Raw genomic sequence first — 45,924 nt, 5'->3', positions numbered from 1 at the left:
CGGGCGCGAGGTAGCATATATGGACGCTCCCGGGATGCAATTTATTTTTCAGTTAAGTGATAAAACGGGTAGATGCAGCCATATATCCGGTTTCTGATGGGATTTATTTATCCCGAACCATGATGAAATCCGCCAGGCAGGTACCAATCATCCTCTGCGGGCTGACTTGCCCTTGCTACCTCTCGGTGTATCCTGCCTGCGGTCTTACCTGTTTTGCCATCTTCTGAAGTCACCTGCACCTACCAGGACGTTAACTCTTTTTCAGCACCTCGTCAGACTGTCTGACCTTGTGTCAGGCGGGCTGGCGAGGCTGATATTCCGTGTTACGTGTCAACATTGACCACATAATTCTTGATGTTTTTGCCGCCATGGCGACAACAGCTACATTGTAGTGCTTTCGCTCAAGCAATCCCTGAAGCCAGGTGTTCTCCTCAACTGAGCCTTTCCGGTTGACCCAGGCGGTAAGTGCGCGTGCGCCGTGAACCAGGAGGTATCGGAAATAGCCATCGCCACGTTTGCTGATCCCTCCCAGTTGCTGTTTCCCGCCGCTGGAATGCTCCTTTGGTGTCAGCCCCAGCCATGAAGCAAACTGCTTTGCGGTGCTGAATTGTCGGGCATTACCCACTGCTGCCACCACATAAGTGGCCGTTAGCATGCCAACCCCCGGGATTTTGGCCATTCTCTTGCAGGCTTCCTGCGTTCTGTACCAGGAGGCCAGAGATTCTTCTACCTGTTTAACCTGCTCCTCAAGTTCCCGGATATGGTGAGCCTGTCTGTAGATGCTGGTTCTGACAAAGGGAGATAAACCATTTTCGCCGTCTTCCAGAATGGCTGGCAGCTCACGGGTTAAATGGCTTTGTCCGGCTGCAATCGTAATACCAAACTCAGCAAGTGTGGCTCTTAAACTATTGGAACAGGCGATCCGCTCACGGATAAGTATTCCCCGTTCAGTGTGTAACGCTAAAACGGCCTGCTGCTCTTCGGTTTTTATCTGTACAAAACGCATATTCGGGCGGGTTACCGCTTCGCAGATAGCTTCAGCATCTGCTGCATCCGTCTTGTTCGTTTTGACATAGGGCTTCACATATTGCGGAGGAATGAGTTTTACCTCATGGCCGTGGCGACTGAATAACCGTGCAAAATGATGGCTGGATGAACAGGCTTCCATGCCCATCAGGCAAGGTTCCAGTTGAATGACAAACTGAACGAACTTAGCCCGGGTCAGCTTCTTACGCAAAACAGTATGACCTTCGTGATCGACACCATGAAGCTGGAAAACGTTCTTTGCCAGGTCGATACCAAGAGTTGATACTTTCATGTGGACGCTCCTCATTTTCAGGACGTATTGCAACGATCCAGTCTGGTACTTTGATGCCGCAAAATCTGGAGCGTCCATCTCATTATCCCTGCAAAGCGCGCCCTGAGCCAGCATCCATGCTGGCTCTCCCGGGCTTACGGAAACACGTCGGCAATTTTCAGCCGGACCAGCCCACACCTCACCATCTGCGTTTTTGGTCTGAACAGCAAAACAGATTTAACTGGAAATCAGAGCGTTGAAGCGATGACTCGGGTCCGGCTGAAAATCGATGAGGAGTTGACGTCTGACCGGGGCTGTCCGCAGGGATGCGGACAGAGGGGACGGGCTGCATGGACGCAGGCTCGGCCCCGACCCGACAGGCAGACGGCATAAGACGAATGAATCGCGTAGCGACGATTTTCCCGCCGGGAGCCTGGGTTGCAAGGGAGGCGGCGGTGAGCCTCCCTTGCACGTTCACAGGAATCGGTGCTTCAGAGAAACGATGAACATGAGGTGAACGGAACCCTTCTCTGAGATAGCATGTTCATTACTTCCGCCAACACAGGTTGATACTTTCTGAAATTGAGTTGTTAACTGAACGACATCGCACCCACTTTCAGGAGAATGAGCCGTTCAACAACACGTTCTAGCCAAAAAACATCACAGATACGCACAGCAGACCGACAATCAGGGTGATCAGATTACCCACTGAACGGTACGGCTTCAGTGCCGGGATCAGATAGGTCGATAATGTCGGCATGATAAACAGAATCATGGCAATCAGTGGCCCGCTTATCGCGTAAATCATTGAAATGGCATTAGGGTTAATGCAGCAGATGATGAACGTAATGGCCGAAACCAACATAATGGACAGGGCGCGGTTAAAAGCCCGGCTTTTCTTCACTCCCACCTGATGCAACGACGTTTTTACTACTTCCGTTGCCCCTTCAATCACGCCAAAGTAGGTACCGAGGAACGATTTTGACATCGCCACAACGGCAACGATGATCCCGGATATCGACAGCCAGGCCGGCGCGTTGGGCATCATCGATAGCGCTGACAGAATGGTCACGCCTTCATTTTTCGCGTCTTCGATATAGTTTGTCGGAATCGAAAGCAAACAGCTGAAGACGAAAAACAGCACGCTCAGGCAGATGATGACGTAGGCTACCTTCATGATTTTTTTGCATTTACCCATGGCCTGCTCGCCGTATTTCTCACGTCGGTCAATGGCGAACGTAGAGATAATTGGCGTATGGCTAAAAGCGAAAACCATCACGGGAATAGATATCCAGACCTGATGCAGCGTGTGCTGATCGAAAGACATCTGGCCAGTGAGTAACGTTGGTTGCCAGCTTCCGGTCAGGTAAAGCGAAAGGAATAAAAAGTATGCGATCAGCGGGAACACCAGAAAGCCCATGACCCGAATGGTGGCTTGTCGGCCCATCAGAAAAATCAGGTTCAGCACCAGCACCACGCCAAAACTGACCAGCATGCGGATCCGCAGATCGATGGTGATATGTTTTGCCAGCTGTTCGGTGAGTGAATTGGTTATCGCTACGGCGTAGATCAGCACCACCACAAAGAAGGCAATAAAATAGAGAGTGGTGATCAGGCTGCCAATCTTCTTGCCGTAGTAGTGCGTAACCGCGCCGGTAATTCCTTCACCTGCCGAGGTTTTTGAGGACAGGATAAACTGGCACAGCGCCTTGTGCGGCCAGTAGGTTAAAGGCCAGGCGACGAGTGCGGTGATAAACAATACCACCGCGCCTGCAGAACCCAGCTGTATGGGGAGGAAGAGGGTTCCTGCGCCGACGGCAGTCCCATATAGTGCGAAGCTCCAGAGAGTCTCTTCTTTTGACCAAAATTTCGACATTATTTGAACGTATCAACTATAAAATAAACAAAAAGAAGCGCAATTTACCACAAATGGCAGGGGCTGGGGGAGGTGTGAACGAGTGGGCTAGTGAATGGATTAATAGCCGGAACCGAGAAGATTCCGACTATTATTTTAATTATCAGGCAGTAACGCGCTGCTGGCGACGCTTCATAACACGCTCGCGTAATGTGTCATAAGCCCAGTTATAGAACATGGTGTACGGCAGGAAGAACAGGAAGAAACCTATTTCCAGCGTGAATGCCTGAATCAGGCTGACGTTTAGCACATACGCCACGATGCTCACCCCGATCACAATAAAACCGCTCTCGAAGCCTAAGGCGTGAAATGCCCGCACTTTCGCCGTACGTTTTACCAGATGTGATGGCCACAGGCGGTCAAACAGGGCGTTATAAATGATATTCCAGATCATCGCCGTGGTGGCGAGAAGAACGGTCAGTCCGCCCATTTCCAGCACCGAGCGCTGCATCAACCATGCGGTGGTTGGTGCGAGAACAGCGGTGGCAATGCCTTCAAAGCAGACGGCATGAAAAATACGCTCCACTAGCGAGCGACGTTGGACTGTATCGTGTTGCATAACCTAAAACCTTCTTTAATGCCCGGATAACGGAATGGTGGCAATTTTATCGTTTTATGTGATATCTAAAAGATAGTATCCATCGATAAAGTAGATAGTTCATGCGTTACTCTCCTGAAGCGTTAACGGCATTTGTGGAGACCGTGTCCTGCGGCTCGTTTTCTGCGGCGGCCCGGCGGCTGCGCAAAAGCCAGTCCACCATCAGTACGGCCATTGCTCATCTGGAAGCCGATCTTGGTTTTGCGCTCTTTGACCGCTCATCCCGCCAGCCAACGCTGACTGAAGAAGGTAAGCGGGTGCTGGGCTATGTGCAGGCAATTTTGACGGCCAGCGAACGTCTCGATGAGGCGGCGATCTCGCTGTCGGGTGAGACGGAAGCGCGTCTGACTTTCGTGCTTTCGGACACGCTACACCCGGATGTGCTGGAAGAGTTGATGGTGCAGTTTGACCGCAAGTTTCCCCATACCGAGTTTGAATGTCTGATTGGCGAAGATGAAGACGTGATCGATCTGCTGCAAAAAGGACGTGCTCAGGTGGGGTTGATCGAAGCGCGCGAGGATTACCCGACCGACATGGGCGTTACGCGTCTGCCGATGCAAACCTGGATGGGATTATACGTCGCGGCGTCGCATCCGCTGGCGGCTCATGAAAAACTGCAGTGGGAACAGCTACATACCTGGCGCGAGTTGCGTCTGAATACCTATCTGGAAAACGGCACCAACGTGGCGCGTGGCCCCGTCTGGTCGGCGCCTAACTATTTGTTGCTGCTGAGTATGGCGGTGCAGGGATTCGGCTGGTGCGCGCTCCCTTGTGCGCTGGTGGAGGAGTTTGCGGCAGAAAAACCGCTGGTTCAATTGAATCTGCCCGGTTGGCCAAAGGCTATCTCTATCGATCTGTTGTGGAATAAAAAATCCCCCCCTGGCGTGGCGGGAAGTTGGCTGCGCGACCATTTACAGCAGAGTGGCGTTCAGATGACCAATAAATGATACGAATTTCCTTTGTGATAAAAATCACCGTTTTTAAACAACCTTGATAACTCTTTTTAACAATCATCTACTATTGCGGTGTTATTTTGCGCTGAGGTGGTGATGAAAGAGGTTGTGATAGTCGGGGCGTTACGGACACCGATTGGCTGCTTCCAGGGGACGCTGGCGCGCCACTCTGCCGTTGAATTAGGTAGCATGGTGGTCAGGGCGTTACTGGAACGCACTGGCGTGGATGTTCACGCCGTGGATGAAGTGATCCTCGGACAGGTACTTACCGCAGGTGCCGGGCAGAATCCGGCGCGTCAGTCCGCCATCAATGGTGGGCTACCCAATACCGTTTCCGCCATCACCATTAACGATGTCTGCGGCTCGGGTCTGAAAGCGCTGCATCTGGCGACCCAGGCTATCCAGTGCGGCGAAGCCGACATTGTGATTGCGGGCGGGCAAGAAAATATGAGCCGTGCGCCGCATGTTCTTACCGATAGCCGCACCGGTGCACAGCTGGGAAACAGTCAACTGGTCGACAGCCTGGTGCATGACGGACTGTGGGACGCTTTCAACGATTACCATATGGGCGTTACTGCGGAAAACCTGGCGCGGGAATACGGCATCAGCCGTGAATTACAGGATGCCTACGCGCTGCACTCACAGCACAAGGCACGGATGGCAATCGATGCCGGACGTTTTAAAGATGAAATCGTGCCGGTGGTAACGCAGCGTAATGGGCAATCTTTCGTGGTGGATACCGACGAGCAGCCGCGCACCGATGCCAGCGCCGAAGGGCTGGCGCGTCTGGATCCTACCTTTGACCGGCTCGGTTCGGTCACCGCGGGTAACGCTTCATCCATCAACGATGGCGCCGCCGCGGTGATGATGATGAGCGAAGCCAAAGCGCAGGAGCTGAATTTACCGGTGCTGGCCCGCATTCGCGCCTTTGCCAGCGTCGGGGTTGATCCCGCACTGATGGGGATTGCGCCAGTGTATGCGACGCGCCGCTGTCTTGAGCGTGTGGGCTGGCAACTGGCTGATGTTGATCTTATTGAAGCTAACGAGGCGTTCGCCGCGCAAGCATTATCCGTTGGGAAAATGCTGGAGTGGGATGAACGGCGGGTAAATGTGAACGGCGGAGCCATTGCTCTCGGCCATCCGATTGGCGCATCTGGCTGCCGAATTCTGGTTTCACTGGTACATGAAATGGTGAAGCGTCAGGCGCACAAAGGACTGGCAACGCTGTGTATCGGCGGCGGTCAGGGGGTGGCGCTCGCTATCGAACGAGACTAATCCCCGTCATACTTCAAGCTGCATGTGCGTTGGCTTTACTCGCTCACCCCAGTCACGTACTTATGTACGCTCCGGGGAATTCGCTGCGTCGCCGCCTTCCTGCAACTCGAATTATTTAGGGTATATATTTTTCTTCTCGAACAGTTTTCTGCCGTGTTATCTCTTCCTCTATAAAAAAGCCCTCCAACAGGAGGGCAAGGCCAGTTACAGAAACATACACTCTAAACCCTGCCAACATATCAAAACGTTGTTTCATTTCATGTGATTGACTGCGCACTTTGTTTGAAAAGATGTGCAAACATCGTATGAGCCCGACTGTATTTTCAATGTCTTATCCCTACCACTAATGAACTACTTCTTTGTGTATTTATCTATCTAATTGTTTTAAATAATTTTATTTGAAATGTTCTCGCGAATTATATGCGCTAGCGTGATCGCAATTACACTTTTGACAATAAGATGCAGAAAAAGTGAAACATCGTTTTAGTTGTAATTGAAAACCCATTCCGGGAGGGATATCATGAGCGCATAAGATAAAACGGAACAGCGTTTTGCTATTCGTTTAAGCATTCACGGTCAATTTATCACTGGAGGTAAATGTGGACGTAAGACAAAGCATCCATAGTGCGCATGCGAAAACCCTGGACACTCAGGGGCTGCGTAATGAGTTTTTGGTCGAAGAAGTGTTTGTCGCAGATGAATACACCATGGTCTACAGCCACATCGATCGCATCATTGTTGGCGGCATTATGCCAGTGGCCAAAACCGTCTCTGTGGGTGGCGAAGTCGGCAAACAGCTGGGCGTAACCTATTTCCTCGAGCGTCGTGAGCTGGGTGTGATCAACATCGGCGGCCCTGGCACGATTACCGTTGACGGCCAGTGCTATGAAATTGGCCATCGCGATGCGCTGTACGTCGGGAAAGGGGCAAAAGAAGTGGTATTCGCCAGCATCGACACGGCGAAACCGGCGAAGTTTTACTACAACTGCGCGCCGGCACACACGACTTACCCAACCAAAAAAGTCACGCCAGCAGACGTTGCGCCAGTGACGCTGGGCGATAACCTCACCAGTAACCGTCGTACCATCAACAAATACTTTGTGCCGGATGTTCTGGAAACCTGCCAGTTGAGCATGGGCCTGACGGAACTGGCGCCGGGTAACCTGTGGAATACCATGCCGTGTCATACCCATGAACGTCGTATGGAAGTCTACTTCTACTTCAATATGGAAGAAGATACCTGCGTCTTCCACATGATGGGTCAGCCTCAGGAAACGCGTCATATTGTGATGCACAACGAACAGGCGGTGATTTCTCCGAGCTGGTCAATTCACTCCGGTGTCGGCACAAAAGCTTATACGTTCATTTGGGGCATGGTCGGCGAAAACCAGGTCTTTGATGATATGGACCATGTTGCAGTCAAAGATCTGCGCTAATCGCGGGCGACAGCCGTGCCTGCTGCGGCAGGCAATATAAAAATTAAGGATTTACAATGATTTTGAATGCATTCTCTCTTGAAGGAAAAGTCGCCGTTGTGACCGGTTGTGACACCGGCCTGGGTCAGGGTATGGCGTTGGGTCTGGCTGAAGCAGGTTGCGATATCGTCGGTATCAACATTGTTGAACCGACGGAAACCATCGAACGCGTGACCGCACTGGGCCGCCGTTTTTTAAGTCTGACCGCCGACCTGCGTCAAATCGACGGCATTCCGGCGCTGCTTGAGCGTGCAGTGGCGGAATTTGGTCATATCGACATTCTGGTCAACAATGCGGGTCTTATTCGTCGTGACGATGCGATCGACTTCAGCGAAAAAGACTGGGATGACGTGATGAACCTGAACATTAAGAGCGTGTTCTTTATGTCTCAGGCCGCGGCGAAACACTTTATCGCTCAGGGTAACGGCGGCAAAATTATCAATATCGCCTCTATGCTGTCCTTCCAGGGCGGGATCCGTGTGCCGTCTTACACCGCGTCTAAAAGCGGCGTAATGGGCGTTACCCGTCTGATGGCGAACGAATGGGCAAAACATAACATCAACGTCAACGCAATTGCGCCGGGGTATATGGCGACGAACAACACTCAACAGCTGCGTGCTGATGAGCAGCGTAGCGCAGAAATCCTCGATCGTATCCCGGCGGGTCGTTGGGGGCTGCCGAGCGACCTGATGGGGCCTGTCGTGTTCCTGGCGTCCAGCGCATCTGACTATATCAACGGCTATACCGTTGCGGTTGATGGCGGCTGGCTGGCACGTTAATTCGCTTTCCTGAACCGTCAAACCCTGCCCTCTGGCAGGGTTTTTTTTACATTTGGATCATTAAAATCCATATTGTGGTTATAAATTATTCCATATTTATTTCCATATATATGGATTCTTGGTTTTTAATATTCATTAATATCAATAGATTAAATTTAATTGAGTGATTGTCATTAAATTTTAAAATTGGAATATCCATCACATAACGATGTGGTGTAGCTATTTAATCCATGTTTTTGCCGTTTCCCGCCTGACGCTTCCTGTAAGGGATCCCTTACTTTCAATGACATGGTTACTCTGTATCTGGCAGGAAAAAATGGTCTCAATAAATAATGATGCTGCTTTAGCGCCGCGCACTGCGCGCGATACGCGACGTATGAATATGTTTGTATCTATCTCTGCGGCTGTCGCAGGGTTGTTATTCGGCCTGGATATTGGCGTGATAGCCGGCGCGTTGCCTTTTATCACCGATCATTTTGTCCTGACCAGCCGTCTGCAGGAGTGGGTGGTGAGCAGCATGATGCTGGGTGCGGCAATGGGTGCGCTGTTTAACGGTTGGCTGTCATTCCGCCTGGGACGTAAATACAGTCTGATGGCGGGCGCGATCCTTTTCGTCGTCGGATCTCTGGGGTCGGCCTTCGCCTCCAGCGTAGAAATGCTCATTTTTGCCCGCGTGGTGCTGGGCGTTGCGGTGGGGATCGCGTCTTACACCGCACCGCTCTATCTCTCCGAAATGGCCAGTGAGAACGTGCGTGGCAAAATGATCAGTATGTATCAACTGATGGTAACGCTGGGTATCGTACTGGCCTTTTTGTCCGATACGGCATTCAGCTACAGCGGTAACTGGCGCGCTATGCTGGGCGTGCTGGCGCTCCCGGCGGTGTTACTGATCATCCTGGTTGTTTTCCTGCCCAACAGCCCGCGCTGGCTGGCGGAAAAAGGTCGCCACATCGAAGCCGAAGAAGTACTGCGTATGCTGCGCGATACGTCAGAAAAGGCCCGCGATGAGCTGAACGAAATCCGTGAAAGTCTGAAGCTGAAGCAGGGCGGTTGGGCGCTGTTTAAAATTAACCGCAACGTGCGTCGCGCGGTTTTCCTCGGGATGTTGCTGCAGGCGATGCAACAATTTACCGGGATGAACATCATCATGTATTACGCGCCGCGAATTTTTAAAATGGCGGGCTTTACCACCACAGAGCAGCAAATGATTGCCACGCTGGTGGTCGGCTTAACGTTTATGTTTGCCACCTTTATCGCCGTTTTCACGGTCGACAAAGCAGGACGTAAACCGGCGCTGAAAATTGGTTTCAGCGTGATGGCCCTCGGGACGCTGGTGCTTGGTTATTGCCTGATGCAGTTTGATAACGGCACGGCTTCCAATGGACTATCCTGGCTGTCAGTTGGCATGACGATGATGTGTATTGCAGGCTATGCGATGAGCGCCGCGCCGGTGGTGTGGATCCTGTGTTCGGAAATTCAGCCGCTGAAATGCCGCGATTTTGGTATTACCTGCTCCACAACCACCAACTGGGTATCGAACATGATTATTGGCGCAACGTTCCTGACGCTGCTCGACAGCATTGGCGCAGCCGGTACGTTCTGGCTTTATACCGCGCTGAACGTCGCGTTTATCGGGATTACCTTCTGGCTTGTTCCTGAAACCAAAAATGTCACGCTGGAGCATATCGAACGCAAGCTGATGGCGGGTGAGAAGTTAAGAAATATTGGGGTGTAAGTGAGCAGGGAGCCCGATAGAACAACTGATTATCGGGCTCTCATAACTACTTATTTCAGTGTGGAGCAGCCTGCCTGGCGAGGAGATCCTTAGCAGACAGCCCGGTTATCTTTAGTATAATTTCATGACTAATACCATTCGCTAACATCATCTGGGCAATGCGTAACGCTTCTTGTTGTTTGGCTTCTTGTTGCAACACTTCCGCAATAGTCATCAGACTTTCCTTTTGCTGTGGTACCCGCTGAGCGACTTCACGGATAAATTTATCTATGTGAGGCGTATTTCCAAACTGCATCATGTAATTAAATAGCGTTTTGAGCTGGCTGTCATTAGCGTATCCCGTAGCCAGCAACGAGACCAGTTGTTCCACTAATCCCATTAAATCACGCTTGCGGATATGTTTTTGCATCAATTCCAGCAGTGCTATACGGCGATGTTGCATAATTTCGTCATCGGGTATTACGGTGATATCTACCAGCGGAAATGTTGCTGAGTATAGCTGTCGTGCCACTATGGGGTCGTCAAACTCATCCAGCCAGCAGAGTGAAAAGGGGTAGGGGCTGAGTGCGCCATGATAAAACAGCATCGGTATCACCAAAGGTAATGTTTTATGGCCAGCATCCAGATGGCGTTGCATTGCGGCCATTGCATAGCGCATTAGCCGAAATGCCATGTGAGCATCTGGCGAACTCTGATGCTCGATAACAACATAGATATATCCATCGCCTTCATTTGTTTTTAATGACCACAGTACGTCGGAGTAGCTGGCTCGCAGGCTATCCTCAATAAAACTGCCTGATTCCAGTTTTAGTGTTTGCAGATCACATAGCTCCCGCAAGGTTGATGGAAGATAGATATCCAGAAAATCTCTTGCGGTATCAGGATGGTACAAGAACTGTTTGAAGACTGCGTCATGTGGAGTGGATGTTGTCATTTTTGTCATGGCGATCCGTCACCGTTAATTAAGATAACGTGACTGTAATCGCCCACATGGCGAGACGCATCGGGTGATTAACGCTTATGCGAATTGGTATCGAGGGAAAATGCCTCACCTTGTAACGTATACATTTTTAGGGAACTGAGTACGCATTTTAGCGTGTTCTCAAACCGGTCAGTAGCACGGCTTGAGAACAGCGAAATTACCCGTGCAGAAAATCTTCGCGTATGGGCGTAAAGGTATCCAGCAACGTTCCCGGTTTTAAACAAACGCAGCCATGCATAATGTTCGGCTGTTTATACAGGGTATCGCCTGCCCTGACGACATGCTTTTCTTCGCCGATGATAAATTCAAACTCACCGGACAACACGTAAGTCAGTTGCTCATGCGGATGATTGTGCATCGGGCCTATCGCGCCTTGCTCGAAGTTCACCTCAACCGCCATCATTTTACCGTCGTGAGCGAGAATGCGCCGGGTAACGCCATTGCCCAGATCGTCAAGCGTGGTCTCTTTATGAAAAATAAACATCCGGCCTTCCTGTTATTAATTAAAACGATGTTTCATTAAACCTATATCAGAAAATAAAAAAAAGAAATGCACGCCAACAGATGTGGAAAGTTGATCACATCTTTGGTTCACTGGAGAGACAACAACGAGTCAGGGGAAATGATGAAAACGATCGGTCTGTTAGGCGGTATGAGCTGGGAATCCACTATTCCTTATTATCGGCTCATTAATGAAGGGGTAAAACAGCATCTGGGTGGTCTGCATTCGGCACAGATTCTGTTGCACAGCGTAGATTTTCACGAGATTGAAGTTTGTCAGTCAAGCGGTGACTGGCAGCGGGCCGGGGAGATCCTCGCGCAGGCCGCCACAGGGCTTCAGCAAGCTGGAGCGCAAGGGATTGTGCTGTGTACAAATACCATGCACAAAGTTGCTGAGGCGATTGAAAGCGCCTGTGATGTGCCGTTCCTGCATATTGCCGACGCAACGGGTCGGGCTATACAAAAGCAGCAGATGAGCAACGTGGCGCTGCTGGGTACGCGCTACACCATGGAGCAGGATTTTTATCGTGGGCGTTTACAGACTGAATTTGGCATTAGCACGCTTATTCCTGAAGCTGATGACCGCCAGAAAATAAACCAGATTATTTTCGACGAGCTGTGCCTCGGTGAGTTCAGCGAAGCCTCTCGTGACTATTACCTGAGCGTGATTGACCAGTTGGCTAAACAGGGTGCGCAAGGGGTTATCTTTGGCTGTACCGAGATTGGTCTGCTGGTTCCGGCAGAGCTAAGCCCACTACCTGTTTTCGACACTGCGGCAATCCATGCGCAAGATGCGGTGGCATTTATGCTTTCGACTGTGGATGCAAAATAGCCTCCAGCGGTTCGATAAGTCTCGGCAGATGGGCTTGCAGATGAGCAGTAAAAGCATCAACCAGCGCCGAGGCGGGGCGATGAAGCGGGTGAATCAGACTGACCGTGAACGGCACCGAAATACTGAAGCGGCGGATAACGACTCCGCTGCTGGCGTAATCCAGCGCGGTCAGCGGGTTTACCACCGAGATCCCAACGCCCGCCCGCACCATCGCACAAATTGAAGCGGCGCTATGGGTTTCAATCACCATGCGGCGCTTCACCTGATGTTCATTAAACAGGGTGTCCAGTAGCTGACGGTAACTGTCGGTTCGTGACAGGCTGATGTAGTTCTCTCCCTGAAAATCCTGCGGTGTTAATACCGCTTTGCGGGTCAGCGGATGCCCTTGCGGCAGTACGCACACCTCATCCAGCGCCAGCAATTCAGTGCGTTTCGTTCCGGCAGGTGTATGCAGCGTTTCCGTTAACCCCAGATCGTGGCGCTGTGCCGACAGCCACTCTTCCAGCAGCGGTGACTCCTGCGGCACTATCTGAATATTGACCTGCGGATAACGCGCGAGAAATGGCTGCAGCAGCGGCGGTAAAAAAGACTGTGAGAATACTGGCAGGCAGACGATCGACAGTTCGCCTTGACGGAATTCGCGCAGGCTTTCGGCGGCGCTCACTATTCTGTCCAGGCCATACCACGAACGTTGCACCTCTTCAAATAAACGTAATCCCTGTACCGTTGGATGCAAGCGCCCACGGCTGCGCTCAAACAGCTTTAGCCCCAGAACTTGCTCGAAGCGCGCTAACTCGCGGCTGACGGTAGGCTGTGAGGTATTGAGCATCCTCGCGGCTTCCGTCAGGTTTCCCGCCGTCATCACAGCGTGAAAGATTTCAATGTGACGCAGGTTAACGGCGGGCATGGGCAATCCTCGAATGAACCAATCCATATCATTTTTGCATAGACTCACGATAAAACGATATTTTTTATTCTTTTCGGGTTGTGGCGTAATCATAAAAAAGCCAATACCGGAGTACACCATGCCACGCCCACTCAACAATACAGACACTGACCTGACCGCCGACAACCTGCTGCGCTTGCCTGCCGAATTCGGCTGCCCGGTGTGGGTCTATGATGCGCAGATTATTCGCGCCCAGATTGCTAAGCTGAGTCAGTTTGACGTGGTGCGTTTTGCTCAGAAGGCATGTTCGAATATTCATATTTTGCGTCTGATGCGCGAGCAGGGCGTGAAGGTTGATTCCGTCTCGCTTGGCGAAATTGAACGTGCGCTGGCGGCAGGCTTTGTACCTGGGAAAGATGAGATAGTCTTTACCGCCGATATGATTGATGAAGCGACGCTCGCGCGGGTGCATGAATTGAGCATTCCGGTAAATGCCGGGTCGGTGGACATGCTGGAACAACTGGGTCAGGTCTCGCCGGGCCATCGCGTGTGGCTACGCGTAAACCCTGGCTTTGGGCATGGGCACAGTCAGAAAACAAATACCGGCGGTGAAAACAGCAAACATGGTATCTGGTACAGCGATCTACCGGCGGCGCTGGAAGTGATCCAGCGCTATAAGTTAAAGCTGGTGGGGATTCATATGCACATTGGCTCCGGCGTAGACTACGGCCATCTGGAGCAGGTGTGCGGCGCGATGGTGCGTCAGGTGGTTGAATTTGGTCAGGATCTGGAGGCGATCTCCGCGGGCGGCGGTTTATCAATCCCGTATCGTGAAGGGGAAGAGGCGATCGACACCGATCATTACTTCGGCCTGTGGAATGCCGCGCGTGAGCAGATCGCTAAACACCTGGGCCACCCGGTCGCACTTGAGATAGAGCCTGGTCGTTTTCTGGTCGCAGAAGCTGGCGTGTTAGTGGCGCAGGTGCGCAGCGTAAAAGAGATGGGCAGCCGTCACTTTGTGCTGATCGACGCGGGATTCAACGATCTGATGCGCCCGGCGATGTATGGCAGCTATCACCATATCTCCGCGCTGGCGGGTGATGGCCGCTCGCTGGAAAACGCGCAGCAGATTGAAACCGTGGTGGCGGGGCCGCTGTGTGAATCCGGCGACGTGTTTACCCAGCAGGAAGGTGGGAATGTAGAAACCCGTCTGTTGCCTGCGGTGGTGTCGGGAGATTATCTGGTCTTGCATGATACCGGGGCGTACGGCGCGTCAATGTCGTCAAATTACAATAGCCGCCCGCTGCTGCCGGAGGTCTTGTTTGATAAAGGCGTGGCGCGACTGATTCGCCGTCGCCAGACCATTGATGAGCTACTGGCGCTGGAGTTAATCTGAATATAGCGTTGTGAAACGCCGGATGGCGCTACGCTTATCCGGCCTACGAAATTAACTGGCCGGATAAGGCGCTTGCGCCATCCGGCACTATTCGTAATACGGCCCCGTTGTCACCGATTCCCGCAACACCAGTTTACCGGTAAACGGTGGGATCGGCTCTACGCTCTCGCCGTTAGCCAGCCGGATAGCCTGGTCGATTGCCGTGGTTATCATGGTATCAATCGGCAGATAAACGGTAGACAGCCCCGGCTCCAGCCATTTGGCGCTGGGCGCATCATCAAAACCAAATAATGAGACGTCCGCTGGGATCCTTAGTCCGGCCTGATGTAACGCTTTTGATGCGCCTAATGCCATGTCATCGTTACAGGCGAACAGAGCGCTGAATTTCACCCCTTCCGCCAGCAGTTCACGACAGGCTTCATAGCCTCGCGTCATCGTGGAGTCGCCGTATTTGACCTTGTCAGGATCCCAGGGAATACCTTTTTTTTCCAACGCCTTACGATATCCCATCAGGCGGGATTTACCGGTAGGCGTATGGCCAGGCACGGTGATACAAGCAATATCGCTGTGTCCCTGAGAGATCAGATAATTGACCGCCTGATATGCTGCATCTTCTTGTTCAAAGAAAATGGCGCGATCGCGGGCCTGACTGACATCACGGTTGATGACCAACAGGGGCATAGCAATGCTGTTCATCAGCGACATTATCGCCTTTTCACTCATATAGCGGGTATAGAGAATAATGGCGTCGCACTGCCTGTCGGCCAGCATTTGTACGGCTTCCTGTTCACGCTCCGGCGTGTCGTGTCCGTCGGTGACGATCAACTGTTTGCCGTGAGACTCCGTCTGGCGCGAGGCCTGTTGCAGCAGGCGGCCGAAGTAGAATCCATCAAATGTCGAAACGACCAGACCAATGCTGTTGCTGGTGCGGTTTGCCAAAGAGCGCGCTAAAAAATTGGGCCGATAATCAAGTGCCTGCATGGCCTTAAACACTTTCTGGCGCGTGCTCTCTTTTACCTGACCCGTGCCATTCAGTACGCGCGAAACGGTCGCTTTTGAGACACCTGCGTGCCGTGAAACGTCCAACATCGTAGTCATAACGCTATCCTGGTTAATCGTTTGATGATGAATTCCCTGGCTCCGTCAGCGTCGAAACGGAATGGCGACGCACCAGAGTCGGGTTAAAAACGTGGGTGATTTCAGGCACGGGGCGCTTCTCCGCCAGCGCGAGTGCCAGTTCGGCGGCCTGGGTTGCCATCGTCACGATGGGATAGCGTACCGTGGTCAGACGTGGGCGCACGTAGCGGGAAACCAGCACATCATCAAAGCCAATCAGCGAGATTTCTCCCGGCACATCAATGCCGTTATCATTCAATACGCCCATGGCGCCAGCCGCCATTGAGTCGTTATAGCAGGCTACCGCAGTGAAGTTTTTACCACGGCCAAGTAACTCGGTCATCGCCTGTTCACCGCCGCTTTCATCCGGTTCGCCGAAGGTCACCAGTCGATCGCTGACCGGTATGTTGCTCTCATTCAGCGCGTCGTAATAACCTTGCAGACGATCTTCCGCATCCGAAATCGTGTGATTGGAGCACAGATAGCCAATGCGCGTATGGCCTTGTTGAATGAGGTGTCGGGTAGCGAGCCACGCGCCGAAACGGTCATCGAGGGCAACGCAGCGCTGTTCGAATCCCGGCAGAATTCGGTTAATCAAGACCATGCCGGGGATTTGCTTCATTAACGAAGCCAGTTCGGCATCCGGGATTATTTTGGCATGGACAACAAGCGCCGCGCAGCGATGACGAATGAGCTGTTCAATCGCCTGACGTTCCTTCTGTTCATTATGGTAGCCGTTGCCAATCAGCAAAAAATTTCCGGTGTTATAGGCCACCTGCTCGACAGCTTTAACCATTGCCCCAAAGAATGGATCGGACACATCACCGACCACCAGGCCGATGGTTTCTGTGGATTGTTGCGCCAGCGCACGCGCGTTGGCATTGGGGTGGTAGCTGAGTGATTCCATTGCACTCGTTACGGCCAGACGCGATGCTTCGCTGGCTTTGGGGGAATCATTGATCACTCGAGAAACGGTGGCGACTGAAACACCAGCTAGTCGGGCTACATCCTTTATGGTCGCCATGATAGTACCTGTTGTGGGTAAACGCTTACATTCCGTCAGTGTTACGGAAAATGGCTGGCTGTTCAAGCAGATTGCCCGTCAGGACGTCGCAAATGTGAGCGCGCACGAGCGAAGTAAGACAGAAAATAGAAAATGCTAATTTTTGCTTACACTTTGCGATGCGCTGTTGCGATTGTTCGCTGGTGGGAGAACTGAGCGGATTGCTAGAGTTGGGATCCCAGAGGTATTGATAGGTGAAATCAACTTTCGGGTTGATCACTAGAATTACACCAGCCTGCGCAGATGCGCAGGTTTTTTTTATCTTCAGCCTATCTGTAACAGTAACCGATAATTTACACAACTCGTTGCATTTGGGTTCATTCCTTTGCGTTTTCGCGCTGGCGTATCTGGTGTCTGACGACCACAATCAAGATCCCAGAGGTATTGATTGGTGAGATTATTCGGTACGCACTTCGTACCTGTCTCTTGCACCGACCTGCGCGGATGCGCAGGTTTTTTTTCGGATTGTATTTACCAGTTACCTGTCGCGCCTGTTCCCCAACTCGTATACTCTCCCACCATTAATGTTTATGTAATTAATGGCACAGGGAGTTGAGATGCTATTTGGCTTTTTTCGTAATCTGTTTCGCGTGCTTTTCCGCGTTCGCGTCACGGGCGATGTTAGCGCGCTACAGGGAGAGCGCGTTCTAATCACTCCCAACCATGTCTCATTTATAGACGGCATCCTGCTGGCGCTATTTTTACCAATTCGTCCCGTCTTCGCCGTTTACACCTCGATCAGCCAGCAATGGTATATGCGCTGGCTAACCCCGCTGATTGATTTCGTGCCGTTAGACCCAACCAAACCAATGTCGATTAAACATCTGGTTCGTCTGGTCGAGCAGGGGCGTCCGGTGGTTATTTTCCCGGAAGGACGTATTTCTACCACCGGTTCGTTAATGAAAATTTATGACGGCGCGGGGTTTGTCGCCGCTAAGTCGGGGGCGACGGTCGTTCCTGTCCGCATTGAGGGCGCAGAGCTTTCCCGCTTTAGCCGCCTGAAAGGTCGGGTTAAACAGCGATTCTTCCCGCGTATCCAACTGCATATTCTGCCGCCGACCCACATGCCGATGCCGGAAGCGCCGCGTGCTCGCGATCGCCGCAAAATTGCTGGTGAAATGCTGCATCAAATTATGATGGAAGCGCGCATGGCGGTGCGTCCGCGTGAAACGCTATACGAGTCGCTGCTGGCGGCAAAATACCGTTTTGGCGCAGGCAAAAACTGCATTGAAGATATCAACTTTACCCCGGACAGCTACCGCAAGCTGCTCACGAAGACGCTCTTTGTGGCCCGTATTTTGGAAAAATACAGTGTCGAAGGTGAAAAAATTGGCCTGATGCTGCCAAACGCGGGCATCAGCGCCGCGGTCATTTTTGGCGCCATTGCGCGTCGACGCATTCCGGCCATGATGAACTACACCGCGGGCGTGAAAGGGTTAACCAGCGCCATTACTGCCTCCGAAATCAAAACGATCTTCACATCCAGACAGTTTCTCGAAAAAGGCAAACTCTGGCATTTACCAGAACAGCTCACCCAGGTGCGCTGGGTTTATCTGGAGGACTTAAAAGCTGATGTGACATTTAGCGATAAGCTGTGGATTTTCTCACATCTGCTGGCACCGCATCTGGCGCAAGTTAAGCAGCAGCCGGAAGAAGCCGCGGTGATCCTCTTTACCTCCGGTTCGGAAGGCCATCCGAAAGGCGTGGTCCATAGCCACAAGAGCATTCTGGCGAACGTTGAGCAGATTAAAACGATTGCCGATTTCACCGCTGATGACCGCTTTATGTCGGCGCTGCCGCTGTTCCACTCCTTTGGCCTGACGGTGGGATTATTCACGCCGCTGCTGACTGGCGCAGAAGTGTTCCTTTATCCCAGCCCGCTGCATTACCGCATTGTGCCAGAGCTGGTATATGACCGGAACTGCACCGTGTTGTTTGGTACGTCTACGTTCCTTGGCAACTACGCGCGTTTCGCGCATCCGTACGATTTCCACCGCCTGCGCTATGTGGTGGCGGGCGCGGAAAAACTGCAGGACAGCACAAAGCAGCTGTGGCAGGAGAAATTTGGCCTGCGCGTCCTTGAAGGCTATGGCGTGACGGAATGTGCGCCGGTGGTGTCGATCAACGTACCAATGGCGGCAAAACCGGGAACGGTAGGGCGCATCTTGCCTGGCATGGATGCCCGACTGTTAGCCGTTCCGGGTATTGAGGACGGTGGGCGTTTACAACTGAAAGGCCCTAATATTATGAGCGGCTATTTACGCGTTGAAAAACCCGGTGTGCTGGAAGTGCCGACGGCAGAGAATGCGCAAGGTGAGATTGAGCGCGGCTGGTATGACACCGGCGACATCGTGCGCTTTGATGAAAACGGCTTTGTACAGATTCAGGGGCGTGCCAAGCGTTTCGCTAAAATTGCCGGAGAGATGGTGTCTCTGGAAATGGTTGAGCAACTGGCGTTGGCGGTATCTGCAGACAAAATGCACGCCACGGCGATCAAGAGTGATACCAGCAAAGGTGAGGCGCTGGTGCTGTTTACTACCGATACCGACCTCACGCGTGAAAAACTACAACAGTATGCGCGGGCGCACGGCGTACCTGAACTTGCCGTACCGCGTGATATTCGCCACCTGAAGCAACTCCCATTACTCGGCAGCGGTAAGCCGGATTTTGTTACGCTGAAAAGCTGGGTCGATGAGCCGGAAAAACAACATGAGTGAGTCAGTGCACACTAACACTTCAATCTGGTCCAAAGGGATGATGTCCGTTATCGCCGCGCAGTTTCTGTCGGCGTTTGGCGATAACGCGCTGCTGTTCGCCACGCTGGCGCTGCTGAAGGAACAATTTTATCCGGACTGGAGCCAGCCAATCCTGCAAATGGTGTTTGTGGGCGCTTACATCCTGTTTGCGCCGTTTGTTGGACAGGTGGCGGATAGCTTTGCCAAAGGCAGAGTGATGATGTTTGCGAACGCCCTGAAACTGTTGGGTGCGGCGAGTATTTGCTTCGGCATTAATCCCTTTCTCGGGTATACGCTGGTGGGGATCGGCGCGGCGGCGTATTCACCGGCCAAGTATGGCATTCTCGGTGAACTGACTACCGGTGACAAACTGGTGAAGGCCAACGGCCTGATGGAAGCCTCCACCATTGCCGCGATTTTGCTCGGTTCTGTCGCCGGCGGCGTACTGGCCGACTGGCACGTGATTGCCGCGCTTTCTGCCTGTGCGCTGGCTTATGCTGGCGCGGTAGTGGCTAACCTGTATATTCCGAAACTGGCCGCGGCTCGCCCTGGTCAGTCCTGGCATCTGGGGAAAATGACGCGCAGTTTCTTCTGTGCCGCCTCTTCGCTATGGCGCAACGGTGAAACACGTTTCTCGTTGGTCGGAACCAGCCTTTTTTGGGGCGCGGGCGTCACGCTGCGTTTTCTGCTGGTGCTGTGGGTCCCGGTGGCGCTCGGTATCACCGATAACGCCACGCCGACCTATCTCAATGCCATGGTAGCGATTGGGATTGTGGTAGGCGCGGGTGCGGCAGCGAAGCTGGTGACGCTGGAAACCGTGTCGCGCTGTATGCCGGCGGGGATCCTGATTGGCATTGTGGTGCTGATTTTCTCTCTTCAACATTCGCTGCTTCCGGCCTACGCGTTGCTGATGCTTATCGGCGTGTCAGGTGGTTTCTTTGTGGTGCCGTTGAATGCGTTGCTGCAGGAGCGGGGCAAGAAAAGCGTCGGTGCGGGTAATGCGATAGCGGTGCAAAACCTCGGCGAAAACAGTGCGATGCTGCTGATGCTGGGTATTTACTCACTGGCGGTGCTGGTGGGGATCCCGGCAGTTGCGATTGGTATTGGATTTGGTGCGCTGTTTGCGCTGGCGATTGCGGCGCTGTGGATTTGGCAGCGCCGCCATTAGTCTGTTACGTGCTGTTGCCGGATGGCTGCGTTGCCTTATCCGGCCTACAGGGAACGCTGTCTGTAGGCCTGATAAGCATAGCGCCATCAGGCGCTAACCGTTACGGTGCAGGATAGGTATACACCTGATGCACCGCTTCAATCTCCGCCAGTACTTCTTCGCTCAACTCCAGATGCAGGCTTTCAACGTTGGTTTTTAACTGCTCCATCGTCGTGGCACCCAGCAACGTGCTGGCGACAAACGGCTGACGACGCACGAATGCCAGCGCCATTTGCGCAGGATCCAGATTATGGCGTTTCGCGATATCCACATAGGCCGCGACGGCTTTTTGCGTTTGCTCGCCGCTGTAGCGCGTGAAACGGCTAAACAGCGTATTACGTGCACCGGCAGGTTTCGCGCCGTTCAGGTATTTACCGGTTAACGTACCGAAGCCCAGGCAAGAGTAGGCCAGCAGTTCAACCCCTTCATACTGGCTCACTTCCGCCAGTCCAACCTCAAAGCTGCGGTTCAGCAGGCTGTAGGGGTTCTGGATGGTGGCGATGCGCGGCAGATCGTGTTTGTCCGCCAGGTGAAGATAGCGCATCACGCCAAAGGCGGTTTCATTGGACACGCCGATATAGCGAATTTTCCCCGCCCGCTGAAATTCTGCCAGCGCGTCCAGCGTATCCAGCAGGGAAACGACCGGCGCGGAGTCCGTCCAGCTGTAGCCTAACTTACCAAAGCAGTTGGTCGGGCGCTGCGGCCAGTGAACCTGATACAGATCCAGGTAATCGGTTTGCAGTCTTTTCAGGCTGTCATGCAGCGCTTCACGAATATTTTTACGATCCAGCGCCTGATTCGGGCGAATGCCGCTGTCGTTGTTACGTGATGGGCCGCTGACCTTAGAAGCAACGATTAGTTTTTCGCGGCTGCCGTGTTTGGCGAGCCAGTTACCTACGTAGGTTTCGGTGAGCCCCTGGGTTTCAGGACGCGGCGGTACCGGATACATCTCGGCAACGTCGATTAAATTTATGCCCTGTGCTACGGCATAATCGAGCTGTGCATGTGCGTCGGCTTCGCTGTTTTGTTCACCAAACGTCATTGTGCCCAGCCCCAGTGTACTGACTTCCAGCGAGCTGTGGGGTATACGGTGATATTGCATAGCCGTTTCCTTTTTATAATCACGACATAAGGATTATAAAAATGGCTGAGGGAAGCGAAAAAGGGAAGTAAAATTGTTAAGGCCAGCGCGCTGCTGACCTCAACCATCAGCGTTCAATGATTTGAGACACATCATCGCGGTTAATCTGCATCGCATTGCCCTGCTGGTCGTGATAGCTCACCAGACCGGTATCATCGTCAATTTCTGGTTTTCCATCGGTCAGGATCATTCGACCATCTTTTGTTGCCATTACATAATCGCTGCTGCATCCGGAAACGGCAAAAGCCAGTCCTACGGCGGAAATCAAAACTGCCCATTTTTTCATCTGCTTATCCTCACATGGCCTGCGTCTGACAATAGTTTAGTAATAACGCGAAGTTGTGCATGGTGAAAGCAGTAAAATCTTAAACTGTGAGAAGGGGTAGGTGTGGCCGGCATTCGCTCCCCTTGCAGGGAGCGATGGGTTTCCTCAGAGCGGATTTTTTTTATTACGCCACAGGTTCAGGGTCTCTACTGCGATAGAGAAGAACATGGCGAAATAGATATATCCTTTCGGAACGTGGACGTCGAAACTTTCCAGAATTAGCGTAAAACCGACCAAAATCAGGAACGAGAGCGCCAGCATTTTTACCGAAGGATGGCGATCGACAAACTCGCCAATTGGGCGCGCGGCAAACATCATCACGCCTACGGCAATCACCACCGCCGCCATCATAATAAACAGATGATCGGACAAGCCAACCGCAGTAATCACGGAATCCAGACTGAAGATAATGTCTAACAACATGATCTGCACAATCGCGCCCAGGAAAGAAGATACGCGGGTTTTCAGTCCCTCTTCCTCGCCTTCAATGGATTCGTGGATCTCCTTACTGGCTTTCCAGATAAGGAACAATCCCCCCAGCAGAAGGATCAGGTCGCGCGCTGATATCGCCTCGCCAAACAGTTCGAATAGCGGGTTTGTCAGCCGCGTTACCCAGGCGATAGAAGCCAGCAGTGCCAGACGCATGATCATCGCCGCTGCAAGCCCAATGCGTCGGGCATGATTACGTTGCGCTGTCGGGAGTTTGGCTACAACCAGAGAGAGGAAAATAATATTGTCGATCCCAAGAACGATCTCCAGCAGCGTCAGCGTACCGAGCGCAAGCCAGGCGTTAGGATCGGTTATCCATGCAAATAACATCGAACAAAGTCCTGCCAAAAAAAAGAAGCGGTAATTATAGGCCCGTAACGCGGCGGGTGAAAGGCCGGACGGTGCCTATTGCGCCTGGAACAAGAAATGTCGCTCAAGCAATGCGCGGGTGAAGTTCTTTTTCAAGTAAAAGCCGCGTGGCAGGGTGAGGATGGGTTCGCCATGAGCGCCAATGGCCTCGGTTAGCGCTCGGGCGTTGGCTGCTTTAGGACGCAGCTGCAGTACTTCCCCATGGCGAGCGGTGATGCGTTCGACATGGCCTAACACTATCATGTCCATCAACTCTTCCCAGTCCAGACGCAACTGCTGGTCTTCTTCTTCATTCGGGCTCCACAGCAGGGGAGAGCCGACGCGACGCTCAGCCAGCGGGATGCTGCGTTCGCCTTCCACCGGGATCCACAGAACGCGTTTAAGTTTGTGCCGCACATGGCTGGTTTCCCAGGTGACGCCAGTATTACCGGTTAACGGCGCCACACACACAAAGGTGGTTTCCAGCGGTCTGCCAAGACTGTCCACAGGGATCGTTTTCAGCTCCACGCCCAGTGCCGCAAAATCCTGCTCTGGTTTACTGCCCGCGCTGGCACCGAGCCAGATTTCCAGTAGCACGCCAATCCAGCCTTTATCGCGCTTGAGATCCTTAGGCGCCACGATTCCCGCCATTGCCGCTAATTCTCCTAACGCGTAGCCCGAAAGTAGCCGCGCCTGGCTCAGCAACTGGGCTTCAGATTCAGGGGGAGAAAGCAACGGACGGAGTTCAGGCATCGGGTTAACCCTTAGGTGAAAAAATGAGCAATGATTTTATACCGTGTGGACAGAGTTTATCTTTTTCCACATGCTTTATTCAATTCTATGATTTATATTGGTTTTTAGATTCACGTGTGCAGAGTTGCGCAACAGCGAAGTGGGTTTTCCAATTCTGGTCACTGACAATGAACAGGATCTTACACCATGTTATCCACAGAAAGATGGGATAACTGTGAAAAAGCCCCACTACTGTTTCAATTTACAGCCTTGACGTGCGACGAAAATCGAATTTTCACACAAATTGTGCCTAACTTATTGGCATAATCTGTGGATAAAACCAACGCTGGTCGATCTTTCATCAGCCTGAAGATCGTGTGCGTGATACACGTCACATTTCTAAGTGTTTATTTGCACTGATCGGTTTTAACTTTATGAATCAATAAGACTATTTTTGATATGTGACGAATGTCTTATTCGGACTGTTCTGGGTTTTCCCATAGTAATTCCGTACTTCTTCACAACTATATCCACAGAAAAGGTGAATAAAATCGCCTTGCTTGCCCTTATTCTGTTTATAACTCGGCCCTTAGCTGTGAGTTATTCAATTGTTATTAGAATATCGCACCCTTAACAGAGTGGTTTACCGCCCCTCAGGAGTGTGAAACAATCGTTTGTATATAAGGTTTATGTTGAGGTAGTCCGGTGATTGATGACGATGGCTACCGCCCGAATGTAGGGATAGTAATTTGTAACCGCCAGGGGCAGGTCATGTGGGCCCGGCGATTTGGTCAGCACTCCTGGCAATTCCCGCAAGGTGGGATAAATGCAGGAGAGACAGCAGAGCAGGCGATGTACCGGGAACTCTTTGAAGAAGTGGGTCTTAGTCGTAAAGATGTACGGATCCTTGCTTCTACTCGTAACTGGTTGCGTTACAAGTTACCGAAACGTTTGGTGCGTTGGGACACGAAGCCGGTTTGTATCGGCCAGAAACAAAAATGGTTTCTTCTGCAATTGGTCAGCAGCGATGCTGAAATCAATATGCAAACCAGCAGTACACCTGAGTTCGACGGCTGGCGCTGGGTGAGTTACTGGTATCCGGTTCGACAGGTGGTGTCATTTAAACGCGATGTCTATCGCAGGGTGATGAAAGAATTCGCAAGTGTTGTCATGGCGCTTCAGGAGAGTACTCCTAAGCCGCAAAGCGCACCTGCGTACAGACGTAAAAGAGGTTAAGCTACGCAAATTATGCTCACCCGCCTGCGCGAAATAGTCGAAAAGGTGGCCAGTGCTCCGCGTCTGAATGAAGCGCTGAATATTCTGGTTACCGACATCTGTCTTGCGATGGATACAGAGGTCTGTTCGGTTTATCTGGCCGATCACGATCGACGTTGTTATTACCTCATGGCGACCCGGGGACTGAAAAAACCGCGTGGTCGCACTGTCGCACTCGCGTTTGATGAAGGTATCGTTGGCCTAGTTGGCAGGCTGGCGGAACCTATCAACCTCGCCGATGCGCAAAAACATCCCAGCTTTAAATACATTCCTTCGGTAAAAGAAGAGCGCTTTCGTGCGTTCTTAGGCGTGCCGATCATTCAGCGCCGCCAGCTTTTAGGTGTGCTGGTGGTACAGCAGCGCGAATTGCGCCAGTACGATGAAAGTGAAGAGTCTTTCCTCGTCACGCTCGCCACGCAAATGGCGGCTATTCTTTCGCAGTCGCAGCTAAACGCGCTGTTCGGCCAATACCGGCAAACGCGTATCCGTGCATTGCCTGCTGCTCCCGGTGTGGCAATAGCCGAAGGCTGGCAGGACGCGACGCTGCCGCTGATGGAACAGGTCTATCAGGCTTCAACGCTGGACCCGGTGCTTGAGCGCGAGCGACTGACCGGTGCGCTGGAAGAGGCGGCGAACGAATTTCGCCGCTACAGCAAACGCTTTACCGCCGGGGCGCAGAAAGAAACGGCGGCGATCTTTGATCTCTATTCACACCTGCTTTCCGATACCCGTCTGCGCCGTGAGCTGTTTGCGGAAGTGGATAACGGTTCGGTGGCCGAGTGGGCCGTGAAAACGATCATCGAAAAGTTTGCCGAACAGTTTGCCGCCCTGAGCGATAACTACCTCAAAGAGCGGGCCGGAGATTTACGTGCGCTGGGCCAGCGTCTGCTGTTCCATCTTGACGACTCTGTTCAGGGGCCGAATGCCTGGCCGGAACGTTTTGTGCTGGTGGCGGATGAGCTTTCCGCGACCACGCTGGCGGAACTTCCTCAGGACCGGCTAGTCGGTGTGGTTGTCCGGGACGGCGCAGCCAACTCCCATGCGGCAATTATGGTTCGTGCGCTGGGTATCCCTACCGTCATGGGGGCCGATATCCAGCCTTCGGTGCTGCATCGCCGTACGTTGGTGGTGGACGGTTATCGCGGTGAACTGCTGGTTGATCCGGAACCGGTGTTGATCCAGGAATACCAGCGTCTTATCAGTGAAGAAATTGAGCTGAGCCGCCTGGCGGAAGACGACGTCAACCAACCCGCGCAGTTGAAAAGCGGCGAGCGCGTGAAGGTGATGCTCAATGCGGGTCTCAGCCCGGAACATGAAGAAAAGCTGGGTAGCCGAATCGACGGCATTGGCCTGTACCGCACTGAAATCCCGTTCATGCTGCAAAGCGGTTTTCCTTCGGAAGAAGAACAGGTTGCGCAGTATCAGGGGATGCTGCAAATGTTTAATGACAAGCCGGTAACTCTGCGTACTCTGGATGTCGGCGCCGATAAACAACTGCCCTACATGCCGATAAGTGAAGAGAACCCGTGCCTTGGCTGGCGTGGGATCCGCATAACGCTCGATCAGCCGGAGATCTTTTTGATCCAGGTTCGCGCCATGCTGCGAGCCAACGCGGCAACAGGCAACCTCAGCATTTTGCTGCCGATGGTTACCAGCATTGATGAAGTGGACGAAGCGCGACGTTTGATTGAACGCGCCGGACGTGAAGTGGAAGAGATGATCGGCTATGCGATCCCGAAACCGCGCATTGGCATCATGCTGGAAGTTCCGTCGATGGTATTCATGCTGCCGCATCTGACAAACCGGATAGACTTTATCTCGGTCGGAACTAACGATTTAACCCAGTACATTCTGGCCGTCGATCGTAACAATACGCGGGTAGCCAGCATTTATGACAGCCTGCATCCGGGGATGTTACGTGCGCTGGCGATGATTGCGCAGGAAGCCGAAAAAAGCGGTATCGATTTGCGCCTGTGCGGTGAGATGGCGGGCGACCCGATGTGCGTGGCTATTCTGATCGGCCTTGGTTTTCGTCATTTGTCGATGAACGGTCGTTCCGTCGCTCGCGTCAAATATCTGCTGCGTCATATCGATTTTGATGAAGCGCAAACGCTGGCGCAGCGCAGCCTGGAAGCGCAGATGGCGGCAGAAGTACGCCATCAGGTAGCGGCCTTTATGGAGCGCCGTGGCATGGGGGGATTGATTCGCGGGGGATTATAGGCCTGACAAATTTCGTGTTATCAGCCTGTAGGCCTGGTAAGCGTAGCACCATCAGGCATTGCGGGGGGATAAAGATTACCTATACAGATCTTTTACATCTTCCCGGCATCCGCTGCGATCCCCTTGTGCTATCATTCGCACCTTTGGAGCGCCTGTATTATGCAGGCGCGCTTATCAATTGCTGTCTGACTTCAGCGAAATAACAAGAACTTGTGGTGACAGATGACCAGTAGCTATCTGCATTTTCCGGATTTCGATCCGGTCATTTTCTCAATCGGACCCGTCGCGCTTCACTGGTACGGCTTAATGTATTTGGTGGGGTTTATATTTGCGATGTGGCTGGCGACCCGCCGCGCGAATCGTCCGGGCAGTGGCTGGACCAAAAATGAAGTAGAAAACTTACTGTATGCGGGCTTCCTTGGGGTTTTCCTCGGCGGGCGTATTGGTTACGTACTGTTCTATAACTTCCCGTTATTCCTCGATAATCCGCTGTATCTGTTCCGCGTCTGGGACGGTGGGATGTCCTTCCACGGTGGGCTTATTGGTGTGATCCTGGTGATGATTATCTTCGCCAAACGCACCAAACGTTCGTTCTTCCAGGTTTCTGATTTCATCGCCCCGCTGATTCCGTTTGGTCTGGGCGCAGGGCGTCTGGGTAACTTTATCAACGGTGAGCTGTGGGGACGCGTTGACCCGAACTTCAAGTTTTCCATGCTGTTCCCGGGCTCTCGCACCGAAGATATTTTACTGCTGCAAACTAACCCACAATGGCAGTCTATTTTTGATACCTACGGCTCGCTGCCGCGCCACGCCTCACAGCTTTATGAGATGGCGCTCGAAGGTGTCGTGCTGTTTATCATTCTCAACCTGTACATTCGCAAGCCGCGCCCGATGGGCTCGGTATCCGGTCTGTTCCTGATTGGCTATGGCGCGTTTCGTATTATCGTTGAATTCTTCCGCCAGCCGGATGCGCAGTTTACCGGCACCTGGGTACAGTACATCAGCATGGGACAGATCCTCTCTATCCCGATGATTGTCGCAGGCATTATTATGATGGTTTGGGCGTACCGCCGCAGCCCACAGCAACACGTTTCCTGAGGAACCATGAAACAGTATTTAGAACTGATGCAAAAAGTGCTGGATGAAGGCACACAGAAAAACGACCGTACCGGAACCGGAACGCTTTCCATTTTTGGTCATCAGATGCGTTTTAATCTGCAGGAAGGGTTCCCGCTGGTTACGACTAAACGCTGCCATTTACGCTCGATCATTCATGAGCTGCTGTGGTTTTTGCAGGGCGACACCAACGTTGCCTACCTGCATGAAAACAACGTCTCAATCTGGGACGAATGGGCGGATGAAAACGGTAATTTAGGCCCGGTTTATGGCAAACAATGGCGCGCGTGGCCTACGCCAGATGGACGCCATATTGACCAGATCACCACGGTGTTAAACCAGCTCAAAAATGACCCGGACTCTCGCCGTATCATCGTTTCCGCATGGAACGTCGGCGAGCTGGATAAAATGGCGCTGGCGCCGTGCCATGCGTTCTTCCAGTTTTACGTAGCGGATGGCAAGCTCTCCTGCCAACTGTATCAGCGTTCGTGCGATGTGTTCCTCGGCTTGCCGTTTAACATTGCCAGCTACGCCCTGTTGGTGCACATGATGGCGCAGCAGTGCGATCTGGAAGTAGGTGATTTTGTCTGGACCGGTGGCGACACGCACCTGTACAGCAATCATATGGATCAAACGCATCTGCAGCTTAGCCGTGAACCGCGCGCGCTGCCGAAGCTGGTTATCAAACGTAAGCCTGAATCTATTTTTGACTATCGCTTCGAAGACTTCGAAATTGAAGGCTACGATCCGCATCCTGGTATTAAAGCGCCAGTGGCTATCTAACCGGCTTCATGCTGTCACAACCGACGCCTGTGTGCGTCGGTTTTTTTTATCTAAAATCGCGTTCTTCGGCGCAGATTCCTGAATTATTGCAATGGACTGCAACTCGAAAAATATTCTCCGTAGCTCGCCGTAGAAACCGAATTTCCCGCTCGTTATTCATTTTCCTCACGCCATACTGGCGGCATGAAAAAACAACACGGCTACACGCTTCTCGAAACCCTGATTACGATGCTGATCGTCGCGGCGCTTGGAGCATCAGGTCTTTATGGCTGGCAGCGCTGGCAGCAACAACAGCGCCTGTGGCAAACCGCCTGCCAGGTCCGGGATTACCTGCTGCAACTGCGTGAAGATGCTAACTGGCGTAACCGCGATCACGTGATAAGCGTGATTCGGGATGGCGCATCGTGGTGCTTTGTCAGCTCTGCGGCTTCGCAAGATGTGTGCAAACCCGCTTCACCTTTGGTGTTTACACCGCTCTGGGACGATGTCGAGTTGGCAGAGATAACGCCTTCACTGGCCTTTTTTGGTCTGCGCAATACGGCATGGGCCGGACATATCCGCCTGAAAAATACGGCAGGGGAATGGCGGGTGGTGGTATCTGGTTGGGGGCGAATCAGGCTTTGCGAACGCGATGAGGCCCGGTTATGTCAGTAAAGGAACGGGGATTTTCACTGCTGGAGGTACTCATTGCGATGGCGATTAGCAGCGTTTTACTGCTTAGCTCAGCGCAATTTTTACCGGCGCTACAGCGAGAGATTCTGCGCAATACGAGCCAGTTGGCGCTGGAAGATGAAATATGGCAGCGGGTCTATACCGTGGCTAAGCACCTTCAGCGGGCAGGGTATTGCCGGGGAAACTGTGGCGGAGAGGGACTGGTGATATCGGCTAAGGGGGACTGTGTTATTGCCCGCTGGGATGCTAACAGCAACGGCGTTTGGGACAGCAGTTCCGCTAAAGAGGCTGATGCTATCGGGTTTCGTTTACAGGACAAGGTGCTGGAGACCCTGCGGGGAGCAACTGACTGTAATGGAAAAGGGTGGGAGAAAATGACCGATCCAGCCACGATACAGATTGAGGCATTTCAGGTTGAACGCCTGAAGATCAGCGGATATTCCCCGCTCCTTACGCTGCGTTTGCGCGGAGTGAACAATGTCGAACCACAAAAGGTTATTGAAGCCGTGTACAGCGTTACGGGATTCAACCTGTGAACCGCGAGAGAGGCGCTTCATCTCTGGCGATGGTCCTGTTGCTGCTGGTGCTCGGTAGTCTTCTGCTGCAAGGCGCTAGCAGACAGGAGGCCAGTTTTGCTTCACGAGTGGTGACGCAAAGCCAGGCGCTGCAGCGTCAGGCGACGGTGCAATCCGCGTTGGAATGGGGACGTATGCAGCCCTGGCGCATACAACCCGCCGTACAGTGTCGGCGCGATACCATGAAGGATGCCGCGGTTTGCCTGCGCCTGCTTACCAATAATTTCGTGCTGCTTATTGCTCACTATGAAGGGGTGTCTCTATGGCGTCAGGGAGCGGTTATCGATGGCAACATCGCCTTCTCGGCCAATGGCTGGAGCGATTTTTGCCCGTTAAAGGAGCAGGCGTTATGTCAGATCCCCTGAACAGACAGCGTGGCTTTAGCCTGCCGGAAGTGATGCTGGCAATGGTACTGATGATAATGATTGTGACCGCGTTGTCGGGATACCAGCGGGCGCTGATGAACAGCTTTATCATCAGAAACCAGTACCAACAACTCTGGCGTCATGCCTGGCAGCAAACCCAGCTGTATCAGTTTTCATCACCTTTGGACTGGCAGATTAACCGAATGCAGACAACGAGAGCGGGATGTGTCAGCATCAACGTTAAAATATCTTCACCCCTGGGCAGGCAGGGTCAGATGACGCGTCTGCATTGCCCGAATCGTCAGTAGTCAGGAGTCGCTATGTTAAGGGTCTACCACTCCAATCGTCTGGATGTGCTGGAAGCGTTAATGGAATTTATCGTTGAGCGCGAGCGGCTGGACGACCCCTTTGAACCTGAGATGATCCTGGTTCAAAGTACCGGCATGGCGCAGTGGCTACAAATGACCCTTGCACAGAAGTTTAGTATTGCCGCCAACATCGATTTTCCGCTGCCTGCGAGTTTTATCTGGGATATGTTTGTGCGCGTGCTGCCGGATATCCCGAAAGAGAGCGCGTTTAGCAAACAGAGCATGAGTTGGAAGTTGATGACGCTGTTGCCGCAGTTACTGGATGGCGATGATTTCGCATTGCTGCGCCACTATCTGACGGACGACACCGATAAGCGCAAGCTGTTTCAGCTTTCCTCGCGCGCTGCTGACCTTTTTGACCAGTATTTAGTCTACCGCCCTGACTGGTTGACCCAGTGGGAAGCCGGGCGACTGGTTGACGGACTTGGCGAGTCTCAGGCCTGGCAGGCCCCGTTGTGGAAAGCGCTGGTGGAATACACTGAGGAATTGGGCCAGCCGCGCTGGCATCGTGCCAATTTATACCAACGTTTTATTCAGACCCTGGAAAGTGCGTCCGAGTGCCCGCAGGGACTGCCTTCTCGCGTCTTTATTTGCGGTATTTCGGCGCTGCCGCCGGTTTATTTGCAGGCATTGCAGGCGCTGGGTAAGCACATTGATATTCATCTGCTGTTTACCAACCCTTGTCGCTACTACTGGGGGGATATAAAAGATCCCGCCTGGCTGGCGAAGCTGATGGCGCGTCAGCGTCGGCACAGCTTTGAAGAACGCCATCTGCCGTTGTTTCGTGACAGTCAGAAAGCTGAAGGATTATTTAATAGCGATGGCGAACAGGATGTGGGCAACCCGATGCTGGCCTCATGGGGCAAACTGGGGCGCGATTACATTTACCTGCTTTCAGAGCTAGAGAATAGTCAGGAGCTGGATGCGTTCGTCGATATTACGCCTGACAATCTTTTGCACAATATTCAATCGGATATTCTGGAGCTTGAAAGTCATGCTGTGGCGGGCGTTACGCTGGAAGAATATTCCCGGAGCGACAATAAACGCCGGCTTGAGCTGAACGATACCAGCGTGACTTTCCATGTCTGCCATAGCCCACAGCGCGAGGTAGAAATTCTTCATGACCGCTTGCTGGCAATGCTGGAAGCGGATCCAACGCTGACGCCGCGCGATATTATCGTGATGGTGGCGGATATCGACAGCTACAGTCCATTCATTCAGTCGGTCTTTGGCAGCGCGCCAGCCGAGCGTTACTTACCTTACGCGATTTCCGACCGTCGGGCGCGCCAGTCTCATCCCGTCTTACAGGCCTTTATTAGCCTGCTGTCGCTGCCGGATAGCCGTTTTGTCTCAGAGGATGTCCTGGCGTTACTGGATGTTCCCGTGCTGGCGGCGCGTTTCAATATCGATGAAGAGGGGCTGCGCTATCTTCGCTTATGGGTCAATGAATCCGGTATTCGCTGGGGAATTGACGACGATAACGTGCGTGAGCTGGAGCTTCCGCCTACAGGTCAGCATACCTGGCAATTTGGTTTAACGCGTATGCTGCTCGGCTACGCGATGGAAAGCGCGCAGGGCGAGTGGCAATCGGTATTGCCTTACGATGAGTCCAGCGGATTGATTGCCGAGCTGGTTGGGCATCTGGCCTCGTTGCTGATGCAGCTCAATCTTTGGCGTAGAGGGTTAGCGCAGGAACGACCGCTGGAAGAATGGCTACCTGTTTGCCGGGACATGCTTAATGATTTCTTCCTGCCGGACGCGGATACCGAAGCGGCGATGACGCTGATTGAACAGCAGTGGCAGGCCATTATCACTGAAGGTTTGGGAGCCGAGTATGGCGAGGCCGTACCGCTCTCTCTGTTACGTGATGAGCTGGCGCAGCGTCTTGACCAGGAGCGCATCAGCCAGCGCTTCCTGGCGGGGCCCGTAAACATTTGTACGCTGATGCCGATGCGTTCTATTCCTTTCAAGGTGGTGTGCCTGCTGGGCATGAACGATGGCGTTTATCCGCGCCAGCTTGCGCCGCTGGGCTTTGATTTAATGAGCCAAAAACCGATGCGGGGCGATCGTAGTCGTCGCGATGATGACCGCTATCTGTTCCTCGAAGCATTGATTTCGGCACAGCAAACGCTCTATATCAGCTACATTGGCCGATCCATTCAGGACAACAGCGAGCGCTTCCCGTCGGTTCTGGTACAGGAATTGATGGACTACATTGGGCAAAGCCACTATCTGCCGGGCGATGAATCGTTAACCTGCGATCAAAGCGAGGCCCGGGTAAAAGCGCACGTTACCCGTTTGCATACCCGTATGCCCTTTGATGCACAAAACTATCTACCGGGTGAACAGCAAAGCTATGCCCGGGAATGGCTGCCTGCGGCGAGTCTGTCAGGAAAAGCGCACTCGGACTTTGTACAGCCTCTTCCCTTTGAGATGCCCGAAACGCTGACGCTGGAAACGCTGCAGCGATTTTGGGCTCATCCGGTACGCGCCTTTTTCCAGATGCGTTTGAGGGTTAATTTCCGCTCTGAAGAGAGTGAGATCCCCGATACGGAACCTTTCACCCTTGAAGGATTAACCCGCTATCAGCTTAATCAGCAATTGCTTAATACGCTGGTTGAAGAGAACGATGCTGAACGGCTGTTCCGCCGTTTTCGTGCGGCGGGCGCGCTACCCTATGGGCCATTTGGCGAAATTCTGTGGGATACGCAGCGTCAGGAGATGCAGTCGCTGGCTGAACGCATTATCGCCTGTCGCCAGCCCTGTCAGAGTATGGAAATCGACCTTAACTGTAACGGCGTGCAAATCACCGGTTGGCTGCCGCAGGTACAAGAGGACGGTTTGTTGCGCTGGCGCCCATCTTTGATAAGCATTGCGCAAGGTGTGCAACTTTGGCTGGAACATCTTGTCTATTGTGCCAGTGGCGGTACGGGAGAGAGCCGGTTGTTCCTGCGTAAAGACGGGGAATGGCGTTTTCCGCCGCTGGATGCAGAACAGGCGTTACTGTACCTGTCGCAACTCATTGAGGGGTATCGGGAAGGCATGTCGTCACCGTTGCTGGTGTTGCCCGAAAGCGGCGGTGCATGGATAAAAACCTGTTATGACGCCGCAAATGATGCCATGTTAGATGACGATGCAACGTTGCAAAAAGCGCGCAGTAAGTTTCTGCAGGCCTATGAAGGCAACATGATAGTACGAGGTGAAGGCGACGACATCTGGTATCAGCGTCTTTGGCGACAACTGGATGCTGATACGCTGGAGACCATTGTTTTACAGTCTCAGCACTACCTGTTACCGATTTTTCGCTTTAATCAGTCATGATGGTTGTATAAAAATTGCGCAATTTGATGGCTTCATCTATGATGCGCATTCTGTCACGGACTGATTCTTATAAAGAGAAGATGCTGGCTCGTTCAGCACAGAGTCTTGCCCTGTTCAGACCACGTATTCATACGTGCTTTGCAGTGAACAGGTGAATACGTTAATGATGAGGTTTGTGAATGCCCCGCAGCACCTGGTTTAGCGCATTACTGTTGTTCGTCGCCCTTTGGGTTCCCGTAAGTCAGGCAGATACCGGTTGGCAGCCTTTAGCTGAAACCATCCGTAAAAGCGATAAAGACACCCGTCAGTATCAGGCCGTGCGCCTTGATAATGGCATGGTCGTGCTGCTGGTATCCGATCCTCAGGCCGTGAAATCCCTCTCTGCACTGGTCGTCCCCGTGGGCTCGCTGGAAGATCCGGACGATCATCAGGGGCTGGCGCATTATCTTGAACACATGTGCCTGATGGGCTCGAAAAAATACCCGCAGCCGGACAGCCTGGCTGAATTCCTGAAAATGCACGGCGGCAGCCACAATGCCAGCACAGCGCCTTATCGTACGGCCTTCTATCTTGAAGTCGAAAACGACGCGCTGGTGGGGGCGGTGGATCGTCTGGCGGACGCTATTGCCGATCCGTTACTGGATAAAAAATATGCCGACCGTGAGCGTAACGCGGTTAACTCCGAGCTGACGCTGGCGCGTACCCGAGACGGGATGCGTATGGCGCAGGTGAGCGCTGAGACTATCAACCCGGCGCACCCAGGCTCGCGTTTCTCCGGCGGAAATCTCGAGACATTAAGCGATAAACCGGGTAACCCGGTGGTGCAGGCATTACAAAATTTTCATGAAAAGTACTACTCCGCGAACCTGATGAAGGCAGTGATTTATAGTAATAAACCGCTGCCAGAGCTGGCGCGGATAGCGGCTGACACCTTTGGACGCGTACCGAACAGAAATATCGCAAAACCTGAAATTACCGTACCGGTAGTCACCGACGCGCAAAAGGGCGTCATCATCCACTATGTTCCGGCAATGCCGCGTAAAGTGCTGCGCGTCGAGTTTCGTATCGATAACAACAGCGCGCAGTTCCGCAGTAAAACCGATGAACTGGTGACCTACCTGATTGGCAATCGTAGCCCGGGCACGTTGTCTGACTGGCTGCAAAAGCAGGGCCTGGTTGAAGGTATTCGCGCAGACTCCGATCCGGTGGTCAACGGGAACAGCGGCGTGTTAGCCATTTCCGCGACGTTAACCGACAAGGGGCTGGCGAACCGCGATGAAGTTGTTGCGGCAATCTTTAGCTACCTCAATTTGTTACGCGAGAAAGGCGTCGATAAACGTTATTTTGACGAGCTGGCGCACGTGCTGGATCTGGATTTCCGTTATCCCTCCATCACCCGTGATATGGACTACGTGGAATGGTTGGCTGATACCATGATCCGTGTTCCCGTCGAACATACGCTGGATGCGGTGAATATTGCTGACCAGTACGATGCGAAAGCCGTTGAGCAACGCCTGGCAATGATGACGCCGCAGAATGCGCGTATCTGGTATATCAGCGCGAAAGAACCGCATAATAAAACCGCGTATTTTGTCGATGCGCCTTACCAGGTGGATAAGATCAGCGACAAAACCTTTGCCGACTGGCAGCAAAAAGCGCAGGGCATTGCGCTGTCTTTACCGGAGTTAAACCCCTACATTCCGGATGATTTCACACTGATTAAAACGGATAAAAAATACGCCCACCCGGAACTGATTGTTGATGAGCCGGATTTACGTGTGGTGTATGCGCCGAGCCAGTATTTTGCCAGTGAGCCGAAGGCTGACGTTAGCGCGATCCTGCGTAACCCGAAAGCCATGGACAGCGCGCGCAACCAGGTTTTATTCGCACTTAACGATTACCTGGCGGGGATTGCGCTCGATCAGTTAAGCAACCAGGCGTCGGTAGGTGGAATTGGTTTCTCAACCAATGCTAACAATGGGTTGATGCTTAACGCCAACGGCTACACCCAACGTCTGCCGCAGCTTTTTCAGGCGCTGCTGAGCGGCTATTTCAGCTACACCTCAACGGATGAACAGCTGGAACAGGCAAAATCGTGGTATGCGCAGATGATGGATTCCGCAGAGAAGGGGAAAGCCTACGATCAGGCCATTATGCCGGTGCAGATGCTTTCTCAGGTACCGTATTTCTCACGTGATGAACGCCGTAAGCTGCTGCCTTCTATCACCCTGAAAGAGGTGATGACCTACCGCGACGCCTTAAAAACCGGTGCGCGACCTGAATTCCTGGTAATTGGTAATATGAGCGCAGCTCAGGCGACAACCATGGCGCGGGATATCCAGCAACAGCTTGGCGCTAACGGGTCACAGTGGTGTCGCAACAAAGATGTGGTGGTGGACAAGAAGCAGTCCGTTATCTTTGAAAAAGCAGGCAGCAGCACGGATTCTGCGCTGGCGGCCGTATTTGTGCCAGCCGGATACGATGAATACGCCAGTTCAGCCTACAGCGCCATGTTAGGGCAGATTGTTCAGCCGTGGTTCTACAATCAATTGCGTACTGAAGAACAGTTAGGCTACGCCGTATTTGCATTCCCAATGAGCGTTGGCCGTCAGTGGGGAATGGGGTTCCTGCTGCAAAGCAGCGATAAGCAGCCGTCTTACCTCTGGGAGCGTTATAAAGCGTTCTTCCCGACGGCGGAAGCGAAGCTGCGGGCGATGAAACCTGAAGAGTTTGCGCAAATTCAGCAGGCGATTATTGCGCAAATGCTGCAGGCACCGCAAACGCTGGGGGCTGAAGCCTCGCAGTTAAGCAAAGATTTTGATCGCGGTAATATGCGCTTCGATTCACGTGATAAAATAGTGGCTCAGATTAAACTGCTGACGCCGCAAAAACTTGCCGATTTCTTCCATCAGGCGGTGGTTGAGCCGCAAGGCATGGCGATACTGTCACAGGTTTCCGGCAGTCAGAACGGGAAAGCAGAATATGTGCACCCGGAAGGCTGGAAAGTGTGGCAGACCGTCAGCGCGTTGCAGCAAACCTTACCCCTGATGAGTGATAAGAATGAATGATGCCGCTGAGTCCCTTGATCCACTGCGCTTGCCCCTGACGGGCGAGCGCCTGATTGAAGCCTCTGCGGGCACCGGTAAAACCTTTACCATCGCCGCTCTGTATTTACGTTTACTGCTTGGACTGGGCGGCGCTGCCGCCTTTCCTCGTCCTCTGACCGTCGAAGAACTGCTGGTGGTCACCTTCACCGAGGCGGCCACCGAAGAGCTGCGCGGTCGAATTCGTAGCAACATTCATGAACTGCGAATTGCCTGCCTGCGTGAAACTACCGACAACCCGCTATACGCCCGTTTGTTAGATGAAATCGCCGATAAAAAACAGGCCGCTCAGTGGCTGCTACTGGCTGAAAGACAGATGGATGAAGCGGCGGTGTTTACCATCCACGGTTTTTGTCAGCGTATGCTCAGTCTCAACGCCTTTGAATCAGGCATGCTGTTCGAACAGCAACTGATAGAAGATGAATCGCTGCTGCGCTATCAGGCCTGTGCGGACTTCTGGCGTCGACACTGCTACCCGCTGCCCCGCGACATTGCGCAGGCGATTTTTGAAACGTGGAAAGGACCGCAGGCGCTGCTGAGGGATATCGATCGCTATCTGCAGGGGGAAGCGCCGGTTATCAAGGCCCCGCCGTCCGATGACGAAACGCTGGCCTCCCGGCACGAACAAATTCTCACGCGCATTAGTCAAATCAAGCAGCAATGGCGCGATTGCGTTGATGAGCTGGACGGCCTGCTGGAAGCCTCCGGGATCGACAGACGTAAATTTAATCGCGGTAACCAGGGGAAGTGGATCGAAAAGATCAGCGCGTGGGCGCAGGAAGAAACTCAAAGTTACCAGCTTCCTGACGCGCTGGAGAAATTCTCACAGCGTTTTCTGCAAGAGCGCACTAAAGCGGGCGGGATAACTCCTCAGCACCCGCTGTTTGTTGCTATTGATGAACTGCTTAGCGAACCGTTAACCCTGCGGGATCTGGTGATCACCCGGGCGCTGGCGGAGATCCGCACGGCGGTTGCCGAAGAGAAACGACGCCGCGGTGAGCTGGGTTTTGACGATATGCTCAGCCGTCTGGATGCGGCGTTGCGCAGTGAAAGCGGCGATGCGCTGGCGACGGCGATTCGTACCCGTTTTCCGGTCGCGATGATCGATGAATTTCAGGATACCGATCCGCAGCAGTACCGTATTTTTCGCCGGATCTGGCAGCATCAGCCGGATACTGCACTGCTGCTGATTGGCGATCCGAAACAGGCGATTTACGCGTTTCGCGGCGCGGATATCTTCACCTATATGAAGGCGCGCAGCGAAGTCAGCGCACACTATACGCTCGATACCAACTGGCGTTCGGCCCCTGGCATGGTCAATAGCGTGAATACGCTTTTCAGCCAGATGGACGACGCCTTTATGTTCCGCGAAATCCCCTTCAGCCCGGTAAAATCTGCAGAAAAAAACCAGGCGCTTCAGTTTGTTTTACACGGTGAAACGCAACCCGCTATGAGTATGTGGCTGATGGAAGGGGAAAGCTGTGGCGTAGGCGACTATCAGAACTACATGGCCCAGGTGTGCGCCACGCAAATTCGCGACTGGCTTAAGGCCGGGCATTCTGGCGCGGCGCAACTGGTCAGTGGTAAAACATCCAGTCCGGTACGCGCGTCGGACATCAGCGTATTGGTTCGTAGCCGCCAGGAAGCGGCGCTGGTCCGTGATGCGCTGACCCAACTGGCCATTCCCTCCGTCTACCTCTCTAACCGTGACAGCGTATTTGAAACGCTGGAGGCGCAGGAGTTGCTGTGGGTGCTGCAGGCGGTGATGACGCCGGAGCGTGAGAATACGCTGCGTAGCGCGCTGGCGACCTCGATGATGGGGCTGAATGCGCAGGATCTTGAAGCGTTAAATAACGACGAAAATGCCTGGGATGCGGTGGTCGAAGAGTTCGATGGCTATCGTCAGATCTGGCATAAACGCGGCGTGATGCCGATGCTGCGCGCGCTGATGGCAGCCCGCCAGATTGCGGAAAACCTGCTGGCGACGGCGGGGGGCGAACGCCGCCTGACAGACATTCTACACATCAGCGAACTGTTGCAGGAAGCGGGGTCGCAACTGGAAAGTGAGCATGCGCTGGTGCGCTGGTTATCCCAGCATATTCTTGAACCCGACAGCAACGCGTCCAGCCAGCAGCTCAGGCTGGAAAGCGACAAGCATCTGGTCAAAATCGTCACCATCCATAAATCGAAAGGGCTGGAGTATCCGCTGGTTTGGCTGCCGTTTATCACCAATTTCCGTGTCCAGGATCAGGCTTTCTACCACGATCGCAGCTCTTTTGAAGCTGTGCTGGATCTCAGCGATGCCGAGGAGAGCGTTGAGCTGGCCGAAGCGGAACGCCTGGCGGAAGACCTGCGTTTGCTTTATGTCGCGCTAACCCGTTCGGTATGGCACTGCAGCCTTGGCGTTGCGCCGTTGGTGCGACGCCGGGGCGATAAAAAAGGGGATACCGATGTGCATCAGAGTGCCCTTGGCCGCCTGTTGCAAAAAGGCGAGCCGATGGATGCTGCGGGTCTGCGTGGTGCGATTGAAGCGCTTTGCAGCAACGATATTGCCTGCCAGACGCCTGCGCAGCCTGACGGTGAAACCTGGCAGGTTACGCAGGCTGTTAGCAGCGAACTGAGTGCGAAAATACTGCGGCGTACGCCCGGCGATAGCTGGCGAGTGACCAGTTATTCCGGTCTGCAACAGCGGGGACATGGTATCGCGCAGGATCTGATCCCGCGACTCGATATCGATGCCGCAGGCGTCGGTGAGGTTATTGAAGAGTCAGGACTTACACCGCATCAGTTCCCGCGCGGCGCTTCGCCGGGTACGTTCTTGCATAGCCTGTTTGAAGATCTCGATTTTACGCAACCGGTGGATCCGCATTGGGTCGAAGAGCAACTGGCGTTGGGGGGTTATGACGCGCACTGGACGCCGGTTTTGACCGAATGGTTGGACGCCATTTTGCAAGCGCCTCTCAACGAGACGGGCGTGAGTTTGAGCCATCTTTCCGCGCGTGAAAAACAGGTGGAGATGGAGTTTTATCTGCCGATTTCGCAGCCGCTGATGGCCAACCAACTTGATGCGTTGATTCGTCAGTACGATCCGCTCTCAGCGGGGTGCCCTGCGCTGGAATTTATGCAGGTGCGTGGCATGCTGAAAGGGTTTATTGACCTGGTATTCCGCCACCAGGGGCGTTATTACCTGCTCGATTACAAATCGAACTGGCTGGGCGAAGACAGCTCAGCCTATACGCAGCAGGCGATGGCCTCTGCCATGCAGGTGCATCGCTACGACCTGCAGTATCAACTTTATACCCTGGCGCTGCATCGCTACTTGCGCCATCGCATTGCTGATTACGATTATGAACGCCATTTTGGCGGCGTTATTTATCTCTTCCTGCGTGGTGTTGACAGTGAGAATCCGCAGCAGGGAATTTACGCGACCCGACCTGACGGGGAGTTGATCGCCTTGATGGATGAGTTATTTGCTGGTGCGCTGCTGGAGGAGATGTCATGACAATCCAGAAACGATTACTGGAAGCCGTTGAGCAAAAGCAGCTCAGGCCTCTGGATGCTCAGTTTGCGCTGGCGGTTGCCGGAAATGATAACCCTGCCGTTGCGCTGGCGGCGGCGTTGCTCAGCCGCGAAGCAGGTGAAGGGCACGTCTGCTTACCGCTTTCACGGTTATCCCTGAGTGAGGACGCGCATCCTCTGTTAAGCGGCTGGCTCGCTGAAGCGGGAGAGCCTGAGAACTGGGCGGACTGCCTGCTGGCTTCCGGGGCGGTAAGCCGTGGCGATCAACCCACGCCGCTGGTGCTGTATGGCGATCGCCTGTACCTGAACCGGATGTGGCATAACGAACGCGCGGTGGCGCGCTTTTTCAGTGAGGTAAACCACGCCATTGAGGTGGACGAACAACGCCTGACCCATACGCTGGAGGCGCTGTTTCCGCCATCAGAGGGAGTTAACTGGCAAAAAGTGGCCGCTGCTGTAGCGCTGACCCGTCGTATATCGGTGATCTCCGGCGGGCCGGGAACCGGAAAAACGACAACGGTTGCGAGGCTGCTGGCGGCATTGATTCAGATGGCGGACGGTGAACGCTGTCGTATTCGACTGGCAGCGCCAACGGGAAAGGCGGCAGCGCGCCTGACCGCCTCGCTGGGTGCGGCACTGCGAGAGCTACCGCTAACCGATGAGCAAAAGAAACGCATTCCCGATGACGCCAGTACGCTGCATCGATTATTAGGCGCTCAGCCTGGCAGTCAGCGCCTGCGTCATCATGCGGGAAACCCGCTGCATCTGGATGTGCTGGTGGTGGATGAAGCTTCGATGATCGATTTGCCGATGATGTCGCGCCTTATCGATGCGCTGCCGCCGCACGGGCGGGTGATTTTTCTGGGCGATCGCGACCAGCTCGCTTCTGTCGAGGCGGGGGCGGTGCTGGGGGATATCTGTGCTTTCGTCAGTGACGGGTTTACCCCGGAACGCGCCCGCCAGCTCAGTCGCCTGACCGGAAGCGCTATTCCGGCAGGGCCGGGAACTCAGGCGGCAGCTCTGCGCGACAGTCTGTGCCTGCTGCAAAAGAGCTACCGTTTTGGCAGCGATTCCGGAATTGGTCAGTTGGCTGCTGCGATTAATCGCGGCGACAAAGCTGCGATAAAAACGGTTTTCCAGCAGGGATTTAGCGACATCGAAAAACGCACGTTACACAGCAGCGAGGATTATGCCGCAATGCTGGATGAGGCGTTGGCGGGCTATGGGCACTATCTGGATTTACTGCGCGAGGGTGCCGAACCGGATGCTGTCATTCAGGCCTTCAATGAGTATCAACTGCTATGTGCCCTGCGGGAAGGGCCGTTTGGCGTGGGCGGTTTGAATGAACGCATCGAGCAGGTGATGGCGCAAAAACGTAAAATTCATCGTTCACCGCATAGCCGCTGGTATGAGGGAAGGCCGGTGATGATCGCGCGCAATGACAGTTCGCTGGGATTATTTAACGGCGATATCGGTATTGCCCTCGATCGTGGACAGGGCCTGAGGGTGTGGTTTACGCTGCCGGACGGTGCTATCAAATCGGTGCAACCCAGCCGCTTGCCTGAGCATGAAACCACCTGGGCGATGACGGTGCATAAATCGCAGGGATCCGAGTTTGACCACGCGGCGTTGATTTTACCCAGCCAGCATTCACCCGTGGTTACCCGCGAGCTGGTCTATACCGCCGTTACCCGCGCGCGTCGCCGTCTGTCGCTGTATGCCGATGAGCGGATACTGAGTGGCGCCGTTGCCACCCGCACCGAACGTCGCAGCGGATTGTCGTCATTATTTAATGACGGCATGATGTAGATGTAGGCCGGATAAGGCAGTTATGCCGCATCCGGCAACGACTCTTACCCCAAATCCGCCATCAGCACTTTTGACCGCCGCTGATAGTTGTACATCTCTTTCTTGCTTTCCGGCAGCAGGTCGATATCCACCGGCGTGAAACCGCGCTCCTGGAACCAGTGGATGCTGCGCGTGGTCAGCACAAACAGCTTGCTTAGCCCCATTTGCCGGGCTTGCGCGGCGATCCGTTCCAGCAACACTTCCCCGCGCGACGAACTACGGTAGTCCGGATGCACCGCCACGCACGCCATCTCGCCAATTCTCTCTTCCGGGAAAGGATACAGAGCGGCGCAGGCGATGGTCAGGTTATCACGCTGGATAATCGTGAATTTGTCGATCTCCATTTCCAACTGCTCGCGCGAGCGGCGGACCAGAATACCCTGCTGCTCCAGCGGGCGGATCAGCTCCAGAATCCCGCCGATATCGTTAATGGTGGCGCGACGGATCTGCTCGGCGCTTTCCATTACGATCTGTGTACCGATCCCGTCGCGGGAGAACAGTTCCTGCAGCAAGGCGCCATCTTCCTGATAGCTGATCAGATGGCAGCGGCGTACGCCACTGCGACAAGCTTTCACCGCCCCGCGCAGGAAGCGCACCGTGCCGGAGCTGTAATCGCCTTTCTCTTCCTGCAACTCAACGCGAGCCTGGGCTTCGTTAGGAAACAGCTCGGAAATAATATCGCCATCATCGTTGGTGACGCCCTGAGACGAGCAAAACCCGATCATTTTCTCCGCCTTCAGTTTGATAGCCAACTGTGTGGCGACCTCTTCTGACGTCAGGTTAAAGCTCTCACCGGTGACGGAAACGGCGACCGGCCCCAGCAGCACAATCGCGCCGCTGTCTAACTGGCGGTGAATGGCATCTTCATCAATACGACGAATACGCCCGCTATGGCAGTAATCTACGCCGTCATCAACGCCCAGTGGCTGAGAGATAATAAAATTACCGCTGACCACGTTGATGTGTGCACCTTGCAGTGGCGTATTATTCAGGCTCATCGACAGGCGGGCGGTAATATCAAGCTGAAGTAATCCCGCAGCCTGTTTGACCAGCTCGAGCGTTTTAGCGTCGGTAACGCGCGTATTTTTGTGGTACACCGGTTCATGATGATGCGCCGCAAGGTTGGCATCAATCTGCGGTCGTGCGCCATAGACCACGACGAGGCGGATGCCGAGGCTATGAAGAAGACCAATGTCATTGACGATACTGGAAAAGTTTTCATGCTCGATGGCTTCGCCGCCCAGCATAATGACAAACGTTTTTCCCCGATGGGTATTGATATAGGGAACAGAATGGCGGAATCCCTGTACCAGTTCGGTTCTACGCTCCTTCACCACGGCACACCCTCATTGCATGATTATTCGTAATTTGTGTATTTTTATTCTGTTTTGGCGCTGTGCGCAAGCGTAATTTTTACCCACCCCGAAGATTTATCTCAGTAATGCCGTGAATATAAAAAGAATGTTTACCCTTTTATTGATGACAGATTATGCGTCATTCGCTAAAGTTTCCGGTCAATTCGGACGTTTTACGTATTACCTCAATAAAGATTTCTTTTGCTCGGGAGAAGCATGTCGGGATCCAATTCAGCAATCAGTCGCCGCCGTTTACTGAAAGGTGCGGGTGCTATGTGGCTTTTGAGCGTCAGCCAGGTCGGTCTGGCTGCCGTGAGTCAGGTCGTTGCCGTTCGTGTCTGGCCTGCGTCCAGCTATACCCGCGTCACGGTAGAATCTAACCGTCTGCTGAAATACAAACAGTTTGCCCTGAGTAATCCTGAGCGTGTGGTTGTGGATATTGAAGGCGTTAACTTGAACTCGGTGCTTAAGGGCATTGGTACGCAGATCCGTCCTGACGATCCGTATATTAAGTCGGCGCGTGTTGGGCAGTTTGACCCACAGACCGTGCGGATGGTGTTCGAGCTGAAACAGAACGTGAAGCCGCAACTTTTTGCGCTGGCTCCGGTGGCTGGCTTTAAAGAACGTCTGGTGATGGATCTCTATCCTGCGAATGCCCAGGATGTTCAGGATCCGTTGCTGGCGTTGCTGGAAGATTACAACAAGGGCGATCTGGATAAACAGGTGCCGCCTGCGCAAAGTGGCCCGCAGCCTGGTAAAGCGGGGCGCGATCGTCCGATTGTCATTATGCTGGACCCTGGCCACGGTGGAGAGGATTCCGGTGCGGTGGGGAAATACAAGACGCGTGAAAAAGATGTGGTACTGCAGATTGCCCGCCGCCTGCGAGCCCTCATAGAGAAAGAGGGCAACATGAAGGTCTTTATGACGCGAAATGAAGATATCTTCATTCCGCTTAAAGTCCGCGTGGCGAAAGCGCAGAAGCAGCGTGCAGACCTGTTTGTCTCTATTCACGCCGATGCCTTTACCAGCAGACAGCCCAGCGGTTCGTCGGTGTTCGCGCTCTCAACCAAAGGCGCCACCAGTACCGCCGCGAAATATCTGGCGCAGACCCAGAACGCCTCGGATCTCATCGGTGGCGTCAGCAAAAGCGGTGACCGTTATGTCGACCACACCATGTTCGACATGGTGCAATCGCTGACCATCGCCGACAGCCTGAAGTTTGGTAAAGCGGTATTGAACAAGCTTGGAAAAATCAATAACCTACATAAAAATCAGGTTGAACAGGCCGGGTTTGCGGTGCTAAAAGCGCCGGATATCCCATCCATTCTGGTAGAAACGGCATTTATCAGTAACGTTGAGGAAGAGCGTAAACTCAAAACGGCGACCTTCCAGCAGGAAGTTGCAGAGTCGATTCTGGCGGGGATTAAAGCCTACTTTGCCGATGGGGCGACGCTGGCGAGAAGGGGATAACAAAAAAGCGCTGAAAAGCGCTTTTTTTATGGGCGACAGAAACAAAAAAACACCCGTTAAGGTGTTTAATGTGTTGGTTGCGGGGGCCGGATTTGAACCGACGACCTTCGGGTTATGAGCCCGACGAGCTACCAGGCTGCTCCACCCCGCGTC

General features: G+C 53.3%; 35 protein-coding genes and 1 tRNA gene. 22 read left to right on the top strand and 14 right to left on the bottom strand.

All coding sequences use genetic code 11. The features are described 5' to 3' along the window. Window positions 1-292: 292 nt before the first annotated feature. From OGV94_RS01650 to OGV94_RS01640, 3 genes are all read right to left on the bottom strand, one after another. Entirely contained in the window at window positions 293-1,318 is a 1,026-nt protein-coding gene (locus tag OGV94_RS01650) for an IS110 family RNA-guided transposase (protein ID WP_286522466.1), read from the bottom strand. A gap of 625 nt (window positions 1,319-1,943) precedes the next feature. Next, window positions 1,944-3,173 carry an amino acid permease gene (locus OGV94_RS01645; protein WP_003825569.1) on the bottom strand — a complete coding sequence of 410 codons (1,230 nt, stop codon included), beginning with the start codon at window positions 3,171-3,173 and terminating at the stop codon, window positions 1,944-1,946. Window positions 3,174-3,315: 142 nt separating this feature from the next. After that, window positions 3,316-3,771 (bottom strand): multidrug/biocide efflux PACE transporter, encoded by a 456-nt coding sequence (locus tag OGV94_RS01640; RefSeq protein WP_047408961.1) that lies wholly within the window; start codon window positions 3,769-3,771, stop codon window positions 3,316-3,318. Between the two features lie 101 nt (window positions 3,772-3,872). Between OGV94_RS01640 and OGV94_RS01635 the strand changes: the two genes are divergently transcribed. The 5 genes from OGV94_RS01635 (at window position 3,873) to araE (ending at window position 10,027) form a co-directional block, all read left to right on the top strand. After that, complete coding sequence (locus tag OGV94_RS01635; protein WP_047408964.1) at window positions 3,873-4,757, top strand: LysR family transcriptional regulator; 885 nt, start codon at window positions 3,873-3,875, stop codon at window positions 4,755-4,757. A 102-nt stretch (window positions 4,758-4,859) separates the two neighbouring features. Then, window positions 4,860-6,038 carry an acetyl-CoA C-acetyltransferase gene (locus tag OGV94_RS01630; protein WP_159121448.1) on the top strand — a complete coding sequence of 393 codons (1,179 nt, stop codon included), beginning with the start codon at window positions 4,860-4,862 and terminating at the stop codon, window positions 6,036-6,038. A gap of 599 nt (window positions 6,039-6,637) precedes the next feature. After that, window positions 6,638-7,474, top strand: coding sequence for a 5-dehydro-4-deoxy-D-glucuronate isomerase (gene kduI, locus OGV94_RS01625; protein WP_008785720.1), 837 nt, complete (start codon window positions 6,638-6,640; stop codon window positions 7,472-7,474). Between the two features lie 56 nt (window positions 7,475-7,530). Then, window positions 7,531-8,292: a 2-dehydro-3-deoxy-D-gluconate 5-dehydrogenase KduD gene (gene kduD, locus OGV94_RS01620; RefSeq protein ID WP_003033923.1), complete on the top strand. Its 762-nt coding sequence runs from the start codon at window positions 7,531-7,533 to the stop codon at window positions 8,290-8,292. A 316-nt stretch (window positions 8,293-8,608) separates the two neighbouring features. Beyond that, complete coding sequence (araE, locus tag OGV94_RS01615; protein WP_047413388.1) at window positions 8,609-10,027, top strand: arabinose-proton symporter AraE; 1,419 nt, start codon at window positions 8,609-8,611, stop codon at window positions 10,025-10,027. Window positions 10,028-10,082: 55 nt separating this feature from the next. Here araE and OGV94_RS01610 read toward each other — a convergent pair whose 3' ends face one another. Continuing rightward, complete coding sequence (locus OGV94_RS01610; protein WP_043017448.1) at window positions 10,083-10,970, bottom strand: Rpn family recombination-promoting nuclease/putative transposase; 888 nt, start codon at window positions 10,968-10,970, stop codon at window positions 10,083-10,085. 196 nt (window positions 10,971-11,166) lie between these two features. Then, complete coding sequence (locus OGV94_RS01605) at window positions 11,167-11,493, bottom strand: cupin domain-containing protein (protein WP_286522462.1); 327 nt, start codon at window positions 11,491-11,493, stop codon at window positions 11,167-11,169. 141 nt (window positions 11,494-11,634) lie between these two features. Between OGV94_RS01605 and OGV94_RS01600 the strand changes: the two genes are divergently transcribed. Further along, window positions 11,635-12,342, top strand: coding sequence for an aspartate/glutamate racemase (locus OGV94_RS01600; RefSeq protein ID WP_075145676.1), 708 nt, complete (start codon window positions 11,635-11,637; stop codon window positions 12,340-12,342). On the opposite strand, the gene OGV94_RS01595 is transcribed toward OGV94_RS01600, so the two are convergent. Next, window positions 12,314-13,249: a LysR family transcriptional regulator gene (locus OGV94_RS01595; protein WP_043017982.1), complete on the bottom strand. Its 936-nt coding sequence runs from the start codon at window positions 13,247-13,249 to the stop codon at window positions 12,314-12,316. The genes OGV94_RS01600 and OGV94_RS01595 overlap by 29 nt on opposite strands. A 118-nt stretch (window positions 13,250-13,367) precedes the next feature. On the opposite strand from OGV94_RS01595, the gene lysA reads away from it, so the two are divergent. Continuing rightward, window positions 13,368-14,624, top strand: coding sequence for a diaminopimelate decarboxylase (gene lysA / locus OGV94_RS01590; RefSeq protein WP_043017445.1), 1,257 nt, complete (start codon window positions 13,368-13,370; stop codon window positions 14,622-14,624). Between the two features lie 87 nt (window positions 14,625-14,711). Here lysA and OGV94_RS01585 read toward each other — a convergent pair whose 3' ends face one another. After that, window positions 14,712-15,722 carry a LacI family DNA-binding transcriptional regulator gene (locus OGV94_RS01585; protein WP_286522459.1) on the bottom strand — a complete coding sequence of 337 codons (1,011 nt, stop codon included), beginning with the start codon at window positions 15,720-15,722 and terminating at the stop codon, window positions 14,712-14,714. A 13-nt stretch (window positions 15,723-15,735) separates the two neighbouring features. After that, on the bottom strand, window positions 15,736-16,764 hold the full coding sequence (galR, locus tag OGV94_RS01580) for an HTH-type transcriptional regulator GalR (protein WP_043017443.1): 1,029 nt from the start codon (window positions 16,762-16,764) through the stop codon (window positions 15,736-15,738). A gap of 596 nt (window positions 16,765-17,360) precedes the next feature. Between galR and aas the strand changes: the two genes are divergently transcribed. Both aas and lplT read left to right on the top strand, forming a co-directional pair. Continuing rightward, window positions 17,361-19,520 carry a bifunctional acyl-ACP--phospholipid O-acyltransferase/long-chain-fatty-acid--ACP ligase gene (gene aas / locus OGV94_RS01575; protein WP_286522457.1) on the top strand — a complete coding sequence of 720 codons (2,160 nt, stop codon included), beginning with the start codon at window positions 17,361-17,363 and terminating at the stop codon, window positions 19,518-19,520. Next, window positions 19,513-20,706 carry a lysophospholipid transporter LplT gene (gene lplT / locus OGV94_RS01570; RefSeq protein ID WP_075145678.1) on the top strand — a complete coding sequence of 398 codons (1,194 nt, stop codon included), beginning with the start codon at window positions 19,513-19,515 and terminating at the stop codon, window positions 20,704-20,706. Before aas ends, lplT begins: the two co-directional genes overlap by 8 nt. Before the next feature lie 100 nt (window positions 20,707-20,806). Here lplT and OGV94_RS01565 read toward each other — a convergent pair whose 3' ends face one another. The 4 genes from OGV94_RS01565 to mutH all read right to left on the bottom strand — a co-directional run bounded on the left by OGV94_RS01565 (window position 20,807) and on the right by mutH (window position 23,801). Continuing rightward, window positions 20,807-21,847: an NADP(H)-dependent aldo-keto reductase gene (locus OGV94_RS01565; RefSeq protein ID WP_003033954.1), complete on the bottom strand. Its 1,041-nt coding sequence runs from the start codon at window positions 21,845-21,847 to the stop codon at window positions 20,807-20,809. A gap of 106 nt (window positions 21,848-21,953) precedes the next feature. Further along, window positions 21,954-22,172, bottom strand: coding sequence for a lipoprotein YgdR (gene ygdR, locus OGV94_RS01560; protein WP_000758660.1), 219 nt, complete (start codon window positions 22,170-22,172; stop codon window positions 21,954-21,956). 144 nt (window positions 22,173-22,316) lie between these two features. Continuing rightward, window positions 22,317-23,030 carry a TerC family protein gene (locus tag OGV94_RS01555; RefSeq protein ID WP_003033961.1) on the bottom strand — a complete coding sequence of 238 codons (714 nt, stop codon included), beginning with the start codon at window positions 23,028-23,030 and terminating at the stop codon, window positions 22,317-22,319. Window positions 23,031-23,105: 75 nt separating this feature from the next. Beyond that, window positions 23,106-23,801: a DNA mismatch repair endonuclease MutH gene (gene mutH, locus OGV94_RS01550; protein WP_043017438.1), complete on the bottom strand. Its 696-nt coding sequence runs from the start codon at window positions 23,799-23,801 to the stop codon at window positions 23,106-23,108. Between the two features lie 684 nt (window positions 23,802-24,485). Here mutH and rppH point away from each other — a divergent pair. From rppH to recD, 12 genes are all read left to right on the top strand, one after another. Then, window positions 24,486-25,016: an RNA pyrophosphohydrolase gene (rppH, locus tag OGV94_RS01545; protein ID WP_003825602.1), complete on the top strand. Its 531-nt coding sequence runs from the start codon at window positions 24,486-24,488 to the stop codon at window positions 25,014-25,016. A 12-nt stretch (window positions 25,017-25,028) separates the two neighbouring features. Continuing rightward, on the top strand, window positions 25,029-27,275 hold the full coding sequence (gene ptsP / locus OGV94_RS01540; RefSeq protein WP_043017437.1) for a phosphoenolpyruvate--protein phosphotransferase: 2,247 nt from the start codon (window positions 25,029-25,031) through the stop codon (window positions 27,273-27,275). Between the two features lie 222 nt (window positions 27,276-27,497). Then, window positions 27,498-28,373 carry a prolipoprotein diacylglyceryl transferase gene (gene lgt / locus OGV94_RS01535; protein WP_043017436.1) on the top strand — a complete coding sequence of 292 codons (876 nt, stop codon included), beginning with the start codon at window positions 27,498-27,500 and terminating at the stop codon, window positions 28,371-28,373. Between the two features lie 6 nt (window positions 28,374-28,379). Beyond that, complete coding sequence (thyA, locus tag OGV94_RS01530) at window positions 28,380-29,174, top strand: thymidylate synthase (protein ID WP_003033990.1); 795 nt, start codon at window positions 28,380-28,382, stop codon at window positions 29,172-29,174. Between the two features lie 183 nt (window positions 29,175-29,357). After that, on the top strand, window positions 29,358-29,828 hold the full coding sequence (locus OGV94_RS01525; RefSeq protein ID WP_181634345.1) for a prepilin peptidase-dependent protein: 471 nt from the start codon (window positions 29,358-29,360) through the stop codon (window positions 29,826-29,828). Beyond that, window positions 29,819-30,382, top strand: coding sequence for a prepilin peptidase-dependent protein (locus OGV94_RS01520; protein WP_080626148.1), 564 nt, complete (start codon window positions 29,819-29,821; stop codon window positions 30,380-30,382). Before OGV94_RS01525 ends, OGV94_RS01520 begins: the two co-directional genes overlap by 10 nt. Further along, the gene (locus OGV94_RS01515) at window positions 30,379-30,786 is read left to right on the top strand and encodes a DUF2509 family protein (protein ID WP_286518645.1); all 408 of its coding nucleotides are present in this window, start codon (window positions 30,379-30,381) and stop codon (window positions 30,784-30,786) included. The genes OGV94_RS01520 and OGV94_RS01515 overlap by 4 nt, the downstream gene beginning before the upstream one ends. Beyond that, window positions 30,771-31,094 carry a prepilin-type N-terminal cleavage/methylation domain-containing protein gene (locus OGV94_RS01510; RefSeq protein WP_043017431.1) on the top strand — a complete coding sequence of 108 codons (324 nt, stop codon included), beginning with the start codon at window positions 30,771-30,773 and terminating at the stop codon, window positions 31,092-31,094. Before OGV94_RS01515 ends, OGV94_RS01510 begins: the two co-directional genes overlap by 16 nt. Before the next feature lie 12 nt (window positions 31,095-31,106). Beyond that, window positions 31,107-34,475 carry an exodeoxyribonuclease V subunit gamma gene (gene recC / locus OGV94_RS01505; protein WP_286522455.1) on the top strand — a complete coding sequence of 1,123 codons (3,369 nt, stop codon included), beginning with the start codon at window positions 31,107-31,109 and terminating at the stop codon, window positions 34,473-34,475. A 179-nt stretch (window positions 34,476-34,654) separates the two neighbouring features. Then, complete coding sequence (gene ptrA, locus OGV94_RS01500) at window positions 34,655-37,543, top strand: pitrilysin (protein WP_105179661.1); 2,889 nt, start codon at window positions 34,655-34,657, stop codon at window positions 37,541-37,543. Next, window positions 37,536-41,081 (top strand): exodeoxyribonuclease V subunit beta, encoded by a 3,546-nt coding sequence (gene recB / locus OGV94_RS01495; protein ID WP_286522453.1) that lies wholly within the window; start codon window positions 37,536-37,538, stop codon window positions 41,079-41,081. Before ptrA ends, recB begins: the two co-directional genes overlap by 8 nt. Then, the gene (gene recD / locus OGV94_RS01490) at window positions 41,078-42,907 is read left to right on the top strand and encodes an exodeoxyribonuclease V subunit alpha (RefSeq protein ID WP_181231107.1); all 1,830 of its coding nucleotides are present in this window, start codon (window positions 41,078-41,080) and stop codon (window positions 42,905-42,907) included. The genes recB and recD overlap by 4 nt, the downstream gene beginning before the upstream one ends. A 44-nt stretch (window positions 42,908-42,951) precedes the next feature. Here recD and argA read toward each other — a convergent pair whose 3' ends face one another. Next, a complete protein-coding gene (gene argA, locus OGV94_RS01485) occupies window positions 42,952-44,283 on the bottom strand; it encodes an amino-acid N-acetyltransferase (RefSeq protein WP_043017426.1) in 1,332 nt (443 codons plus the stop codon). A 234-nt stretch (window positions 44,284-44,517) separates the two neighbouring features. Between argA and amiC the strand changes: the two genes are divergently transcribed. Continuing rightward, entirely contained in the window at window positions 44,518-45,771 is a 1,254-nt protein-coding gene (gene amiC, locus OGV94_RS01480; protein WP_043017425.1) for an N-acetylmuramoyl-L-alanine amidase AmiC, read from the top strand. Window positions 45,772-45,845: 74 nt separating this feature from the next. Here amiC and OGV94_RS01475 read toward each other — a convergent pair. Beyond that, window positions 45,846-45,922: transfer RNA gene (locus OGV94_RS01475), tRNA-Met, on the bottom strand. Between the last annotated feature and the right edge of the window lie 2 nt (window positions 45,923-45,924).

The sequence above is a fragment of the Citrobacter sp. Ce006 genome (assembly GCF_030336535.1).
GTDB classification, from domain to species: domain Bacteria; phylum Pseudomonadota; class Gammaproteobacteria; order Enterobacterales; family Enterobacteriaceae; genus Citrobacter; species Citrobacter europaeus.
This window is presented reverse-complemented; position numbering and strand designations above follow the sequence as displayed.

Bases quoted from the DNA above. Each gene is read 5' to 3' on its own strand.
- OGV94_RS01635 (WP_047408964.1), top strand. From the start codon at position 3,873: ATGCGTTACTCTCCTGAAGCGTTAACGGCATTTGTGGAGACCGTGTCC.
- aas (WP_286522457.1), top strand. From the start codon at position 17,361: ATGCTATTTGGCTTTTTTCGTAATCTGTTTCGCGTGCTTTTCCGCGTT.
- thyA (WP_003033990.1), top strand. From the start codon at position 28,380: ATGAAACAGTATTTAGAACTGATGCAAAAAGTGCTGGATGAAGGCACA.
- ptrA (WP_105179661.1), top strand. From the start codon at position 34,655: ATGCCCCGCAGCACCTGGTTTAGCGCATTACTGTTGTTCGTCGCCCTT.
- OGV94_RS01565 (WP_003033954.1), bottom strand. From the start codon at position 21,847: ATGCAATATCACCGTATACCCCACAGCTCGCTGGAAGTCAGTACACTG.
- lysA (WP_043017445.1), top strand. From the start codon at position 13,368: ATGCCACGCCCACTCAACAATACAGACACTGACCTGACCGCCGACAAC.
- lgt (WP_043017436.1), top strand. From the start codon at position 27,498: ATGACCAGTAGCTATCTGCATTTTCCGGATTTCGATCCGGTCATTTTC.
- lplT (WP_075145678.1), top strand. From the start codon at position 19,513: ATGAGTGAGTCAGTGCACACTAACACTTCAATCTGGTCCAAAGGGATG.
- araE (WP_047413388.1), top strand. From the start codon at position 8,609: ATGGTCTCAATAAATAATGATGCTGCTTTAGCGCCGCGCACTGCGCGC.
- OGV94_RS01640 (WP_047408961.1), bottom strand. From the start codon at position 3,771: ATGCAACACGATACAGTCCAACGTCGCTCGCTAGTGGAGCGTATTTTT.
- OGV94_RS01555 (WP_003033961.1), bottom strand. From the start codon at position 23,030: ATGTTATTTGCATGGATAACCGATCCTAACGCCTGGCTTGCGCTCGGT.
- mutH (WP_043017438.1), bottom strand. From the start codon at position 23,801: ATGCCTGAACTCCGTCCGTTGCTTTCTCCCCCTGAATCTGAAGCCCAG.
- OGV94_RS01650 (WP_286522466.1), bottom strand. From the start codon at position 1,318: ATGAAAGTATCAACTCTTGGTATCGACCTGGCAAAGAACGTTTTCCAG.
- amiC (WP_043017425.1), top strand. From the start codon at position 44,518: ATGTCGGGATCCAATTCAGCAATCAGTCGCCGCCGTTTACTGAAAGGT.
- OGV94_RS01595 (WP_043017982.1), bottom strand. From the start codon at position 13,249: ATGCCCGCCGTTAACCTGCGTCACATTGAAATCTTTCACGCTGTGATG.
- recC (WP_286522455.1), top strand. From the start codon at position 31,107: ATGTTAAGGGTCTACCACTCCAATCGTCTGGATGTGCTGGAAGCGTTA.
- OGV94_RS01645 (WP_003825569.1), bottom strand. From the start codon at position 3,173: ATGTCGAAATTTTGGTCAAAAGAAGAGACTCTCTGGAGCTTCGCACTA.
- recD (WP_181231107.1), top strand. From the start codon at position 41,078: ATGACAATCCAGAAACGATTACTGGAAGCCGTTGAGCAAAAGCAGCTC.
- recB (WP_286522453.1), top strand. From the start codon at position 37,536: ATGAATGATGCCGCTGAGTCCCTTGATCCACTGCGCTTGCCCCTGACG.
- OGV94_RS01525 (WP_181634345.1), top strand. From the start codon at position 29,358: ATGAAAAAACAACACGGCTACACGCTTCTCGAAACCCTGATTACGATG.
- kduD (WP_003033923.1), top strand. From the start codon at position 7,531: ATGATTTTGAATGCATTCTCTCTTGAAGGAAAAGTCGCCGTTGTGACC.
- ptsP (WP_043017437.1), top strand. From the start codon at position 25,029: ATGCTCACCCGCCTGCGCGAAATAGTCGAAAAGGTGGCCAGTGCTCCG.
- OGV94_RS01605 (WP_286522462.1), bottom strand. From the start codon at position 11,493: ATGTTTATTTTTCATAAAGAGACCACGCTTGACGATCTGGGCAATGGC.
- OGV94_RS01600 (WP_075145676.1), top strand. From the start codon at position 11,635: ATGAAAACGATCGGTCTGTTAGGCGGTATGAGCTGGGAATCCACTATT.
- ygdR (WP_000758660.1), bottom strand. From the start codon at position 22,172: ATGAAAAAATGGGCAGTTTTGATTTCCGCCGTAGGACTGGCTTTTGCC.
- OGV94_RS01610 (WP_043017448.1), bottom strand. From the start codon at position 10,970: ATGACAAAAATGACAACATCCACTCCACATGACGCAGTCTTCAAACAG.
- OGV94_RS01585 (WP_286522459.1), bottom strand. From the start codon at position 15,722: ATGACTACGATGTTGGACGTTTCACGGCACGCAGGTGTCTCAAAAGCG.
- OGV94_RS01630 (WP_159121448.1), top strand. From the start codon at position 4,860: ATGAAAGAGGTTGTGATAGTCGGGGCGTTACGGACACCGATTGGCTGC.
- galR (WP_043017443.1), bottom strand. From the start codon at position 16,764: ATGGCGACCATAAAGGATGTAGCCCGACTAGCTGGTGTTTCAGTCGCC.
- OGV94_RS01520 (WP_080626148.1), top strand. From the start codon at position 29,819: ATGTCAGTAAAGGAACGGGGATTTTCACTGCTGGAGGTACTCATTGCG.
- OGV94_RS01510 (WP_043017431.1), top strand. From the start codon at position 30,771: ATGTCAGATCCCCTGAACAGACAGCGTGGCTTTAGCCTGCCGGAAGTG.